This window comes from Streptomyces sp. LaBMicrA B280, assembly GCF_049222185.1.
In the GTDB taxonomy this organism is placed as follows: domain Bacteria; phylum Actinomycetota; class Actinomycetes; order Streptomycetales; family Streptomycetaceae; genus Streptomyces; species Streptomyces murinus.
The window spans coordinates 1-56,556 of record NZ_JBMJCT010000001.1 but is presented as its reverse complement, the minus strand read 5'-3'; the positions used below and the strand labels follow the sequence as shown (position 1 = coordinate 56,556).

Sequence of the window (56,556 nt, the reverse complement as noted above, 5' to 3'; positions counted from 1 at the left end):
TCGTTGACCGCCTTGGAGACCTCCTCCGGCAGCGGGCCGGAGTTGCCGATGCAGGTGGTGCAGCCGTAGCCGACCAGGTTGAAGCCCAGCTTGTCCAGGTACGGCGTGAGGCCGGCCTTGTCGAAGTAGTCGGTGACGACCTTCGAGCCCGGGGCGAGGGTGGACTTGACCCACGGCTTGCGGGACAGGCCCTTCTCGACCGCCTTCTTGGCGACCAGGGCGGCGCCGATCATGACGTACGGGTTGGACGTGTTGGTGCAGGAGGTGATGGCCGCGACGGTGACCGCGCCGTGGTCGATCGTGTAGGTCGAGCCGTCGGGGGCGGTGACCTGGACCGGGTTGGACGGACCGCCGTTCGGGCGGACGGCCGGGGCGTCGGAGGCCGGGAAGGACTCCTGGCCCGCCTCGTCCACGACGTCCACGTAGTTGAGGACGTCCTGCTTGAACTGCTCGGCGGCGTTCGCGAGGACGATGCGGTCCTGCGGGCGCTTCGGGCCGGCGATGGAGGGGACGACCGTGGAGAGGTCCAGCTCCAGCTTCTCGGAGAAGTCCGGCTCGGCCTTCGGGTCCAGCCACAGGCCCTGGGTCTTGGCGTACGACTCGACCAGCGCGACCTGCTGCTCCGAACGGCCGGTCAGACGCAGGTAGTTGAGGGTCTCGTCGTCGATCGGGAAGATCGCGGCGGTGGAACCGAACTCCGGCGACATGTTGCCGATGGTGGCGCGGTTGGCCAGCGAGGTGGCGGCGACGCCCTCGCCGTAGAACTCCACGAACTTGCCGACGACGCCGTGCTTGCGCAGCATCTCGGTGATCGTGAGCACCAGGTCGGTGGCGGTGGTGCCGGGCTGCAGCTCACCGGTGAGCTTGAAGCCGACGACGCGCGGGATCAGCATGGAGACCGGCTGGCCGAGCATCGCGGCCTCGGCCTCGATGCCGCCGACGCCCCAGCCGAGGACGCCGAGGCCGTTGACCATGGTGGTGTGCGAGTCGGTGCCGACCAGGGTGTCGGGGTACGCCTTGCCGTCGCGGACCATGACGACACGGGCCAGGTGCTCGATGTTCACCTGGTGGACGATGCCGGTGCCCGGCGGGACGACCTTGAAGTCGTCGAACGCGGTCTGGCCCCAGCGCAGGAACTGGTAGCGCTCGCGGTTGCGGCCGTACTCCAGGTCGACGTTCTGCTTGAACGCGTCGCTGGTGCCGAACTTGTCGGCGATGACGGAGTGGTCGATGACCATCTCGGCCGGGGAGAGCGGGTTGATCTTCGCCGGGTCGCCGCCGAGGGCCGCGACGGCCTCGCGCATGGTGGCGAGGTCCACGACACAGGGCACGCCGGTGAAGTCCTGCATGATCACGCGGGCCGGCGTGAACTGGATCTCCTGGCTGGGCTGGGCCTGCGAGTCCCAGCCGCCGAGCGCACGGATGTGGTCGGCGGTGATGTTCGCGCCGTCCTCCGTGCGGAGCAGGTTCTCCAGCAGGACCTTGAGGCTGTACGGCAGGCGGGCCGAGCCCTCCACCTTGTCCAGCCGGAAGATCTCGTACGACTCGTCGCCCACCTGCAGCGTGCTGCGGGCGTCGAAGCTGTTCGCCGACACGACAGTCTCCTTCATTGATGTGCGCCTACCACCGTCAATCCTGCCGCCACGCCGGTTTGGCCGGTCCAGTAAGGTCAGGCTAAGTTAGGCTTGCCTTACTAGAGTGGCGGCTACGGTGCGCCTCGGCAGATATCTCGATGTCGAGATAACTCTAGTACATGGGTGCCGGATGGTCATGCCGGGGAGGGCTTCGGGACGTCCTTTGCCGATACCCTCTCCGCTCATGCGAGCCCTCTTTCCAGGATCCTTCGACCCAGTCACTCCAGGGCACCAGGATGTGCTGCGGCGTGCGTCTCTCCTGTTCGACGAGGTCGTGGTCTGCGTGATGTTCAACGCGAACAAGACCGGGCGCTTCCCCGTCGCCGAGCGGCTGGAGCGGCTCCGCGCGGCGGCGGACGGGCTGGGCAATGTCACGGTCGACTCGCACACCGGCGGGCTGCTGGTCGACTACTGCCGCGGGGCCGGGATCGATGTCGTCGTCCGCGGGGTGCGGGACGCCAAGGATCTGGACTACGAGATGCCGATGGCCCGGATGAACCATGAACTGGCCGGGGTGGAGACGTTCTTCCTCCCCGCGGATCCGGCTCTGGCCCATGTCTCCTCCAGCCTCGTCACCGCGATGGGCCGGTATGCGGGGGGCGACAAATAGGCGGGCAACTAGGTGAGCAAATAGGCGGGCAGCAAATAGGGCATGTGTCTGCCGGTGGGCGGAACTGTGGCTTCCGCCATGGCTCGGGGGGCGGGGCGCTGATGGGATGCGTGGATGCGCAAAGCCACCTCCTCATTCCTTCCGGCCGTCGTTCCCGCCGCCGTTCCCGCCGTCGCCGTGCTGCTGTTGCTGACGGCGTGCGGGTCCGAGCACGCAGGGGGTTCCGGCGAGGCCGGGGCGGGGTCCGGATCGTCCAGGTCGTCCGGGTCGTCCGGGTCCGCGTCGGCCGGGTCCGCGTCGGCCGGGTCCGGGTCCGGGTCCGGGTCCGGGTCCGCGGTTCCGGTTGACGATCCGCCCGTGGACGGTGTCCGGATCACCTCGGTGACGATCCCCGCCGCCACGCCGAGCCCCACCCCCTCCGACCACCTGGTGCACGCCGACCCGCTTCCGGCCGCCGACTCCGGGATCTCGGCCACCTACGAGGTCACCAACAGCGGCGGCCAGGCGCTGACGTACACGGTGCTGTTCGACTTCACCACGGACAGCGGCGCGGTCATGGGCAACCACTCCGAGACCGTGCGCTCGGTCGCCCCCGGCACGACGAAGCGCGGCACGGTACGGCTGGGGGCACCGGCCCCGGGATCGTCACGGGTCAGCCGGATCAAGGTCGCCCAGGTGACCCGGGTGCCCGCCGCCGAGGCACCGCCCGCGCCCGGCGTGTGCCCGCCCTCCGGCATCCGCCTCACCAATGACGCCGGCGACGCCGCGATGGGGCTGCGCGTGGTGGGCCTGCGCCTGGAGAACTGCGGCAAACGGGACTACGCGCTCGACGGCTATCCGCGACTGGAACTGCTGGACGACGACCTGGCACCCGTCCGGGGCGTCCAGATCTTCCACGGGAGCGGCGGCATCAGCACCGGCACCGGATTCGACGACCCGGCCCGCCCGCTGCTCCTGAAGCCGGGCCAGAGCGCGGTCTCGGGCCTCATGTGGCGCAACACCACCGGGTTCGGTACGGCGGTCAACGTTCCGTACGTCAGGGTGCGGGCGAAGGACGGCGCCGCCCCGGTGACGGTCACGCCCCATCTCGACCTGGGTACGACGGGCAAGCTGGCGGTCCGGGCCTGGACGCGCGAGACGTCGTAGCGCCCGGTCCGATTCCGGCCGTGCGTCAGCAGCCGCAGGCGCCCGCGACCGGGGCGACGAGGGGGTCGGCGGGGCGGTGCTCCGGGCCCCGCGAGGTCTCGTAGGCGAAGCCCTCGCGCACCCAGTACTCGAATCCGCCGAGCATCTCCTTGACCTGGTGGCCGAGTTCGGCGAGGGCGAGGGCGGCACGGGTGGCGCCGTCGCAGCCGGGGCCCCAGCAGTAGGTGACGACGGGGACGGCTCGGTCGAGCAGGGCGGGGGCCCGTTCGGGGATGAGCGCGGTGGGGAGGTGGACGGCGCCGGGGATGCGCCCCTGGTCCCAGGCGTGGGCGGAGCGGGAGTCGAGGAGCACGAATCCGGGGCCGCCGGGGGTGGCGAGGGCGGCGGCCACGTCGGCGACGTCGGTGTGGAAGCGGAGGGAGGCGCGGAAGTGGGCGGCGGCTTCGGTGGGGGTGGCGGCCGTCATAGGCATGGGGGTGGAGCCTTTCGTCATCTTGGGGGTGGCACTCGGCTCTGTTGTCCGGCTGTCCGGCTTGAATCTACGGACCGAAATCGGCGCTCTGAAGGCTCGATCCACGGCGATGTCACCCGATCGGCCGGGGAATCCGTGCTATTTCTCGACCATGACCGCGATATCCCTGGACGCCATTGACTGGCGCATTCTCGACGTCCTCCAGCGGGACGGCCGGACCAGCTTCGCCGACCTCGCGCGGGCCGTCTCCATGTCGGCCAGTGCGGTCACGGAACGCGTGCGCAGGCTGGAGGAGGGCGGGGTCATCAGCGGCTACGCGGCGGTCGTGGACCCGGAGCGGGTCGGGCTGGCCATCATGGCGTTCGTACGCCTGCGGTACCCGAACGGCAACTACAAGCCATTCCATGACCTGGTCGAGGCGATGCCGGAGATCCTGGAGGCGCACCATGTGACGGGTGACGACTGCTTCGTCATCAAGGTGGCGGCACGCTCGATGCGCCATCTGGAGGAGATTTCGGGACGGATCGGCGGTCTGGGCTCCGTGACGACCAGCGTCGTCTACTCGTCCCCGCTCCCACATCGCCCCATCAGCGGCTAAACCCGTAATGAGCGGCATTGCGGAACGAATCGCCCATGGGCCACTCATGGGGCACCCCTGACCGGCGCATTCCGGGGAACCCGCAGGTCATTGACGCGCCATCACCCGAATGGACCCCCCAAGCGAGCGCCATCTCATATCTGAGATAACCTCAACCTCATGGCAGACGACTACCTCGTACGCATCGGCAAGCTCATCCGTGACGCCCGGCAACACCGGGGCTGGACGCAGACGCAGCTCGCGGAGGCGCTCGGCACCAGTCAGAGCGCGGTCAACCGCATCGAGCGCGGCAACCAGAACATCAGCCTTGAGATGATCGCCCGCATCGGTGAGGCTCTGGACAGCGAGATCGTGTCGCTGGGCTACGCGGGCCCGATGCATCTGCGGGTCGTCGGCGGCCGTCGGCTGTCCGGTGCCATCGACGTCAAGACGAGCAAGAACGCCTGTGTGGCCCTCCTCTGCGCGTCCCTGCTGAACAAGGGCCGCACGGTGCTGCGCCGGGTCGCGCGTATCGAGGAGGTGTACCGCCTGCTGGAGGTGCTCAACTCCATCGGCGTGCGCACCCGCTGGATCAACGACGGGGTCGACCTGGAGCTGGTCCCGCCGGCCGAGCTGGAGATGACGGCGATCGACGCCGAGGCGGCCGTACGCACCCGCTCCATCATCATGTTCCTCGGCCCGCTGCTGCACCGGATGGACCAGTTCAAGCTGCCGTACGCCGGCGGCTGCGACCTCGGCACCCGGACCATCGAGCCGCACATGATCGCGCTGCGCCGGTTCGGGCTGCAGATCGCGGCGACCGAGAACCAGTACCACGCGCAGGTGGACCGCACGGTCAGCCCCGACCGCCCGATCGTACTGACCGAGCGCGGCGACACGGTGACCGAGAACGCGCTGCTGGCCGCGGCGCGGCACGACGGCGCGACGGTCATCCGCAACGCGTCCTCCAACTACATGGTCCAGGACCTGTGCTTCTTCCTGGAGGCACTGGGCGTCAAGGTGGAGGGCATCGGCACCACCACGCTGACCGTGCACGGCGTGCCCAACATCGATGTCGACGTGGACTACTCGCCCTCCGAGGACCCGGTCGAGGCGATGAGCCTGGTGGCCGCGGCGGTGGTCACCGAGTCCGAACTCACCGTGCGCCGGGTGCCGATCGAGTTCCTGGAGATCGAGCTGGCGGTCCTGGAGGAGATGGGCCTGGACCACGACCGTTCGCCGGAGTACTTCGCGGACAACGGCCGTACCCGGCTGGTCGACCTCACGGTCCGCCCCTCCAAGCTGGAGGCGCCGATCGACAAGATCCACCCCATGCCCTTCCCGGGCCTGAACATCGACAACGTGCCCTTCTTCGCCGCGATCGCTGCGGTCGCCTCGGGCCAGACCCTGATCCACGACTGGGTCTACGACAACCGCGCGATCTACCTCACCGACCTCAACCGCCTCGGCGGCCGCCTCCAGCTCCTCGACCCCCACCGCGTCCTCGTCGAGGGCCCCACCCGCTGGCGCGCCGCCGAAATGATGTGCCCCCCGGCACTGCGCCCCGCGGTGGTCGTCCTGCTGGCGATGATGGCGGCGGAGGGGACGTCGGTGCTGCGCAACGTGTATGTCATCAACCGGGGTTACGAGGACCTGGCGGAGCGGCTGAACTCCATCGGCGCGCAGATCGAGATCTTCCGGGACATCTGACGGGCAGGGTGTCGTGCCCCTTGGAGACGAGGGGCACGACACCGCGACATGTTGCCTGACCTGCGAATACTTACCTTCACGACCTTTCACTGATCTCTTTTGTCTTTCAGCGCCTTGTGCAATGCATGTGCAAGATGGTCTTGAATAGCCGACGATGCGTCAGGTAAACCTGAGTAGTCGTCAGCCTTCACGCAGAGTTGTCACCGAAGCGACCTCGCAACGTCCGATGTCGGTCGCGTCACGCCGACCGCGTGTGGTCGAGAAGGACCTACACCGCGCGGGCGTGGGTTCTCTCTTGCAGACAGGCGCCGGTGGCACGGGCTAAGCACCCATCTCGTCGAAGCGCTCGCTGTGACGACGTGCTGCCAGCTCACTGTCCGCCCGTTGCCGTCTTCGTCCCTCCGCCATGCCGGGTCACCCGAGGACGGCATTGCATGCGGACGGCTCCGTGAGTGAACGCCGGGCCGGTGGACTTACTCGCCCAAACGTATGCCTCGCCGGGCTGCGGCTGCGCCATCTGCTCAGAGCGCAGGTTGGCGAAGGCGGTGTTTGCTTTCTGAAGCCATCTCGTCATCAACCTTCATATGGAGCGCAGTCAAGCGGCCCGAGAGGGCCTCCACGTCAGGCCTCACAACCCGACCCTGAAGACCCTCACCCGAACAACAAGCCCGTGGGCCGCGCACCTCCGCCGCGCCCGCCTCATCCTTCTTCTCGCTTCGGGCCTCAGTCTGCGATCGTGTCAGTGGGGTTTGGCCGCAGGGTGATCCTGCCGGGCAGCACCGTCGCGATGAGGGCCAGCGTCGCGGCTGCCGCCACGATCGTCAGATAGGTCACGGGAGACATGGCTGGAGCCGCCTCACCTGTCATGCCGATGCTGAAGGACGTGAGCGTGGCCAACGAGATCCCCGTGCCGAGCACGATCGCGGTGAGTGCCACGGTCAAGGCCTCCAGGCGGAGCATCCGCAGGACCTGCCGCCGGGTCATGCCGGCCAGGCGCAGGAGGGCGAACTCGCGTGACCGGTCGGCGGTGGACATGGCCAGGGTGTTGACTGAGGCGATGGCTGTGAAGGCCACGATGAGCCCCATGGCCACGTAGTCGACCTCGGCGTTCTCCTTGTGGGTCGTCGCTTGACGGTCCGCCATACGTCCGCTGCCGGTGACCACCGCGCCGGGGAAGTCCCTCACGACCCCTGCCAGTTGCTCCCGTGCCGTGTCCCGCTTGGCACCGCCGCCGACCGTGACGAGCACGGCGTCGCTGAGCGGATCGTCGATGTGACCGGCCACGAGATCGTGTGCCATGGTCAGGTCTCCGAAGCCCAGACCCCGCTTGTACACCGCGACGACGCTCACGGTGGCGGGAGTGCCGTCGCCCAGCACCAGCTTCATCGTGTCGCCGGGATGAAGGCCCTTGCTGTTGGCGACCACATCACTGACGGCGACCGCGTGGCCGCCGAGTCGGTCCAATGAGCCCTCGGTGACCTTCAGGTCCATGGTCGAGGCAAGGCCGCGGGGGGTTACGCCCTGGACGGAGTACTTGTCCAGGGCGGGCGTGCGGACGGACGTGTGGACGATCTCGGTCACGGCCATCACGCCGGGCAGGCCCCGTATCCGGTCGGCAACGGCGCCGGGCACACCGGGACCTGTGGAGTCGACCGCCCAATCCGCTGTGACACCGTCGCGGACCTGGTGCTCGGCCGCGTTGCCCAGGGTGGTCTGGACGAAGATGATGGTGGACGCCATGCCGACCAGGAGGGTGAGCGGCGTGATCACGGCCGCCAGCCGCTTGGCGTTGGCGCGGGCGTTGTGCGCCGCGAGGTACCCGGCGGCCCTGGACAGCCGCAGCGGAACACCCAACACGGCCAGTGCGCCCTTGGCCGTCAGCGGGCCGAGCAGCGCGAGCCCGATCGAGATCACGAGGACCACGAGGTAGGTCACCGGCATCGAGGCCGGTTCCGTGTGCAGTGCGGCCAGGACCACGAACAGCACGATCCCGCCGGCCAGTGCGATTACCCCGGCCACAAGCCGCCCCCAGGGCAGGTGGTCGCCCTCGATGGCGGCTTCGGACATCGCCTCGGCCGGACGGATCCGGGAGATGCGCCGCGCTGAGATGCGCGCCGCCGCCCACGCCGCGAACAGTGTCGCGGCCATCGCCGCCAACACCGGGAAGGGGCTGCGGACGAGCTTGAGGGTCTCCGGGATCGTCCCGAAGTCCACGAACTTTCCGTGCAGCCAGACCGCCAGCGGCAGACCGGCCGCCGCGCCGAGCAGACCGGCGGCGAAGCCGACGCACACCGCCTCCCGGCCGATCAGCCGGCGCACCTGCTTGGGGGTTGCCGCCACGGCTCGCAACAGGGCGATCTCCGGGCGGCGTTGCTGGATGGACAGAGCGAACGTGCCGGACACGACCAGGACCGCCACAAGCAGCCCGATGGCGCCGATCGCGCCTCCCATGCTGATCAGCTTGACCCGGGCCTTGGCTGCCCTGAGGAACTCCACCCGGCCGCGGTCACCGCCGGTGGACACCTGCTCGTGGGGCGAGTCTCCGAGGGCCTTCCGCACCGCCTTGGCCAACTCTTCAGTGCTCACGCCTTCCTTGGGCAGCACGCCGATCACGGCTTCCTGGCCGAGGTGGCCGGCCAGCCGGCGAGCCTCGTCCGAGGAGAAGAAGACCGCGGCCTGTTCCTTCAGATCGCCGTCGGGGGTGGTGGCGATCCCCGTCACCGTGTAGGTCGAAGGCGAGCCGGTGGCCTGAACGGTCACCTTGTCGCCGGGGGCCAGACCCGCGCGGGAGGCCAGCCCCCGGTCGATGACGATCTCATGGTCGGTCCGTGGAGGCGTCCCCTTGTCGATGCGGAACGGTGTCAGCTGGGCAGACGCCCATGCGTGTCCCGACGACTCCTTGCCGTCCGGGCCACTGAAGATCCTGCCGTTGGATCCGACCACGTACGCGGGGAAGTCGAGTTCCGGCACGACCGTCCCCACCCCGGGCGCCGTCTCGATCCGCTCTCGGGTGGCCGAGGGCAGCCACACCCTTTCGTCGAGCGGCTTGGCCTTGTCCTTGGTCTTGCCCTTCTTCTTCGTGACGTGGTGGACGTTCTGGTCCGCCGCCACGATGACCGGCGTGCCGGAGTACCGCTCGGTACCGATCTCGCCGCGCAGTCCGGTCTCCAGCAGACCACCGCAGGCGGTCACCAGAGCCGCGGCGCACATCAGCGCCAGGAACGCCCCGGTGAACCCCGCCTTGCGGGCCTTGAGGGACTGCAGTGCGTAACGCAGCATCAGGCCCACGCTCCGAGGTGTGTCATGCGGTCGGCGACGCGGTCGGCGGACGGCGACTGCATCCGGTCGGCGATGCGGCCGTCCGCGAGGAAGAGCACCGTGTCCGCGTAGGACGCCGCGACCGGATCATGGGTGACCATCACCACCGTCTGGCCGGTGGCGTCAACGCACGAACGCAGCAGGGTGAGGATGTCCCTGGCCGTGACCGTGTCCAGCGCGCCGGTCGGCTCGTCACCGAAGATGACATGAGGGCGCGTGATCAACGCACGAGCGATGGCGACCCGCTGCTGCTGGCCGCCGGAGAGCTGGGACGGCCGCGTGTTGGCCTTCCCCGTGAGACCCACCCGGGCCAGCACCTCCTCCAGCCAGCGCCTGTCGACCCGTTCACCGGACAGCCTCAGTGGCAGGATGATGTTGTCCCGGACCGTCAGTGACGGCACCAGGTTGTATGCCTGGAAGACGAATCCGATGTGCTTGCGGCGCAGTTTCGTCAACTGGGTCTCGTTCATGCCGCTGAGCGCGATGCCGCCGATCCAGCATGCGCCGGAGGTGAGGCTGTCCAGGCCCGCCGCGCAGTGCAGAAACGTGCTCTTGCCTGATCCCGACGGGCCCATGACCGCGGTGAAGGTGCCGGGTGGGATGGCGACGGACACCGTGTCGAGCGCCCGGACGACACGCCCTCTGCGGTCTGCGCTGCCGTAGATCTTGGTCACCGAATCGAGCCGGACGGCCTGGGGCATGCCGCTAAGCAACGTCTTCTCCTGACGGGTTCGGGGCCGGAAAGGCCAGGAATCGGGTGAGCACGGTCCGTGCCCCCGCCGGGGCTCCCTCAGGCCGCTTGTACCGGTTGAGGAGCGCGATGTACTCCTCGAAGAGGTCGTGCAGCTCTGTGAGGGTCACCTGGACGGTTCCGCGTGAGTGGGGGAAGGCGTCCAGCCACTCCCCCAGGTCGTCGCCTTGCTGCTGCAGCTGTTCGAACAGCCGTAGATCCGCGGTGTAGGCGAGCCGGTTCATCTCGTCGACGACGACACGGGTTTGCGGATCCTGCGCGCCGCGCGTCGGTAGCCGTAGGTCGCCCGAGACCGCACGCCACCAGCGCTCGCGACCGCGTCCCTTGCCCTTGTTCCCGGATGCGGCGTCGGCCCGGATCTCCTCGACGAAACCGTGCCGGGCGAGTTCTCGCAGGGGGTAGCTGGTCGCGCCGGTGTTGAGATCGAGGGCGCGGGCGAGGGTGGCGGAGGTGGCCGGGCCGTGCATGGCCAGCTGTTCGAGCATCTGCTGGCGTCTGGGATGTGCGAGAGCCTTCAGCCCGCTGAGGGAGGGGGTGAACGTCATGTCCACAGATTGCTGTGCACAGACCTTTGTGCACGATCCTGCAGGCACCCCGGGCCATGGTGGGGATATTCCTACCATGGCCCGTGGCCACCGGCCGGCCCGGCACTGCCACAGCGGGAGTTACCTTTCCGCCACGGTGCTCGGCTGCCGCCGCGATGGTGGTTGCCCTGCGCGGAGGTGGGCTCGTGCCCGGTCGAGCAGGGACAGGAGAGGGCCCGTCAGGGTGGTGGTGACGAGGGCCATCACCACCAGTGCCAGGAACATGGGCGGTGTCACCATTCCGGCGCTGTAGCCGACCTGAAGGACGATCAACTCGGTGAGTCCCCGCGTGTTCAGCAGGACACCGAGGCGTGCCGCTGTCCATCGGGACTCCCCGCTCAGGAGTGCCCCGAGACAGCCGCCGCCGATCTTGCCCAGCATGCCCAGTACGGTGGTGAGGATCAGCAGTGTCCAGGGCGCCGAGCTGAGGCTTTTGGTGAACACGGTGATACCGGTGACCACGAAGAACACCGGTACGAGTGGCCTGCCGCATCGTGTCACGGAGGTCACGGCCGTGGTCCAGGCCGACGACGTGCCCGTGGGCATCGCAAGGCCGAAGAGTGCTGCTCCGAAGATCATCGACAGGCCGAGTGATTCCGATATCAGTGCCGCCGCGATGGCACCGGCACCGACCGCGGTGGCTCCCAGGCGCGGGAACCTGGTGACCCACGCCCGGGCGGGCTCGGTGTGCAGGAGAGGTCTGAGCAGCAGCATGGTCACCGCCACTGCGGCTGTGATCGCCAACACCCACAGCGTGCCGCTCACGCTTTCCTTGTCGAGTCCGACCGCGACGGACAGCAGGATCCAGCCCACGCCGTCGAGAATGATCGCGCAGGTGAGGGCGAGCTGTCCCTCACGTGAGGTCGTCAAGCCACGGTCCGACAAGAGGCACGCCAGCACCGGCACCGCCGTGATCGACATAGCCACCGCGGTGAACAGCGCGAACGCGGGCAGTGGGGAGGTGCCGCGCAGCGTCGGGTCGTCGACGAACAGCACCCAGCCGACCAGCAGTGTGCCGGCGCGCAACGGGGGTACCAACGCACCGAAGACGATCCAGGACAGCGTGCGGCGGCCGGGTCCGGAGGTTCCTGTGCGCAGTTCGTGGGTGAGACCGACCAGGAGTAGCGCGAGCCCGGCCTCGCCGAGCGTTTTCAGCGCGTGCAACACGTCGCCGGGCAGTAGCTGCCCGAATACGTCCGTGCCGACCAGTGCCTTGACGGCCGGCCCGGCGAGCAGGCCTCCGGTGATCTCGCCGATCACCTCCGGCTGGCGTAGTCGCCGGGCCGCGCCGCGGCCGAGCCAGGCCAGTGCCAGCACGGCTACCACGCACCTGGACCTGATCGACCGGGCGTTCATCGACATGGCCGAGGGCCGCTTCGACCGGGTCATGCTCACCATGCCCCCGCGGCACGGAAAGAGCCGACGAGCTTCACGCTGGGCGCCGCTCTGGTACCTCCGGCGCAACCCCGGCCACCGCATGATGATCGCCAGCTACTCCGCGACCTGGCCGACGACCACGGCCGATGGATCAGGGACGTCATCTACACCTGGGGCGACGACCTCGGCATTCAGCTCGCACCCGGCAGCAAGGCCGTCAACCGCTTCGACATCGTCGGCGGCGAAGGCGGACTCCTCGCTGCGGGCATCGGCGGTGGCCTCACCGGATGCGGCGCCCACATCGCCATCGTGGACGACCCGGTCAAGGACATGGCCGACGCGGACTCGCCGACTATGCGCAAGCGTGCCTGGGACTGGTGGACCTCCGTCATACAGACCCGACTTGAACCGACCGGAGCCATCTGCCTGATCCAGACCCGCTGGCACGAAGACGACCTCGCCGGACGCATCCTCGCCACCGAGCGCGAGGCGTGGCGCGTCATCGACCTGCCCGCCCTCGCCGACAGCGCCGACGATCCCCTCTGCCGGGCACTCGGCGAACCCCTGTGGCCGGAACGATTCGACGCGGCCCATCACGCTCGCACCCGCAAGCGCGTCGGCGAACGGGTGTGGGGCGCCCTGTACGTGCAGAAGCCGCGTCCGCCGGAGGGAGGCGTGTGGAAGCGCGAGTGGGTCGACACCGCCCGCATCAACGCCGTCCAGTTCTCCGGCATCGACATGGCACGCATCGTCGTTGCCGTCGACCCCGCCGGCGGAGAGTCCACGGTCGGCGACGAGATCGGCGTCATCGGTGTCGGCCGGGACTTCGACCGGCAGCTGTACGTCCTGGTGGACCGTGTTCGGGTCGGGCACGTACGGCCGGTGCCGCCCTGACCGCGGCGGCATCTGGTCCAACTACGCGGTGGAGCGGGGCAGTTCCCCAGCCTCGCGGCCGCCGGCGCCGAGTGCCCGTCGCACGGTCGGCGTCGTCACGGTGCGAGTGCTGAGAACACCCCGAGACCGCAGCTCATCCAGGTCAGGGAGACGGATTCTGGGGAGTGCGCCAAGAAGGTCGGCTTGAGCAGCGTGGATGCTGTGCGGGGCCGGGGGGCCGGCACCGAGAGTGCGGCGGACAGTCACACGGTCATCGTACGGCTCGTATTACTGCTGCAGGTGGCGAACGTCCGGAGCGCTAGGCTGCCCCCGGCACAGCGCCTCGGGTGGTCGATACCTCAGCCCGCAGCTCGCGGGTGAACTCCTTCGGCCGCTCCACCTGCTCGGTGCGGGCCGCAGGGCGTGCACGGGGAGGTCGGGCCGGCCTGGCACCTCGGGCACCCCCGTGCCAGGTCCGCGCTGCCGAGCCCTTGGTCACCCGCGCTGCCCGCTTTGCCCGCTCTGCCCTGCGCGGCCGCGGAGGCCGGGCTTTGGCCTGGGCAGGCAGCGTCATGCTTCGTGATCGGGGTCGAGCACCACCCTGAACCTGTTGCCTTCCGGATCGGTCATCAGAGCTTCGACGGGGTCGTGGAGTTCTACGAGAGAGGCGCCCTTTGCGACCAGGGTCTGAACCTGTTCGGCGACGGTTCCGACAAGGACGGTGACGACCGGCAGCACCGCCGGAGATTCCGCCTGGCCGACGCTGTACGCACCATGGCCAGGGATGCTGCCCCAGAACCTCATCATTTTCTCAGGGTCCACGGCTTCAAAATGAACATGCATGCTCGCTGTCTCCCTTTCATCTGTGCGGCTGAAACCGGAAACGGCCCGCCGAATCACTCGGCAGGCCGTTACGGGTGAGCTGGCTTCAGCAGTCGATCACGGTGTTGTGCGAGTCCGCGATTCCGGGTGCGCTGAAGCGTCCGCGGTACTCGGCCTGAAGGGTCACCTGGGTGTTGTACGTCTCCTTGTGGCCGTCATGCACGCATTTGAGCCCCGGGGTGGTGTAGCGCCCGCTGCACTTCGTCCACCCGCTGTCCTTGTGTTTCACCGCATGCCAGTGTCCGTCGTAGGCCTCAAGGCGCTGAAGATCGACCTGCGCCCGGCACTTGTCCGGCGGCGGAGTCGAGCAGTTCGTGTAGTGACCCTGGGCGAACAGCGGGCCGGTGTGGGTGACCTGGAACGGCTTCTCTCCCAGGAACGTGCACCACGCCACCACGGTGGTGGGGCTCTTCGCAACGACCTGTCCCGTGCTGCGGTTCGGAGCCGTCACGGCCGACGCCGTGCCAGCCGACGCCAGCAGGGCCCCCGTCGCGAGAAGCGGGACAACGAAACGTGTCTTCACTTTTCCCCCAAAAAGTCGCGTATGTATCGCGCTCGGCCATCCTCACGAATTGACAGACGCCACACAAGATCCATGGCGCGAACTTTCCGTTGTTTGTCCGGTTTTAAGGGTGGAATTACCCATTCCACCCCACCCTTCAGTAGGGCAACGGTAAATTCGGGGCGCGGGCGGCTGGGTGCTGTCGAGCCGCCGCCGGGCGCGTCGGCCGGGACGGTGCGGATGGTCACCGGTAGCCGGGCCCGGCAGGTGAACCGGCCTGACGACGGCGCTCGATGCGGGCCTGCTCGATCCTGGCCGACCGGTCATCAGCCCCCTGCTCCGGCTCGGGGAACACCCGGCGGTGGAGCGCCCGCATCGCGGCGATCGGCCGCTCCACCGCCTCCGCGATGTGCGGGTCCACCCGCGACGGCGCGGCTCCACCTCCCGGCGCGCGGAGAGCACGCGGCGGTAGCCGTCCGAGGCCCTCTCCCGGGTACGCGGCGGCCCGACGGGCGCGGCCGCCAGCTTCGGGTCGGCGTCGCCCGGCTCGGTCACCGGCACCGTGCCGGGCACCAGGATCCGCAGGGCGCGTACGACCGTCCGGCCCGCCGACTGGTTGGCGGCCGCGATGACGCGGGTCTGCTCCAGCCGGGCCTTCGTCGTCCAGGCCGATGACTCCGGACACACGGTGAGCCGGCCGGAGTCGGCGTCGTACGACACGGCGGCGACGTGCCCGGCGAGCTCGGGGGCGATGGCGGACCACCGCTCACGCAGCGTCGCGCCGGCGGCCGGGAGCTCCCACGTGCACTCGGTGACCAGCGCGCCGATCGCGGCCCCGAGGCCCATCGGCTCGCGCCCGTCCCGGCGCACCGTACGGGTCAGCCGCGGCTTCGCCTTCGCCTTCCGGCCGCCGCCGTTGGCGCGCGCCACGTCCATCGCGGACCGCAGCGCGACCCGGGCCAGGTCGACACCGGACACCTCGTTGCCGCTCACGCCTGCCCCCACGGGGTGGAGCCGAGGTCCAGGTGACCGAGGCCCGAAAGGCGGTGCACGGTCGCGACGAATGACCTGGTGAACAGGCGCTGCGCGGAGTGCTCGCCGTACCGGGCGATGTGGTCGTGGACGATCTGGTGGTCGTGCGCGGCGCGGGTGCGCCAGTCCAGCACCTGCTCGCGGGTCAGGTCCTCCAGGACAGCCCTCGGGGAGTATCCGAACGAAAACTGGCAGCAGCCGCTGACGGATCATGGTCCGGCTGTCGTCGCGAGGGTGTTGACGCGGTTCTCGTACTCGCAGCGGGCCTTACGTGGAATGTTGAACCTCAGCTGTCGTGAGTTCGGGGTCTGGTAGCGGTGGTCGTGAGTTGGTCGCCGAGTGCGCTTCTCCGGTACAGCACATGCCGTCCGTCACGTGTCCGAGTGACCAGTCCTGTGGAGCGCAGGACACGCAGGTGCTGGGAGACCGCGCTCGGGGTGACCCCGAGTCGGCGGGCGAGCTCCACGGTGGGCAGCGGCTCCCCCAGGAGGCCGAGCAGTCTCGCCCGGGACGAACCGAGCAGAGACACCAGGGAGGTTGTGTCGATGGTCGGCATCTCCGGGCCCCACAGTGTGGCTACTCCCCGGCTGGGATAGACGAGGCTCGGCGGCTCGTCGGGGCTCACGGGAGGCGCGGGCTTGTGCGCGAACACGGACGGCATGAGCAACAGCCCGCGGCCGGCCGCCTCGACCCGGTGCCTGCTGATCATCTTGCAGATGTGCAGCTCGCCGTCTTGCCAGTGCAGGTTCGGGTGCATGTCGGCGAACAACAGTCGGGCACCCCCCAGGGCGAGCCGGCGGGCGCGGTAGGTCATATCAGCTTCCAGCACTCGTCGCATCTGCGGCCACACCGGCTCGATGGCCACCTCCCAGTACTGCCGCAGGAGATCGCAGATGGCGTCGCGGAGTCCGGCGACAGGCGCGGCGGCGGCGTCGCGGAGCGCTTCGGGCACAGGGTCGGGTGCGTGCGCGAGCAGCAGATCGCGGCGGACCCGGGCGCAGGACGCCTGGCGGACAACGGAGAGTTCTTCCTCGAAGGCCGGTGCGAAGCTCGTGGGATTCGGGGTCAGGAAGTCCGGAAGGGTACGGCGCACGGCGACCAGGGACATCAGCAGGCCGGTGTCGAGAGCGCCGAGTCTGCCGGGTACGGATCTGCGCCAGGGCAGGTGCAGCGCGGACAGGCTCGGATCCTGGAGCACTCGCAGGCTGAGCAGGGTTTCGTGCAGGGGTGAGAGGGCGAAGCGGGTGTCCGCGAGGTCCTCGACGCCGAGCACGAAGCTGATCATTAAGCCATACGCTACATCGATTGGCGACGCGACGCCGATGCCGTGGACTTCCTCCCATGACACCCACAACTCATGGGCGACGGACGGCGGTTGTCACCGGTGCTGCCCGCGGCATCGGTGCCGCTGTGGCCAGGCGCCTGGCGGAGGACGGCTTGGCGGTCGGCGTGATCGATCTGGACGAGGCGGACTGCGCCGATACCGTGGCGGCCATCACCAGCGCCGGCGGAGCGGCGCTGGCCGTCGCCGCCGATGTCGCCGACGAGGCCGCGGTCACGGCGGCCGTCGCCCAGATCGCCACCACGCTCGGGCCGCCGACGGTGCTGGTCAACAACGCCGGCATCGGGCCCCGCGCCGATCTGGTGGAGATGACCACGCGGCAGTGGGACACGGTCCTGGGGATCAACCTCAGCGGCCCGTTCTTCGCCGCCCGGGCCGTCTGTCCGCATATGGTGACGGCCGGTTGGGGACGCGTCGTCAACATGTCGAGCATCTCCGCGGTCGGTGATGCTGGCCGCGTCGACTATGCCAGCACGAAGGCGGGTTTGATCGGGCTCACCAAGTCCCTCGCTCTCCAGCTCGGCCCGCATGGCGTGACCGTGAACGCCATCGCGCCGGGATTCGTGGTGAGCGACATGACCAGGGCCTCGGCCCGGCGGCTCGGCCTGAGCTTCGAGGAGTTCCGGCACCGGGCGGAGCAGTCCGTCCCGGTCGGCCGGGTGGGACAGCCCGACGACATCGCGCATACCGCCTCCTTCCTCGTCAGTCCCGGGGCCGGGTTCGTCTCCGGCCAGGTCATCTACGTAGCGGGCGGGCCGGTGGACTGAAAGATGAGCCGCCGGATGGTTCCGATCCTGGCTGTCACGTGCGCCGTGGCGGTGGGCAACATCTACTTTCCGCAGGCCATCGGTCCCCTGGTCGCCGCCGGGCTGCATGTGTCACCCGATTCAGCCGCTGCGGTGGTGACCGCCACGCAGGCCGGCTACACGGCCGGGATGGTCTTGCTGGTGCCGCTTGGAGACCGGTTCCCGCACCGCTCGTTCCTCGCCGTTCTCCTCGCCCTGACCGGTCTGGCACTGTTCGCTGCGGGTTGCGCGCCGGCTCTGCCGGCGCTCGTTGCCGCCAGCACCCTTGTCGGCCTGACCACCGTAGGTGCGCAGATCGTCGGCCCCCTGGCGGCTGGTCTCGTGGCCGCCGACCGCCAGGGGGCGGTGATCGGCACCCTGCTGAGCGGATCGACCGGCGGCATGCTGCTGGCCCGGACCTTCAGCGGCACGCTCGGTGAGTGGCTGGGCTGGCGGGCCCCTTACCTGATCGCCGCGGTCCTGGCCCTGCTCCTCGCCACCGTCTTGATGTTCGCGGTGCCGACCACAACCCCGTCCTCCCGCCAGCGGTACGCAGCGCTCCTGACCGAGCCGCTGCGCCTGCTGCGCACCGAGCCAGACCTGCGCCGCTCGTGCTTCTACCAGGCAACCGTGTTCGCCGGGTTCTCCGCGGTCTGGACCTGCCTGGCACTCCTGCTCGCCGGACCGGCTTACGGGCTGGGTGCCCAGGCGGTAGGAATGATCGCCCTGATCGGGGCAGCAACCATGGCCTGCACCCCCCTCGCTGGCCGTTTGGTGGACCGCTACGGCCCCGACCCAGTAAACCTGGTCTGCATGCTTGGCGTCCTCGTCTCGGCCGCGATCCTTACCATTGGTGCCCGGGGCGGCGCGCTGGGTCTGGCTGCCCTGATACTCGGCACGCTGCTCCTCGACACTGCGATGCAGTCCGGCATGGTCGCCAATCAAGTCCGCGTCTACGCCCTACGCACCGATGCCCGCAGCAGGCTCAACACCGCCTACATGACCTGCGCCTACCTGGGCGGCAGCGCAGGTTCCTGGCTCGGGATACGCGTCTGGAGCCAGGCTGGCTGGTGGGGCGTGTGTGTGCTCGTCGCGCTGCTTGCCGCACTCGCCCTGGCCCGCCACCTACTGGCGCTGTGCAAGTTCGAGTAAGGCCCGGCCAGGACCCGTGTCGCGAATGCGGATGACTGCGGTCACCGCCCTGGCGCTGGTGGAAGTGATCAGGTCTCGTGCGGCGCCTCCGTTACCCGGCCTCGCCGTCGTCTGACTCGTCGTGGGCGTGGGGGTCACGCAGCCGGCGCAGGCCAGGCGCCGCGGGCCGGGTGAAGGCGTAGCGGCCGAGGAAGTTGATGTGGTCGTACTGGAGCGGGGAGAGCCGGGCGAGCAGTTCGTCGGTGACAGGGAAACCGTCGGCGGCGAGCTGTTTGACGGCGGCGTCGATGTAGGGGCTGTTGAACAGCACGACAGCGTTGAGCGCCAGGCCGATGGGTGGATCGGGTGCCGTCGGGCGTGTCGCAGGGAAGATCAGCGGTTCAGCTGTCAGTGCTTGAGCAAGCACGTGCGCATGCCGGCGGCGGGCCGGGGTGTGGCAGTGAGTACCGTAGGGCAGCACGGAGCCCCCTCCGCACGCGACGTGGAGGGGGCTCCGGTTTCGGGTGGATCAGGCGATCACACGTTGGCGTTGTGGGCCTGGAGGCGGACCTTCCTGCCGACTTCGGATGTCGGGTCGGAGAGGGCCTCGAAGGTCTTGTAGCCGGAGTCCTTCGCGCCGCCGCCCCAGGTAACGTCACCGTTGGCCTTCACGGTGGCGCAGACGCCGCCTCAGATGGCCGCATCACGGGGCCAAGAGACCTCTCCGAGGAGGCCCATGACGTCCACGTGGGCGGGGAACGGCTCCTCGGCCCAGCTCAGGGAGCGGTGGACCGTAGCGCCGAGTCCGGCGAGCACGGCAGGGGCCGTGATCGCAGTACGGGTGGCGAATTGCTGGGTGAAGGTGTGGATCAGCTCGGTGAGGGCCTCCGTGGTCTCCCGGATGATGTCCTCCTCGTCCAGCGCCTTGGCCTTGTCGTTGAGGTTCTCGCGGTAGACGTCGTCCGAGGTGCGCTGGATTCCGCTCTTGCCGAGAAGCGCAGTGACGACCATGGTGCGCACGCCAGAGAGGGTCATCCATTTGGTGGAGGTCGGGCCGACCTGGCGCTTGCCGATCTCGATGTAGTCCGACAGCCGCTCCTCCTCGCCGCCGTCGACCACCACGGTGAGGTTCTCCACCAGGTCCTTGGCGATGCGGGTGGCGAGGTCATAGGTGTCCATCGACAGGGCCAGGGACTTGTCGACCGGGACACCCTTGAGGTTGCGGTCGTGGAAGATCTGCCAGGCCTGGACGGAGCTGATGCCGTGGTAGATCTCGAAGGCGATGGTGAGCTTGGAGAACGAGACGTTCTCGATGCCGTAGCCGCCGTCCTTCTTCGCGACGCGCCGACCGTTGTAGATCTTGTGCCACGCGGTGAGCTGGGTTTCACCGTCGATGGCAATAAGCTTCTTCGAGATCGGTAGGTGCGTGGAGCCGTCCCCGTCGATGATCAGCGGGTTGGGGCACCACAGGGTGATCGGGGGGACCGACCAGCCGGGGCCGCGGTCGCCAAGAATGCCGGATGCGAGGTAGATCGCGTAGGCAAGAACGTTCTTCGCCTTGGAGCTTCCCTTGCCGCCGAGGAGGCGTTGGACGCTTGCGCGGAGTTCAGCGATCTCGTCATACCGGGAGTCGCTCTTGCTATTGCCGTAACGCTCGACGACGGCAGGGTCCTCGACGATTGCGAGGAAGTTTTCTGCGTCCAGGATCCCGATGCCTTGGTGTCGCTGACCACCATGACCTTCACGGGCAGGCCGGTCACGACCGGTTCATCAAACACAGACATGTGTTCTCTCGTCTAGGAGTTGACGCTCCGTCGGTTAATCCGACGGGGTCGCGAGGACGCTAGCTGACTCGCCGTCGGGTGGTTAAACCGCGGGTGCATCGGAGGTCAGGATTTTCCAACTCCGCAGCGTTGAGATGTTGGACTGCGGTGTAGTTCACGGGGTCTACAGCGTCGAAGTTTTAAGCTTCTTGCACCCGTGTGCCTGTCATCTGATTTGGGGGTGAGTCTGCCGACGGTGGTACGGAAGTCGAGCCTGCCAAGGTGAACGGTGGTGTGCCGGGTCACGAGATCGCGCATGGCGGCGAGCTTCTGTTCCGCGGCGGCGAGGCTGGCCTCGATCGCGGCGACCTCGCCAAGCCATCCCTGCTCCTTGGCCTCCTGGAGCCGGTCGTGCAGGTTCGCGTGGATCTCCTCCAAGCGGGGCATCTGCTCGAGATCGGGCCGCAGGACGGGGCAGCGGATGCAGGCGTGTTCATGGACGCAGGGGGTGCCGAAGTCACATGCGCAGACGCCGAGGGCGACCTTCCGCAGCTCGAAGTGGGCCAGGAAGTCCTGCCATTCCTGCGCGGTGGGCTCGCGGTACTCCTCCCCGGGTCGCAGCGCCCGGCGGCGGGCGATGAAGGACCGGTGGTGGTTGATGACGTCCTCGGGATAGATCGCTAATGGTGGAGTCGGGTATTGGAACTCTCCGAATGCCTCGGCCCCGAGGTTATCGTGGGTTGCTGTAAGCCGTAAGGGCTGTAAGGCATGCGGTTGTACGCTGGCCCCCGTCGCTGCGGTTTTCACTCCGCAGCTCAGTCGGCGGGTGCGCAGGCCCTCTGGCCAGGGCGGCAAAGAGTTTCGATCGAGACTCTTCGTCAGACAGATGTCCAAACCTGCGAGCGGGCTGCCCTCATGCCTTACAGCGCCCCATGGCCTCTGAGCTGCGCTTTTGGCTACTCAACCCCAGATAACGGACGCAGGCGGTGGCCGAGTTGAAGCAGAAGACTGAGCGAGGCAGCGTAAAATCTGTCTTCGCACCGCATCGGTTCAGTCTGTGTCGGCCAGCCACTGGTCGATGAGCGCCTTGCCAATCGAATCGACCCGGTACGGGCCGCCGAGAGCAGCGTCCGCCAGCCGCGCGCGCAGTTCCGCGGCCGTGAACCAGCGTGCCTCCACCACTTCCACGTTGTCCACATCGATCGCGTCGGAAAGGGCCTCGGCGCGAAACCCGATCATCACCCCGGCCGGGAACGGCCACCCCTGGGAACCCTGGTAGGTCACCGCACCCACGGTGACGCCGGCTTCCTCCCGCACCTCGCGGCGCACCGTGTCCTCGAAGCTCTCGCCGACCTCGACGAACCCGGCTAGGGTGCTGAAGCGGTTCGGGCCGGATGCCGCATGGCGGCCGAGCAGGCAGCGCCGGGGCGTGCCCGGAAGCTCGACTAGCACGATCACGGCCGGTTCGATCCGCGGGAACAGCAGCTTCCCACAGTTCTGGCAGGTCCGCAGGTGGCCACCATTGCAGGACCGGGCCGGGCCCCCGCAGGCGCCACAAAACCGCTGATTGCGGTTCCAGTGCAGAATTCCCCGCGCGTACGCCAACAGACCCGCTTCGTCCGGCGTGATGGTGGGAACCATCGCCCGCACGTCCAGCATCCTGTCCGCACCGGCCAGCTCGACGGCGCTCTCCCGTTCGAGCCCGGACACATCAGCCGCGAACACCGCCCTCTCGCCTTCGAGGCCGAGCAGCACCCGGTCGCCAGCCGCGACGAGGATGTCCCTCGCCTGGGCCAAGGGCAGCCGCAACGGCGTTTCGTCTCGCACCAGGCACTGGTCCTGCCACAGGGGAATGACCTGGGTACTGGCCCTGGTCAGCAGTGCCTCGATCCAGTCCGAGTCTCCCCGCCGATCAACGACACGGTCGAGCCCCAACCCGCTGTAGTACACCGCTCCTCCTGGATCACAGTGTCTGCCTGTCCTCCACACTAGCGGATACGTCCGCCGACGCCCTCCGCAGCTAGAACTTGCCTAACATGCCTTACCGGATCAGATCTGAGATGAACTGGCTCGATGGCTTGACAACACTAGATAACCACCGTCACATCCCGCGGTCAGGTCCGTGCCAGGGAACGGGGCGATCGTCCGGACTCATGGGCAGGTGTTCGAGATTGACCGGACCGGGGTAGAAATACGTTCCATTGGGATGGATGACTTCCTCGCCAATGAGGTGCCGGTAGAGCCACTCGGCGAAGCTCATCGCATGCTCCCAGTACCCGCCTTCGTCCCGGTCGTGTACCACCACGCTCCAGTCGGGCGTCCGTGGGCTGCGGCTGAGGAAGACGTGGAAGCCGAAGTCGGTCGACAAGGCAGGAATCAGAACTCCGCCAGCACCGGTCTCCGGGTGCGGAAGGCCGTCCCAGTCGGCATCGCGGAAGGCTTGCTCGGTCTCCCGGATGTCCTTGAGAAGGTTCCAACGTGTGGTCGCCGGGTGCTTGAAATAGAGGTGGCTGTTGACCGTGATCGGCGCGTACTCGTCGATGAACTCCTTGTAGTCGCTGGGGAGTTCTGTGCCGACCTCCGACTCAAGACGCGCCCAGCTTTCGGGATCGGCGAAGCGCCGGCCTCCCGGCCCAAGCATCGTGAAGACGGCAGACAGATGGTCGGTCGTGGGTTGCACCTCTCGTTCGGTGTAGGAATCGCGGCAAGATCAACGTGGCTCTTCACGTCGTTAGCCCCGGAGGGTTTGTTGTTCTTGGGGTGCTGGCCATCGGGAACCTCGTTGGTCTGGGCTTCGCCCGCCGGAGTGGGGGCACGGCGGCTGACCTCGGCGGCGTAGGCGGCCCAGTCGCCGGCCGATGCCTTCTGCCACTGGACGGCGACCCGGATGTGGACGCCCAGCATCCGGGCAAGGATGGCGGCGGGGACCTCGGTGGCGAGGGTGAACAGGGCGGTGGAGCGGTCCTGGCGCGGCTGGAGGCCGATCTTCTGGAGGCGGAGGCCGAGCCGGTCGTCACCGATGGGCTGTCCGGGACGGCCGCCGGGGAATAGCCACGGCGCGTCGTCGGGGGCGCCGATCCTGGCCTTGCCGCGCCGGGTGGCGATGAGGTCGCGCACCAGGCCGGCCAGCGGTTCGGGGAGGACGACAGGTGAGGTGCCGAACGTGATCCCGACCTTGTCGTTGTCGAGGTGGACGTCGTCGACCGTCAGGCGGCTGATGGTGGCGATCTGCTGGGCATAGAGGACCAGCAGCAGGCCGGCGACTCGATCCGAGGTCGCCAGCGTGTCGTCGTGCAGGAGGCGCCTGGCGTCGGCCCAGCGCTTCTCGCTGTCGATCGTCCCGCAGGGCCCTGTCCAGCGCACGGTGCCGTAGGTGAGTCCCTTGGCATGCCGGTGCTGGACGGACCACCGGACGAAGTGGCTGGTCTCGTCCCGGTAGGTGGCCTTGGGGTCGGCAATCCATCGCTCCAGGTCAACCTGGGTGCACGTGCCCAGCGTGAGAGCGCTGTCGGACAGCCAGTCGAGGAAGTTCGCTGCTGCGGTGACGTGGCAGCGTACGTTCAGCGCCTGCAGGTGCGTGGTGTGCTCCTGGCCGAGGCGTCGCCGGAGTCGACGTAGGTGGTGCCAGACCGCGTAGCCGTGCAGGATCCGGCGCTCGGTGAGATCGGTGCGTGCTTGGAGCGCCGAGGTGATCCACTGGTCCAGGGCGACCAGCCGCTCGTCGCGAGGCGGCAAGGCGCCGGTGGCGACCAGGACGCTGCGGAGATGTGCGAGGACCTTGCTCGCGGGCAACTCGTCGAGCGTGTCGTGGGTGACGGGCCGTTCGTCACGGCCTATCTGCCGGAGCAGGCCGCCGACCTTCGAGCCCGATAGCCAGAACATGGTGCTTGTGGGGCGTTCGGCTCCGGACAGTGCCTTGTAGAGAGGGACGAGGTCCTGCCGGATCGTGCCCGTGTTGCCGGCCAGGAGGTCGCGTACTTGCCGGTCGAGCGCGCATCGCTGGCAGGGACGGGTGCTGAGCTGCCAGGTGGTGCGGCAGACGGGGCAGCGGCCCCAGTAGTCCGGGTCCGGGTTGGTGCACTTCGCGCACAGGGGTGCATCCCACGTGCCGCTGCGGACGTGGTCGACGGCTCCACAGCCACTGCAGGGCACCCACCGCAACTGGCACCGGTTGCACCAGGGTTCGCCCGTGACACGGGAGATCTCACAGACTCCTGTCCGTCCGCAGATGCCGCACTGGGCGGCGGTCCTGGGCCGGCAGTTGGCGCACCGTGGTCCGTCGGGAAGCCGAGCGGCGACCTTCTGGCGGCGCCCGCAGTCGCGGCATTCCTCCAGGTTGACGGGGTCACTGACCAGGCAGTTGGGACACAGCGGCCGCCCCTCGGCGTCGCGGGCAGCGGGCTCGCGGACGGAGCCGCAGCGGGTGCAGGGCACAGCCGCGTTGCGGGCGAAGCAGTTGCGGCAGACCCGTTTGCCGTCGAGCACCTTCGACAGGGACTTGACCTCATGGCAGCGGTAGCAGGCCGGATTGACGACCCTGGTGGCTCCGGCCTGGACGAGTGCGTCGATGAACCGTAGGACGGCGGGGGTTGGGGCGTCGTAGCCAGCACCGGTCAACAGGTCGGGTTGGGCGGTGATCGCCCAGGCCAGGCGGCGCTGGCCGGCCTTTCGGACGGTGGCGCGGTCGAGCGCTGCTTGAACGGCGCCCGCGTCGAGCGTGGGATCGACCGTGGTGATGAGGCCGGCGAGCATGGCGAATGGATCGCCGTCCGTATCGGGGCATTTCGCGCACCGGGGGTTGCCGTGGCGGTCGCGGCTGACGACGCGCCGCTGCTGGTGGCAGCCCGCGCAGTCGGCGGCCTTGTCGAAGCAGGGCGAGCAGCCCCATCGGCCGCCGCTGCGGCTGCCGACGTAGGGGCGTGCGCGGCCGCACTCACCGCAGCGGGGAAGGGCGATGTCCTGTGCGCCGGCTTCGTGAAGGGCCATCAGCAGTCGTGCGACGCAGAACGGTGCCGGAGGTCGTCCGGTCCGCAGCAGTAACGGATCCTCGTGCAGGGCCTGGGCGAGGCGCCGGCGACCAGCCCGCTCGCGCATGACCGTGCAGACGATCTCGCGGATGCGGTCGGCTTCCAGGTGCCGTTCGACGTTGCCGGCCAGGCGCACGACCAGGCCGACCGGGTCGGCCAGCACCTCTTCCGAGAGCCCGTTCACCGGTCCACCGGTGCGATCCGTGCCCGCTTGGGCCGCAGGCCGCCGATGCCCTCGGCCGTCGTTCCGCCCGCGGCCGCCTTCTTCGGCCTCTGCGCGGCGCTGGCTGCGGCAACGGGTTCGATCAGGTCGTCCATCGTGCAGTCCAGGATGTCCAGCAGGGCCATGAGGATCTTCAGACTGAGCCGCTCGGGGCGTTCGACGACGAGCCGGTAGACCTGGCTGGAGGACAGGGTGATGCCGCGTTCGGCCAGCGGCGGCAGCAGGTCCGTGGTGGAGAACATTCCGCGGTCCGCCATCAGGTGACGCAGGTGCCAGCGGTAGTCGAGCTTGGCGGCCATCATCGGTCCTTCCTGGTCGGCGCCTCGTCGAACGCCGGGTTCAGTGCCTTGCTCAGAGCAGTGTTCATGAAGTCGTCGCTGACGTGGGTGTAGATGGCGGTGGAGCTATCGCACTCGTGACCGACCTGCTCCTGGATGAACCGCCGATCCACCCCATCCTCAGTCAGATGCGTGACGTAGGAATGTCTCAGCGAGTGGACGACCAATGCCTCGGGGAGCTTGAGCGCCGCGCGGTAGGCGACGAACCGGGCGTTGATCTCCGACGGCTTGACCCGCCCGCCCCGCTCGGTCACCCACAGCGCTGGGTGGTCCTCGCAGCCGAACTGCGGGCGGACGTTCTCCACGTAGTCCTGGACGGCGTCCACCGCCCAGTCCATGACCGACAGCACGTTCCGGCGCCGCGGCGGCTGCCCCTTCTTCGCCTTGCCGTAACGCACGTTCAGCGTGCCGTACCGTCCGAACTGACGGGCTTTCGGATTGCGGCCGAAGTCGGCCAGATCCAGCTTCGAGGTTTCCGTGCGCCGCAGTCCCCAGCCGTAGATGACCTTGAACAAGGTGGCGTCCCGGTAGGCGGCGAGGGCGCCCTTGCGCTTGGACCGCACCGCCCGATCGACCTGGTCGTCGGCGTAGTCGAGGAACCGCTGGAGCTCCTCGCGGGTGAACGGCCGGGCCTCCGGGTCGCCCTCGTAGTCGTTGAGGTGGGCGGTGGTGTTCCACTCGTGGCAGATCGCCACCGGGTGGGTACCGAAGGCGTCCTCGCAGGCGACCGCCCAGCCGTAGCGGCCGTCGATGAGGAACTCGGTGAACTGCCGCACGTCGCCCTGGTAGCTGCGGATCGTGGACGGCGCCAGGTGCCGCTCACCCGTCAGCGAGGCCGACCACTCGTCCATGTGGCCCGGCAACCACGACCACGGGTACTCGTTGGTGAACTCCTGGAAGCGGCGAATCAGCCGCTCCCGCCCGGCGATCGTGTCTTCCTTCAGGCCCCGGGACATCTGCTGGGCCCGCCAGCCGCGCAGCATCGCGTCGACCATCGCGTCCTCCGGACGCAGCTGGATCACCCCCGAGACCAGCTCCAGATGAGCCGCCCCAGCCAGGGCCACCTTCCGTTCTTGCGCCACTCCAGACCATCCCTTCTGGAGGGCAGATCTTGCATCAGACGGGATGTGCCTGGCAAACTGCCTGTTCAGAAGGCCAGTTCGTAGTAGCGTTGGGGTCCGTCAGGCCGTCGCCGTAAACAGGTGACCTGCGACTTCGCGCCCGTCTGATGCAATTCCCGAGCCTTGGCATAGCCGAGGGTCGTGTCGACCTTCCGGTGGCCGCAGATGCGGGCGGCGATGTGCGGAGGCAGGCCGGAGCGGAGGGCGTCGGTCACGAAGATTCTTCGGAAGTCGTGGGGCATGTATCGCAGTTGCTCGTTGCCGGGCCCGGTCAGCCCGCTGGCGGCGAGGGCGTCGTTGAGGCAGGTGTAGATGTAGTTGCGCGGGATCGCCCGGTCTTCGGGGCCGCAGCGGCGCTGGAAGAGGAACGGCATCGGCGCACTCCAGAGCCGTTCCAGACTGTCGTAGACGGAAACCAGGGGCATGGCCTGCTGCCCGCGCCGGACGCGATGAATGATCGCAGTGAGCACCTCGCCGAGCTCTGGTGAGACCAGCAGCAGCCGCTCCTGGTCGAGCTTGGACGGGGCGACCTGGAGCATGGGCACGATCTCGCCGGTGGTGGGCAGCTGGTAGGCGACGAAGCTGTGGTGGGTGAGTTCGAGTGCTTCCTCGATGCGCATGCCGGTGTGGCGAAGGACTTCGACGATGGCCCAGGCCCAGAAGGCGCGTCCGCTCCGCGCAGGCGGAGGTGAACCGGGGGCGCCGGGCTTGCCAGGGTGGTCGTCAGTGCCGACCTTTTGCAGGCGAACGTGAACCGCCGTTGCGGTCAACTGGCCACGCACACGACGAATAGCCGCCACCGATCATTAGGAACCTACGATCCCGCACGGCATCCACTGAGCGCCAGTCACCCGACTCCAGGTTGTCGCGCCCTCGTCGGCAACGGGGCCTACCTGGAACTCGCAGTGCGTACAAGGAGGAAGGGGCACCCGTCAGCGGTCGGAGCCCTCTGGGACTTTTCTGGGACTTCCGGCCCCATCAACCGGCACGAACATGAAACGGCTGAAAGGTCATGGCGCAGGTCAGCCACCATCGGCCACTCATCGCGACAGGTCACCGCGTTTACTGGTCTCTTCCGGGACATCTGACAGCAGAACTGCCGCCGCACCCTGCCTGACCCGCTGCTTAGCGGGGCGAGGTGGGGTGCGGCGGCAACTCTTGGATGGAAGCGGGGGTACTTCCGAAGCGCGAGCCCGGGGCCAGTCTCCAGTTCCCCGGAGGCGTAGAAGTGGCGCTCGGTGGAGAAGGCGCAGCGGCAAGACTTCGACGGCCTACCCGACACACCGACCACTCGCTACCTCCGCGACGTCCTCGTCGCCGCCGCGGGACGACCGGTCGGAGGCTCTGTCCCGCTGGGCGGACGTCTTCTTGGCCCAGGCACCACTCCCCCATCGCGAGTACCTCACTCCCTGCACCCACTGGTACCTGCTGCGCCGAGCCCTGGAGACAACGGTCATCGTCTTCCGCTGCCGCCCGAAGTCGCTCAGCTGGTCCGCGCACTGCGCGACCAGCGCCAGAAAGGCTGGCGGGCAGCACAACGCCGTGGCTGTTCCCCGGGCAGGAACCCGTCCGTGAAGCACGCCTCCTTGCGTCGCCTGCCGGGGACTCAGCGCATCCCGGGCAGGCGACGCAACTCGTTGACCTTCATCAGCCGGGCGAGAAGGAGGTACCCCACGGCCGTCGCCAGCGCCCCGGTAGCCAGTGCGACGGCCGTAGGCCACGTTCCACTTCCCAGGCCCGCACACGCACGCGCCGCATACCAGCCCAGCCCGGCAGCCGGGCCCGCAGCGCAGAACAGTTTCGCGTAGGTGCGGCGCAGGCCGCCGTCGTCGATGCGGCCCCCAAGCCTCCTACGCAGCAGGTGCGCGGTGAGCGCGAGACCAGCCACGTAGGAGAGGGTGTAGGCGCCGGCCATGCCGACGACCGCCCAGCGGGCGGGCAGGAGCAAATGACACGCGGTGGCCAGGGCGACGTTCACGCCCGCGATCCAGGCCGCCATGAAGAACGGGGTGCGGGTGTCCTCGAATGCGTAGAAGCCGCGCAGCAAGAGGTACTGGGCGGAGAACGGGATGAGCCCGAGTCCGAACGCCTGCAGCATGTATCCCAGCGGGCGGGCCGAGGCGGCGTCGGCTGCTCCATGGGCGAACAGCAGTGACGAGATCTGCGGGCCAAGGGCGAGGAAGAGGAACGCGGCGGGCACGATGACCACGCCGCTGATCCGCAGTGCCCGGGACAGGTCCGCGCGCAGGTCCGGGATGCGGCCCTCGGCGACGGCCCGGCTCATCCGCGGCAGCAGGGCCGTGACCAGGGACACGGTCACGATCGACTGCGGCAGCATCCAGATGGTCTGCGCGTAGGTGTAGGCCGAGTAACCGGCGCCGGCCTGGGGCAGTTCCTGGTCGGCCGCGTTGGCGTAGTTCGTGACTACGGTCAGGGCGACCTGGTTGGCCAGGACGAACAGCAGGGTCCACTTTGCCGCGTGGACGCTCTTGCCCAGTCCGGTGCCCCGCCAGTCGAATCGAGGCCGGAACCGGAACCCGGCCGCCCGGGCGAACGGGATCAGGGCCAGTGCCTGCAAGGTGATGCCCGCCGTCGTTCCGATCCCGAGTAGCCGTACCTGGTCGGCGGTGATGTCCTCCACCCGGTCGGGCACCGTCATCAGCCCCAGGTAGGCGGCGAACATCGCGACCAGCACGACATTGTTCAGCACCGGCGTCCACATCATCGCGCCGAACTTCTCCCGGGCGTTCAGCACCTGCCCGTAGATGCTGAAGAGCCCGTAGAAGAAGATCTGCGGCAGCAGGAACCGGGCGAACGTCACCGTCAGCTGAAACGCATCGTGAGTGCTCGGGGTGTCCCGCATGTACAGGCCCACAATTTGCGGCGCAGCCCACACCGCCAGAGCCGTCCCCACCGCGAGCACGCTCACCACGAGAGTGACCAACCGCTGCTCGTACGCCCGCCCGCCATCGGGCTGCGTCGCCCGGGCCCGCACCAACTGCGGCACCAGCACGGCGTTGAGCGCACCACCGATGAGCAGCGTGTACAGGCTCGTCGGCACCGTGTTCGCCGTGTTGTAGGTACTGGCCAGCAGGCCCGTGCCCAGCGCCGCGGCCTGCAGTACTTGACGGATCAGCCCCGTCGCCCGGGACACCACGGTGCCGACAGCCATCAGCAAGGACGAACGAGCCAGCCCGCCCTTGTCCTTCTTCCGCCGGGCGGCATGCCGCCCCCTCCCCTGCTGTTCCTGCGACAGGACCTGCGCGACAGAGCTCGTCCCCTCCACCATGCCGTCAACCTACGTCCTCAGCACCCCACGGCCCCAATTCGTCCGCGCCGTCCAGCAGTTGCGGCACACCTCTCGGGCAGTGGCTGTCGCCACAGGAATAGGCGGAGCCTCTGTCACCCGTTCCCAGGCCAGCGTCTATCGAGACGGCGGATGACCACAGCTTCCCAAGGTGATGGCTTGCCGCTGGCCTTGACCTCATCGGCCCGCCTCCCTGTACCCGGTGCCGAACCGATCATGGGCTCATGGTGTCAAGCATCGTCGTCCAGTACACAGACCTCCTGCGAACCAGCGACTCTGACCTGTGGAGCCGGTTGCGGGAACTCCTGGAGGGTCAGGGGGTCGATCCACAGCGGACGGTCGTCGTCGACCTCCTACAGGAGGGCCCCGATCACGAGGACGGGCAAGTCATCTCCGGAGACGGCAGGGTCTACAAGTTCACCCTCTTCTACGACCAGGCAGCAGAGCACGGCGCGCGCAGCGCCTGGCTTTACAGCTGGACCGACATCACCGATTCCTGGCGGAACGGATCGCTGGCCACCCGGACAGCAGGCGCCTTCGCGTGGATGTCTTCGCCCACCGAGTCGGGTTGAGCGCCGGTGCCGGGGCGGTCGTCCGCCGGCCCGGCTGAGTGATTGAGGTCCTCTTCCCAGTTACTGCCCGCTTGCATTTCCGGGATCCTGCCATGCGGGCAGCGTGGACATGAACCCGTACTCCTTGGCAATCTTCTCAAGCTCTCCTGTCCAGGGCTTATCGGTCAGCAGCTCGTTGAAGCTCAGCATCGCTGCGTGCAGGATCCAAAGGCAGAACAGGGGGCAGGGGACGAGTTCCTCGTGGATCGGCATCTGGCTGACTCGGAAGGCCTCACCGTCGTCCTGGAAGAACATCCGGGCTCCAGTGAGCGTGGGGTGAGTGAAGCGGGATTCAGCTGTGTAGTAACTCCGTTCCTTAGTCAGGCCGTAGCCAGTCATCAGGTGTTCGATCTTCGCCAGCCGCTCGTTGGGGTCCGGCGCGATCGACTCCTTCACTTTCTTCACCGTGGCTGCCATCACCTGATAGGCGTCTTCACAACGGTCAGCCGTGCCGTCCGCTCGGAGCGCCTTGGCGAGTTGGATCTGGTCCATCCCCAACTTGCGGTTGTAGATGTCGCCCATGCGATCGCCTTGATCCACACACCACCGCAGCGTGACGGTATGTTCCAGAGCGCTTCGCCGGTTCGGGCTCGCCGCCCCACAGGCGTCGGCCTGATGCAGCACGAGCACCGCCCGGATCTGGTGGACTGCTGTGAAGAAGAGTCCCCACCCGATCACCCCCGCACGGTTGGCGGCGGTGATGCGTTCGTGAAGGTCCTCTGAGATCAAGTCCTCAAGGAGAATCAAGCCTTCACCAGGATCCGGTTCGGTCATGACAGCATCTTCACCGGTCTATCGGTGCAGTGCTATCAGGTTTGCCGATGCCGGTCCAAGCGTGCCAGGTGCGTGTCAGATCCCGGTGTGTCTCCCGCGTCCTCGAAGCGGTCCTGGAATCCGGTTCAATTGATGCCGCCAAACCGCGACGCGGTTGGTGACGACGGCTGCCGCCCTTTTGCTACGGCTCCGAGCGCAGTCCGAGGGTGCTGTGCAGGACGACCCTGGCGGGGGCGGCCGCGTTTCCCGGCTTCCGGCGCGTCGATTCCACGAGGGCGGCGCGGAGTTCGCGCGCGGGCTCGCCGAGCGCGATCGCGCTGAGGACCAGCTCCAGCATCAGGCAGTCGTACTCCTCGTCCTGGCCGCGGTAGCGCCGCGGGGCACGCTCGACCACGGCCTCGACGATCCGTCGGCCGCCGCCGTCGGCCGCCGTCGTCGGCCCGGGCGAAGGTCGCCGCGAAGATGCCCCCGCCGGTCCAGCTCCGGTGCAGGAAGACGACATCGCCCTCGGCGAATACGCTCCACTTTTCGTCCATGTCCTTCGCGGAGTAACCCACTTGAATGCGCTCCCAGTCCTCCTCCGACCACATCCGGTGCGGCAGGAGGGACATGGCGTGGGGGCGCGTTCGCCCGCCCGACGGCTTCGGGCTCCAGCAGGTCCAGTGCCTCCATCCAGCGGAGCACGCGCCGACCTCGCGCATCGCGGCCTACGTCACCGCGCTCCTGCCTACGCGGCGGACCAGGGCGAAGTAGCCGCCGGGGAGCGCCGGTTGGTGGTCACGCTTCAGGGTCTTCAGGGCCCATATCGCGGAAGACCGATCTGTAGTCACCGCTGCGGACCAGCTCGTCGACGACCTCGACCATTGCGTCGATGCCCGGGTCGCGGACGATCAGGCCGTCCCAGACGTAGAAGTACCTGCCGTCGAGGCATTCACCGGTCTGCCGTCCGCTCTCCATGCTGCGGCGGACGACGTCCAGGGTGTAGATCGTCCCCGACCAGCGGGCCCCGTCGTCGAAGACCACCCACATGTCGACGTCGTCGATCTCGTCGAGGGGAACCCCGGCGTCGGGGACGAAGCAGATCTCGTAGCCGTCACGTCGGACGCGATAGAACGCCCCGTCCCACATCAGGTCGCCCCCCGGCTCGCACTGGAAGGTCCCAGTAGATCACGCGTCCGGTCGGTCGACGAAGCGGGAGATGAAGGAGAGGGCCGTTTCGGCGACCTCGTGCCAGCCGTGGTCGATGGTCAACGCGTGGCCGCGGTCCGGCATTTCGTGGATCTCGGTGACCGCGTGCTCGTTGCGGGCCTGCTTCTTGTAGGAGGCCTCGGCGATGGGCCAGGGGACGGTGTGGTCCTTTTCGCCGGAGATGATCAGGAGCGGGCCGCGGTCGGGGGTCAGGGTGTCGACCGTGACCTCGCTCCAGGGGTTGATGTTGGCGACCGCCGCCTGGAAGAGGGGCTCGCCGGAGGCGGGGACGGCGTAGCGGTCGTACAGGTCCCGCGCCTCCTCCTCGCTCACCGCGTTGGCGAAGGCGTAGCGGAACTGCTCGTAGGTGAGCGGTACGGCGCGGTGGTAGTTCGCGGGATTCCCGAGGACCGCGCTCGCGGCGCGCAGTGAGGAGAAGGGGAGCGGCAGGACGCCGCGGAAGGGAGCCGGGTCGATCGCCACGGACGCGGCGGCGAGGCCCCGCCCGGCGAGCATCTGGGTGATCAGGCCGCCGAAGGAGTGCCCGATCACCACCGGCTTGCGGGTCAGGCGGCGGGCGATCCCGGCGAAGTGGTCGGCCACCTGGCCCACGCTCTTGCCCGCGAACACCTCGGGGTGGGCGTGGGCCTCGGCCACGGTGTCCGGGTCGTCCGGCCAGCCGGGGGTGAGCGAGGCGAAGCCCGCCTCGTCGAAGACCCTCGCCCACCGGTCCCAGCTGCTGGGGAGCAGCCACAGTCCGTGCACGAACAGCACGGGGGTGCGGTCGCTCGCGTTGATCCGCGCGATGTGGATGTCGTCCGCAGTCGTCGTCATGGGTCGGAATGTAGAAGAGCGCCCCGTCCCCCGCGCGTCCGTCCGCGCAGGGGGTGATGACCGTCTGCGCAGGGACGGCGGGAGGGCGTACGTCAGCCCGCCGCGCCCTCGCCCAGGAAGTGCTTGGCGTACACCACGCCCATGCCGTACGCGCCGGCGTGCGCCTTCACGATCTCCATCACGCCGTCGTACGTGCCGGTGCGCGCCCAGTCCCGCTGGAGTTCCAGCAGCACCTGGACCCAGGTGACGGTGACCGCGCCCGCCTGGGTCATCCGCTGGAGGGCGTGCTCATGGGCGGCGGGGGTGACACCGCCGGAGGCGTCGGCGACGACGTACACCTCGTAGCCCTGGCCGAGCGCCGACAGCACCGGCAGGACCAGGCACACCTCGGTCCACAGGCCCGATATGACGATCTTACGGCGGCCGGTGGCGCGCACCGCCTCGACCAGGGCGCGGTCCTCCCAGGCGTTCATGCTGGTGCGGTCGATCAGCTTGTGGTCCGGGAAGACGTGCACGAGCTGCGGCAGCGCGGGGCCGGAGAACGACTCGGCGGCGACGGTCGTGATGATCGCCGGTACGTCGAAGAGGCGGGCCGCCTTGGCCAGGCCGACGGTGCTGTTGATGATGGCGGTGCGGTCCCCGCTGCCGGTGCCGAAGAACATCTGCGGCTGGTGGTCCACGAACAGGAACACACAGTTGTCGGGGGTCAGGAGGTCGGGGCTGGGCGCCGCGGTGACGGCGTCGAGGTCGAACTCGGGCATGGGGGCTCCTGGGGGGAAAGTGGTGGGAGGGGGTGGGTGGGGCGGCGCGGTCGTACGGTCGTATGAGGAGCCGTCAGGCGGCGTAGAGCGCCTTGCGCAGCGCGTTCACCGCGAGGGTGATCGCGGCCTCGGCCCCCTCGGTGGTGCGCAGGGCGTTCAGCATCACGAAGTCGTGGATGACGCCCTGGACGCGGACCGCGGTGACGGGCACCCCGGCCGAGCGGAGGCGGGCGGCGTACGCCTCGCCCTCGTCGCGCAGGACGTCGGCCTCCGCGGTGATGACGACCGCCGGCGGCAGGTCCCTGAGCTGCTCGACGCTCGCGCGCAGCGGGGACGCGGTGATCTCGGCCCGGTCCGCCTCGTCGGTGGTGTACTGGTCCCAGAACCACTTCATGCCGTCGCGGCGCAGGAAGTAGCCCTCGGCGAACAGCTGGTAGGACGGGGTGTCGAAGGCCGCGTTCGTGACGGGGTAGAAGAGGACCTGGAGGGCGAGTTCGACGTCGCCGCGCTCCTTGGCCAGCAGGGTGAGCGCCGCCGACATGTTGCCGCCGACCGAGTCACCGGCGACGGCGACGCGCGCCGCGTCCAGTCCCTTGGCGGCGCCGTCCCTGACCACCCATTGGGCGACCGTGTAGCTCTCCTCGATCGCGACGGGGTAGCGGGCCTCGGGCGAGCGGCTGTACTCGGGGAAGACGACCGCCGCGCGGGCCCCGACGGCCAGTTCCCGCACCAGGCGGTCATGGGTGTGCGCGTCGCCGAACACCCAGCCCGCGCCGTGGATGTAGAGGATCACCGGCAGCGGTCCCTGGTGTCCGGCCGGGCGCACGATCCGCGTCCGTACGGAGCCGGTGGGGCCGCCCTCGACGGTCACCCACTCCTCGTCGATCTCCGGCAGGGCGACGGCGCCGGACTGCACGTCGTCCACCGCCTTGCGGCCCTCCTCGACGGGAAGCTCGTAGAGGTAGGGCGGTTCGGCCGTGGCGGCGGCGAATTCCGCGGCCTCGGGCTCCAGGACCGGGCCGGCTCCGCTGCCGCCGTTCTGGCCATCGGGGGTCGAGGGCATCACAACTCACCTTTCGATGTTGGTCTGTGCGGGGTGCCGGGGATCAGAGTGTGCGGCGGACGCCCGCCTGGCGTTCCAAGTCCCGCAGTTGGACAGAGAGTTCGCCTTCGACGGCCTCGCCGGCCGGGCCCCGGCGTCCGACGAACAGGACCTCCTCGCCCTTCATGTCCTCCAGCATCAGCGCGAACGCGGCGAACATGGCCACCGCCGCGAGAACGAGGCCGAGAGCGCCGGAGACATAGCCGAGCCAGTGGGCGCCGGTGAGGTTGAAGACCCCGGCCGCGGCGAAGCGGGGCACCGCCGCGCACAGGACGAACCACATGACGCGCTTGCGATGGGCGACGGTCGCCATCAGCAGGGCGAAGAGCGCGAAGACCAGGTTGAGCAGGCCGAGCACCTGGGTGCCCTGGGGCGGGCCGAGGGCCAGGACCAGGGCGCTGGCGAGCCAGGTGCCCGAGAAGCAGGCCATCAGGGTGGCGGCGAGCACATCGCGGGCACCGAACGCCAGGATGCTGACGATCAGTTGGAGGACGAAGGCCGGGCAGATGGTCAGGGCCACGGCCCGGTGGGCGTCGTCCCCGAAGAGGCCGAGCTGCATGGTTCCGACGAGGACGGAGGCGATGGCCACGGCGAAGAAGCCGACCGGCATCGGGGAGGCGATGGGGCGCAGGTTGATGCGGGTCATCCGGCGCAGGTCGGGTTCGAAGTGGCGGCCCGGGGGGTCGGGCTGCCGCGTCTGCGTCAACTCGCTCTGCGGCGCGGGGGGTTCGGTGCTCATCGTGCCCTCTCGGGGATGGTCGGTGCGGACGCGGGCGGTCGGTGCAGGACCAGCCGGGTCAGCAGGCCGCTGCCCACGCCGACGGCCACGGCGAGCGGGGCCCACCACGACGGCCAGGGCGTCAGGCCGAGGGCGCGGTCCAGGGACCAGTCGCCGGGGCCGGTCGCGGAGAGGGCCGCGGCCACCACGACGAGGACGAGCGGATACTCGTACCCGTCGTTCTGCACCCAGAGCCCGTGGCGCCACTTGACGGTGAGCGCCACGGTCATGACGCCCATGGCGACGGCGGCGGCCAGTGGGGTGAGCAGTCCGGCGGCCAGGAACAGGCCGGAGCCCACCTGGCCCGCACCGGCGGCGAGCGCGGTGAGGGCGCCGCCCCGGAAGCCGTCACCCCTGAACTCCTCGATGCCGCCGCGCAGTCCGTGCCCGCCGAGACAAGGGGTGGTCTTCTGGATGCCGTGCCCGGCGATCAGCAGTCCGGCGAACAGGCGCAGGACGAGCAGTCCGATGGTCATGGGAGGGCGCTCCTCGCCTCAGAGGTCGAAACAGGGGTCGAAGGCGGGGGCCGCCCCGTCGGTCCGGGGGCCGGGCAGGGTGCCGCGGGCCGCCCGCCACCCGCGGTGCTCCTCGGACTCGGCGACCGCGTCCACGACGTCGGACGCCTGCCGGGCCCCAGACCACCCGCCGGGCCCCGGCGCCCAGGGTGACCGAGATGTCCACGGTGTCCGGGGGGTGGCCTGGTAGCCGCCGAAGCGGGCGACCGGGCTCCAGTCGGGGGTGACGGGTTCCAGGTCCTCGGCGAGACCCTCGTACTCGGCCGCCGCGTGGACGATCCGGCCGCCGACGACCGTGAGGACGGACTCGATGTGCGGGATGTCCTCGGCCGGGACGGTGAGGTAGTCGTCGGACAGGATCGCGAGGTCGCCGAAACAGCCCTCCCGCAGGATGCCCTTCACCTCGTCCTCGCCGGTGAGGCGGGCGCCGCCGCGGGTGTACAGCTCCAGCGCCTTCTCGCGGGTCAGCAGATGGCCGCGCGGATAGAGGGCGAGACCGCCGACGGTGCGGCCGGTGACGAGCCAGTGCAGCGCGACCCAGGGGTTGTACGAGGAGACCCGGGTGGCGTCGGTCCCGGCGGCGACGGTGAGTCCCTTGTCGAGCATGCGGCGCACCGGCGGGGTGCGGGTCGCGGCAGCCGTGCCGTAGCGGTCGACGAAGGCACGACCCTGGAAGGACATGCGGTTCTGCACGGAGAGCGCGCCGCCGAGCGCGGCGATCCGGTCCAGGCTCTCGTCGCTCGCGGTCTCGGCGTGGTCGAACAGCCAGCGGTTGCCGCCCGGGAACAGGCCCTCGGCGGCGAGGCGTTCGAGGACGGCGAGGTCGCGGCGGATCGTCTCGTCGTAGGTGGCGTGCAGCCGAAAGCCCCAGCCGTTCTCGGTGAGCAGGCGTACGGCGGTCTCGAACTCGGCCTCGTAGGCGGTGAGTTCGGGTCGCGGCTCGGCGAAGTTCTCGAAGTCGGCGGCGGCCCAGGTGAGGTTCTCGCCCGCGCCGTTGAGCCGCAGCCAGGAGTCGCCGTCCCCGGGGCGGACCGTGCGGATCCAGCGGGTGAGGTCCTCGATCTCCTGCCCGGCGGTCTGCGGGAACAGGTGGTACGCGATCCGCAGGGTCAGCTCACCGTCCCGGGCGAGGTCGATGACCGTACGGTAGTTGTCCGGGAAGTTCTGGAAGCCGCCGGCGGCGTCGACCGCGGAGGTCAGTCCGAACCGGTTCAGCTCGCGCAGGAAGTGCTTGGTGGAGACGCGCTGTTGGTCCGGTTCGAGCAGGGGTGCCTTGGCGAGCGTCGAGTAGAGGATGAGCGCGCTCGGCGCGGCGAGGAGGACGCCGGTGGGTGATCCGTCCCGGCCGCGTACGAACTGGCCGCCGGGCGGGTCGGGGGTCTCGGCGGTGAATCCGGCCGCCCGGACGGCGGCCCGGTTCATGAGGGCCGACTGGTAGAGGTGCAGGACGAACACCGGGGTGTCGGGGGCGGCGGCGTTCAACTCGGCGACGGTGGGCATGCGTCGCTCGGCGAACTGGTCCGCGGTCCAGCCGCCGACGACCCGGATCCACTGCCCCTTCGGGGTGCGTCCGGCCTGTTCCCTGAGCATGGCCAGCGCCTGGCGGAGCGAGGGCACGCCGTCCCAGCGTAGTTCGAGGACGTAGTTGAGGCCGCCGCGGATGACGTGCAGATGGGAGTCGTTCAGGCCCGGTACGACGCGTCGGCCCAGCGCGTCGACCACGCGGGTCGACGGCCCGACCAGGCGGGCGAGTTCGTGGTCGTCGCCGAGGGCGAGCACATCGCCGTTCCGGATGGCGAGGCCACGGGCCTCGGGGCGGGCCGGATCGCCGGTGTGGATCTTGGCGTTGCGGACGATCAGGTCGGCGGGTTCCTCGGCGTCCGTGGCGGGCACCACGCCCGAGACCGGCATGCTCGTCACGGCGTTCACCTCCGGTGAAGGGGTTGGGGGTTGGCGGGTTGGGGCTAAGGGGCCGGGGGCTGGGGGCTGGGGGCTCCAGGGGGTTCTCACCGTAGGAGCGGGAGGTGGGCGGGGGTTTGCCGACCGTGCAGAGGGGTTGTCCGGGGGTGAACATCCCCCGGGCGGCGGGGGGTTCAGGGCGTGGCCGAGAAGTTCCGGTGGTGCCGGTGGTCCGGCGCGGGCGGGGTGCTCGACCGGCGCCACTCGGTCGGCGACATGCCGTACGCGCGCCGGAACGCGCGGCTGAAGTGCGCCGCGCTGACGAACCCCCAGCGGTGCGCCACGGCGGAGACGGCCGGGGGGCGACCGCCGGCCCGGCCGAGTTCGCGCCGGCATTCCTCCAGGCGGCGCTGCTGGATCCAGCGGCCGAGGGTGGTGCCCTGGGTGGTGAAGAGGTGGTGGACATGGCGCACCGAGACGAAGTGGGCGGCGGCGACGGACCCCGGTGACAGACCGGGGTCGGCCAGGTGCTCGTCGACGTACCGTCTGATGCGGATGACCAGCGGATCCATGGTGGTGGGCGGCGCGGATCCGCCCGCGGGGTTGAGGCTGCGTTCGGTCACCAGGGTGGCGAGCAGGTCGGCGGTGTGGCCCGCCAGCCGTTCGGCGAGCCAGGGCGGGCACGGGCGTACGGTGGAGGCGAGGGAGCGGAGCATCGGGGACAGCAGCGCGGCCGCACCACCTTCGCGGGGCCGGATCGGCACCGAGACGATCCGCCGCAGGTCGGTCGCGGAGACCGCCAGCGCGCCTTGCGGCACCCGGAAGACATGCAGCCGGATGGGTTCGTCGTACGTCAACTGCCAGGGCTGTAAAGGGTCGTTGAGCATCATGTCCCCCGGCGTCAGTTCCGTGCTGCGGTCGCCCTGGGTGATGACGGCGGCGCCCGCGTCCTGCACGCTGAGCACGACGGTGCCGGGGCCCGGCGGGCCGCTCGGCCAGCGATGCCGATCCGCTCCGGAGTCCGACGCGTCCCGCCGCCGTTCCGCCCCCGGGTGCGGTCCGCCGGCCGACGGGTCAGGCCCGTAGGCAGCCGAGCCCGGTCCGTAGGCCGCCGGGTCCGGTCCGTAGTCCACCGAGCCCGGTCCGTAGTCCGACGGGCCCGGTCCGTCGCCTGCCGGATCCGTCCCCCGTCCGTCGTCCGGCTCGCGTACGAGCGTGGCGACCTGGAGGAACCCGAGACCCGAAGTGCGCACGTCCGACGCCATGTTGCCCACCTTCATGCCCGTACCCGGCCCGCCCGGGCCGCGTCATCACCCTGCCTTCGCGCGGTGGGCCGTGAATCAGGGAAAGTCCCCAGTCGTCGGGGGCGGCCACCCCAGTGGAGCGGTGCGGCGGGTTCGGTGAGAGGGAGGTGAACCCCGAGGTCCGCTAGGGTTCGATCATGCTCTTGTACGATCGGGGGACCGAGCGAGCCGCCTTGGACGACTTGCTCGCCAGGGCGCGCGAGGGCCTCAGCGGCGTCGTCGTCCTGCGCGGCGGTGCCGGCATCGGCAAGACGGCTCTGCTGGAGTACGCGGCCGCCCGCGCCACCGGCTTCCGGGTCAGCCAGGTCGCCGGGGTCGAGGTCGAACAGGAACTGGGCTTCGCCGCCCTCCACCGACTGCTGCTCCCCTTCCTCGGGTGCCGCGACCGGCTGCCCGGGCCGCAACGGGACGCTCTGGAAACCGCGTTCGGGATGAGCGCGGCCCCGCCTCCCGACCGTTTCCTCGTCGGGCTGGCCGCCCTGACCCTGCTCGCCGACGCCGCCGCCGAGCAGCCGTCGCTCATCGTCTGCGACGACGCCCAGTGGGTGGACCGGGAGTCGCTCGACGTCCTCGCGTTCGTCAGCCGCAGGCTGCACGCGGACGCCATCGTGATGCTGTTCGGCGTCCGCGAGACCGACGTACCGCGCGCCCCCTTCGGCGGTCTCCCCGAACTGGAACTCGCCGGGCTGCCGGACCCGGACGCGCTGGCGCTGCTCACGGCCGAGGTGGACGGGGGCATCGACCGGGTGGTGGCCCGGCGGATCCTCACCGAGACGGCGGGAAACCCCCTGGCCATCCAGGAGTTGGCCCGGTCCGTCGCGGCCGGTGAGCTGACCGAGGGCGAGCCGCTGCCGCTGGACCGCCGGGTGGAGGCGCGGTTCCTGGCCCAGGTGCGGGGGCTGCCGCCGCTGGTCCGCACCGTCCTGCTGACCGCCGCGGCCGAGCCCACCGGGGACGCCGGCCTGGTGCGCCGTGCCGTACAGCGGCTGCGGCCCGCCACGGACGACGAGGTGGCCCAGGCGTTCGAGGACGCGCGGCGGATGGATCTGCTGGCGGAACGGGGCGGTGACGGTGCCCGGCGCGCGGAGTCGGCCGCCGATCGCGGGCCCGACGGTACGGCGCACTTCCGGCACCCCCTGATCCGGTCCGCCGTCTACGGTGGTGCGCCCCGCCTCGAACGGCGGCGCGTGCACGCCGCGTTGGCCGCTGAGCTGGACCGTCCCGCCCAGGCGGAGCGGCGCGCCTGGCATCGGGCCGCCGCCTCCCACGGTCCCGACGAGGCGGTCGCCGCCGAGCTGGAGGCGTGCGCGGCACGGGCCCGCGAGCACGGCGGGTATCTCGCCCAGGCGGCCTTTCTGCAACGCGCCGCCGAGCTCTCCCCGGAGGGCGTCACCCGCGATCTGCGCCTGCTCGCGGCCTGCGCGGCGGCGCTGACGGCCGGTGCGCCCTACCGGGCCGAGCAGCTGCTTGAGATGCTGTCGCCGGATCACGGCTTACCCCGACTCGACGCGCACGCAAGGCGGTTGCAGGGTCTGATCTCCGTGCTGCTCGGCCGGGACGATGCCGCGGAGAGTCTGCTGGGGGCCGCGCGCATCCTGCTGGAGACGGATCCGCGGACCGCCCATGACGCCCTGCTGGAGGCCATCGACGCGGTGTCCGTGGCCGGTCGCACACGGCCCGGAGCGGCTGCTTCGGACATCGCCCGCAGCGCGCTCGACGCCCCCGCGCTCCCGGGCGAGCCGGGCGTCGCCGATCTGCTGCTGGCCGGACACGCGACGCTGATCGCCGTGGACCATCGGGCCGCCGCGCCGATCCTGTGCGACGCGCTGACCGCGATGCAGGCCGACCGGGCGGAGTTCACGGACGCCGCCCGGTGGATCCTGCTCGGGATGATCGGCGCGATCGAGCTGTGGGACCTCGACACGCTGGGTGCCTGCGCCCTGCGGTACGCCGCCGCGGCCCGGGGACAGGGCGCCCTGCGGATGCTTCAGGTGGCGGCGCACGCGCTGGCGACCTGGGAGTTGTTCCGGGGGAACCTGTCGGCGGCCGAGGAGCACTTCGCCGAGTTCAAGGACGTCTCGGAGGCGACCGGCGCGGATCCCCGGCGTTCGCATCCGAGCGATGTGATGCTGCACGCCTGGCGGGGTGACGAGGAACGCACCCGCGCGGCCGTGGCGGCCCAGGTGGGCCCCGATCCCGGTCGCGCGGGCGGCATCCAGGTCCAACTGGCGCGCTGCGCGCTGACGTTGCTCGAACTCGGGCGCTGTCACTACCGGGCCGCGCAGGCCGCCGCGGGGACGGTCTTCGAGCAGGACCCGCCGCACTTCGGGGGTCTCGCCCTGGCGGACCTGGTCGAGGCCGCCGTACGCAACGACGACCACGACATGGCCGAGCGGGCGCTGGCCAGGCTCGCCGAACGGGCGGTGGCGAGCGGCACCCCGTGGGCGCTGGGCCTGCTGGCCCGCGCGCGGGCGCTGCTGGCGGCCGACGCGGAGCCCCTGTTCGAGGAGGCCCTCGCGCACCTCGTCCCCTCCGGGCTGGCCCCCGAGGTGGCGCGCACCCGTCTGCTGTACGGCGAGTGGCTGCGCCGGCGCCGCCGTCGGCAGGAGGCCCGGCATCAACTCCGCGCGGCTCATGAGCAGTTCGTCCGCATGGGGGCGGCCGCCTTCGCCGAGCGGGCCCGGCTGGAGCTGACCGCGACGGGCGGTCGTACCGCTGTGCGTGCCCCCGACAGCGGCCCCGGGCTCACCCCGCAGGAGGCGCGGGTGGCCCGGCTGGCGGCGGAGGGGGCGACCAACCAGGAGATCGCGGCGGCGTTGTTCCTCAGCGCCAGCACGGTCGAGTACCACCTGGCCAAGGTCTTCCGGAAGCTGGGCATCGGCTCGCGCCGCAGGCTCCGCGAGGTGCTGCCGCCCTGACGCCACGCGCGGCGCGCCTCAGCCGTCGCTGCCCTGGTGCAGCTCGGCGACGTACCCGCCGGGGAATCGCACCATGGCGCTCCGCCGTCCGCCCGAGGCGTAGGGCCCCCACAGCACCTCGGCCCCCGTCGCTTCGGCCCTGCTCAGGGTGGCGGCGAGATCCCGCACCGCGTATCCGGTGACCTCGCGCCCGAACGGGTAGGGCAGATGGCCGTCGGTGACGCTGACGACGGTGTTCCCGAACGTCGACCGGATGGCGATCCGCCGGTACGTCCGCCCGTCCAGCCCCAGCTCCCCGCCGTCCGCCACCCGCCGGTCGGAGACGATCCGGCCGCCGGTGAACCGCAGGTAGGAGCCGAGGAATTGGCCGACGGAGTCGGGGGTCAGGTAGATGCGGTTGTCCGGCACGGATTCCAGGGCCGGGTACGACGGCGGCGTGGTGTGCCAGTACAGCTGCGCGTCGATCCCGCCGGGGAACTGCACGACCGCGTCCCGCCCGATGGGGTCGTCGAACGGCGCGACGACGACCTGCGCCCCGCTCCCCCGGGCCGCCCGCACCCCCTTGTCGAGGTCGGTCACGAGCCACCCCGTCCGCTCGGCCCCGAACGGATACGGCACCGGCGTCTGGAACCCGAACACGGACAGCGTGCCGACGGGCGAGAACACCAGCTCCGACGCGGTCTTGCTGGGCGTCGGCGTGACGGTCGTGACGACCTTGGCCGTATGCGTCCCGCCGAAGGCGGCCTGCCAGCTGTCGACGAACGCGTCCATCTCGCCCGGGGCGACATACACATGCGTGCTGTCGTACTGCGCCCCGACCGCGACGCTCTCGGTCCTCCCCCCGCTCCCCCGCGCCTGCCCCTGCGCCGACGACGGCGCCCCGGCCCCCAGGGTGCTCAGCACCACGAGCAACGCGGGCACCATCCATGCCGTGACTCTGCGCTTCATCGCCGTTCCTCCGGGTCGGGGCCGTGTGGAACGAAACGTAGTGCGCGGGGAGTTGGGGGATGGTGCGGGCAGTGACGGGGTGTTGACCGAGCGCGCACGGTGGGCCCGGTTCGCGGTCAGGCGGCCAGCGGCACCCCGGCGCCCGGCTCGACGCCCGGGTAGGCGGCGACGACCAGGTTGAGCTGGCGCTGCATGTACCAGACGTTCAGACCGAAGACGAAGGTCAGCCACATGCTCACGGCGGGGCTGCAGGTCACCGGCAGGCCGGCGGCGCGCTGGGCGTTCGCGATGGCCTTGCCGGTGTTGTAGAAGGAGACCAGCGGCGCCACCAGGGTCCAGCTCAAGAAGAGCAGGACCAGCATGCTGCCCGCGGGGTTGAGGGTCCGGCGCCGGTCGAACTCCTGCATCTCCCGGTGGATGTTGTAGTACCAGACCAGCTGGTAGATCCCGAGCGTGATGAGGGGCAGGCCCAGCCATACGGCGACGGGTCCGCGCCGCTTCATCGCCACGCCCGTGAGACCGGGCGCGACGGGGACCCCTGCGGCGCCGTGCGCGAGCGCGCCGCCCGCCGGGAACGGGGCGCTCCGGCCGGCATCGACGGTGGTGGGCTTGATCTCGTCCATAGGGCGGGCTCCATTGGCTGAATTCTGCGGTCAGGCCGAGGAGCATGACAGGAAGTGAAGGACCTGTGAAGACAGTTGGCGATTCAACGAAGAGTCGTCACATCTTTGTGATCCGGGGCGGTCCGGAGCGTTTCCCGCTCCGGGGTACGGCGGAGGTTCCAGGGGATCCAGGTCGCGGTGACGGTGACCGCGAGGGCCGAGGCGGCGACCACGGCCATACCCAGGGTGAGGCCGCCCGCCGTGGCCACGAAGCCGATCAGGGCGGGGCCGGCCAGCAGGCCCGTGGTGCCCATGGCGGCGACCAACGACAGTGCGTCGGAACCGCGTTCGGCGGCGGCGACGTACACGCACGGGGTGATGGCGGCCGCGCCGAGGCCGACGCAGGCGAAGCCGAGGAGCGTCGCGGGCACCCCGCCGGCCAGCAGCGCGAGCCCCAGTCCGACGGCGGCGAGCGCGCTGCCCGCCCGCACCACCGGGCCGTCGCCCCAGCGGTCGCGCCAGCGGTCGGCGCAGGCGCGGGCCAGGAGCATCGTCGCGGAGACCACCGCGATGCCCAGCGGGGCGACCGTCGAGGACGCCTTGACGGAGTCCTTGAGGTAGAGGGTCGACCAGTCGTTCATCGCGCCCTCAGTGATGGTGCCGAAGGTCATGGCGGCGCCCATGAGGAGGGTCAGGCCGGAGGGGAGGGACCAGCGTCGTCTGCCTCGGCTCTCCGCCGCTGTCGTCGCCGTCTCCGTCGGCGCCGGGGCGTCGGGGAGCAGGCCCCGGCGGGCGCACACCGGCAGGAGCAGCAACACCGCTCCGGCCACGGTGAAATGGACCGGGACGGACTGCGTCAGGCTGGTGACGCCGGAGGTCAGCAGGGCCGCCGTGAGCAGGCCCGCGCTGAAGGTGGCGTGGAGCTGGGACATCGCCGTGCGGTCGTACGAGGACTCCAGCGCGGCGCCCTGCGCGTTCATCGCGACGTTGAGGCAGCCGACGGCGACTCCGTCGGCGCAGACCGCGAGGAGGGCCAGGGGGTAGTTCGGTACGACCGACAGCGCGGCCAGGACGACGATCAGGGCCAGCGCCGAGGCGAGCGACAGGGTGCGTGAGCCGAGGCGCCGCATCAGCACCGCGACCAGCGGGAACGCGGCGGCCGCGCCCGCGCCGCAGGCCATCAGGAGCAGACCCACTTCCCCGGCTCCCAGGTCGAGGCGGGTCTTCAGCGCGGGGAGGCGGGAGACCCAGGTGCCGTACTGGAAGCCGAGGAAGCAGAACAGGGCCGCGATCGACCACTTCGCGCGGGAGAAGGAGGGGGTGGGCATCAGGGCGTCCTCAGCGCTTCGCGGGGCAGACGGGCCGACATGTAGAGGGCGTCGGTGCCATAGGCCGACGGGACCGGGGTCTCGGGGTGGGGCGCGTACCCGTTCGCCCGCCAGAAGGTCTCCTTGCCGGCCACGGCGATCAGCGAGACCGTCTCGAAGCCGCGGTCCCGTGCCGTCTCGGTGACATGGCGGACCAGGCGGGTGCCCAGCCCCTTGCGGCGCAGCGGGGCGCTGACGACCAGGTCGTGCAGATGGAGGTTGGTGGTGATGTGGCGGGTGTGCTCGGGGCGGGTCGGGTCCGGGCAGTGCGGGCGGGGGTAGGGCAACGTGAGGGTGTAGCCCGCCAGTCGGCCGTCCACGGTGAGGGCGAAGCAGGTGGCGGGTGAGGCGGCGGCCCGGGAGCGCAGCAGGTGCTCGCCCTCGGCGAGGGAGAGGTGCGCGTACGCCTCGTGTTCGAGGGCGGCGAGCGCGGGCCAGTCGGGGGCCGCTATCTCCCGGATGCGTATGTGGTCGTTCATTTCAAGGCCGTTCATGGTCTGGGGAGTTGTGCGCGCGTACGCAGACGCAGGGCAGCGGGCCGAAGCCGTTGAAGCCGCCGGTGGTGTAACTCGTGGCGTAGGCACCGGCGGAGAGGATCCACACCGGGTCGCCGGAGGCGAGGGATCGGGGGATGCGGACCGGGTGCAGGCCGGCGCCGTAGGCGTCGTCGCTGTCGCAGGTCGGTCCCGCGACGATCGCCGGTACCGTCTCCCCCGCGTCCGGCTGTCCGGGGAAGACCATGTGGTGGGTCAACTGGTCCATCTCGTACAGGCCGTTGAACTTGCCGCAGCTGAGGTAGAGCCAGTGCGCGTCCGCGCCGTCCGGGCCGCGGCGGTGGGTGAGGCGGGCGACATGGGCGCGGACGGCGCCGTGGTCGGCGACCAGATGGCGGCCGGGTTCCATGACGAAGGTGACGGGGGCGAGGGCGCGCAGCCGGTCCATGCCCTCGCGGAGCACGGCGAAGATCTTGTCCAGGGGCGGATCGAGGGGGTCGCCGTGGCGGTCCCGGTAGCCGAGCGCGGGCAGTCCGCCGCCGAGGTTGATGTGGTCCGGTACGATCCCCCGCCCGGCCAGCGCCGTCAGGGTCTCGGCGAGCAGGTCGAGGGCGGCCTGCCAGCCCTCGGCGGTCATCTGCTGGGAGCCGACGTGCACGGACAGACCGGCGGGGGTGAGGCCGGCCGAACGGGCCGTGTCCAGGATGCGTACGGCGTCCTCGGGGGCGCAGCCGAATTTGCGGTTCAGGCCCCACAGGGCGCCCTCGCCGCTGGTGGCGAGGCGGCAGAACACGCGGGCGCCGGGGGCGTGCCGGGCGATGGCGGTGACGTCCTCGACGCTGTCGGTGGCGAAGGTGCGGATGCCCTGGCGGTGGGCCTCGGCGATGTCGTGGTCGGACTTGATGGTGTTGCCGTAGTGGACGCGGCTCGGGTCGACGCCGGTGCGGAGGGCTTGCGCTATCTCGGCGGGGCTCGCGGCGTCGAAGCCGGCGCCGCGCGCCGCCAGGCAGTGGAGGACGTCGTCGACGGGGCAGGCTTTGAGGGCGAAGCGGATGTCGGTGGCGGGGAGTTCGGCGCGCAGGGCGTCGTACTGGTGCTCTATGCCGGTGAGGTTGTAGACGATGCGGTCGGTGGTGGCGGCGGTGAGTTCGTCCACGGGGGTGCCGGGGGGCGTTGCCGGGCGGGTGCGGGTCCGGTGGGGCTGGGCGCGCGGGTTCCCGCGCTCCTTCGGGGCGGTGTTCATGTGCGGGTCGCTTCGATCAGTGCGGGCCAGGCGTCGATCAGGTCCGCGTAGGCCGATATGTCCGAGCCGGCCTCGGTCAGCAACTGGTCGCGTTCGTCGTCCAGTTGCTCGGCGAACTCCGCGTATCTGCCGCCCAGTTTGCGGTAGGACGCGTCCAGGCGGTCCAGGCGCCAGAGGTTCTCGGCGGGGTCCAGGGTGGTGCTCGCGCGGAGGAACTCGGTGATCCGGTCGGGGCGGACCCGGTCGTCGTCGTCCAGGAGGGCGGGGCCGGTGGCGGTCATGCGGTCGTAGACATGGTGGAAGTAGTGCATCGACAGCAGGAACTTCACGAAGCGGCGCTGGTAGGCGGGGAAGCCGGTGGGGGTGCGGCGTTCGGGGGTGTGGAAGTTCTCGATGTGCCGGTTGTGCAGGATGCCAGGCAGCGTGGCGTCGTGGACCAGGTGGAGCAGGAAGTAGTCGCTGCCGATGGTGTCCGTGGCGGGCGGCAGCGGGACGCGTTCGTAGACGGCCCGGTCGAAGGCGATGTTGCACATGTCGACGCGCATCGGGTCGACCAGGGTGAGGGTCGAGCGGTCGCCGGTGAACGGGGCGGTGCCCGCGCCCGTGAAGGACTCGGCGACCAGGTCCCGTTTGCGCTCCTCCGGCCAGTCGATGGGCGCCCAGAGGCTGACCACGTCGTGGTAGACGGCCGGATCGAGGCGGCGCATCTCGGCGATGTCCACGGAGAGTTCGCCGATGAAGGAGGCGCCCACCAGGGAGACCGGGCGCCGGGCGTGGGCCGGGTCGAGGTCGGTGCGCAGTCCGGCGGCCGTCGCCTCGGCGGCGGGGCGGCCCAGCCAGGGCAGTTCGTGGTGGATGGGGAACACCGGTTGCCCGGCGTGGAGTTGGTAGGTGCTGTCCGAGTCCCTGCGGTGCAGGGAACGGCAGCCGAGCGCGGCGGCGAACAGGAACGCGCGGTTGGTGCAGGCGCCGTAGGAGACGGCGGGCGGGAGCAGCAGATCGAGGAGACCGGCGGAAAGGCCCGCGGTGTCGATCAACTCGCTCAGGCGGGTGCGCTGTTGGTCCTCGTCCAGGTGGTGGACGGTCACCTGGGCGACCTCGGGGAGCGCGGCGAGCACCCGCAGGTGGTCGGCGCGGGTGTCGGCGTCGGCGGAGTCCAGGATCAGGAGATGGACGTCCACGTCGAAGTGGCGGACCGCGTAGGCGGCCTCCTGGTGCAGGGCGGTGATCGTCGCGGGGCAGGCGCGGTTGGTGGGCAGGCAGAGGCAGACGCGGTGCTTCACTTGGCGTCGCCTCCGCCGGTCCAGGAGTCCAGGCCCAGCAACTTGCGGCCCAGTGAGTTGAGTTCGGCCGGGCCGTAGCGCTCCGCCTCGGGGCGCCCTGCGTCGCCGAGGAGGGTGCCGTTCCAGTCGGGGGTGGCCAGGGTGCGCCAGGAGTGCACGCGGGAGTCGCGCAGGGCGGTGTGCTCCTCCAGGGCGGGCATCATCGACAGGTACTGGACGGCCCGGACCCCGCGCTCCGAGTGGTTCGGGGCGACGCCATGGGCGAGCAGCCCGTTGAAGATGAGCAGGTCACCGGCCTGGAGGTCGGGGCGGACCACGGGGAACTCGGTGCGGTCGGCGTTCGGGCGGATCGGGTCGCGGCCGGGTGGCTGGGCCAGGCGCCATTCCTCGAAGCGGCGGAAGAGTTCGGGGGCGCACTGGAAGCCGCCGAGCTCGGGGCGGGTGTCGTTCAGCGCGATGATGCCCTGCACGCGCTGGGGCAGCACGGCGAGGGTGGTGTCCACGTCCCAGTGCAGATCGATGTCGAAGCCCTCGCTGGTGGGTTCGATCAGTGAGCGTGAACGGGTGCCGGTGTTGGGCGGGTTGAGGTTGAGGCGGTCCAGGGTGACCCACAGCTCCTCGCAGTCCCAGACGTCCACGAAGGCGTCGTAGACCCGCTGGTTCTGCCGGCTGTCCCACAGGAGCTGGTGGTGGTACGACTCGACGAAGCCGTAGATGAAAAGGTGCTGGTCGAGTTCGGAGCGGAACTCGGGCTGCTCGTACCAGGTGTCCGGGCGGTCCGGGTCCAGGCCCTGGAACTCCCAGGCGAAGTCCAGGAGTTGCTTGGCCTCGCCGGGGGTGATGGCCTCGCGGACGACGACGTAGCCGTAACGCTGCCAGAACGCGAAGTCCGCTGCCGAAAGCACCCTCAGCGGGCGGGACTTCTCGATGTCGCGCAACGGGGTCGGGGTGAGGTAGGTCTCGCCGTCGGCGCTGAAGTAGGGGCGGCCGGAAGCCGCGCGGTGGAGGTAGGGGGCTGGTGTCTGCATGCGAGCACTCCGAGGTGACGGATGTGGGTGGCGGTGAGACATGTGCCGGTGGCATACGCCGGGGCGTGGAGGGTTCTTGACGGGGTGGGGATGGCCTCGGCACGGGAGAGGGTGCGGGCGCGGTGCGGCTTGTCGTGCCCCGCGGCGGGGCCGCATATCGAGGACGGCACCGCGCCTCTGCGGGGCGCGGACAGCGCCGGGGTGGGTGGGCTCGGCCCTGCCGGGTTGGGCCGAGCACACCCCGCTTCGGATGGGGGCCGGGCCGGACGAAGAAGGGGCGGTCAGGCCCGCGAGGGCCGCTGGGACGGTCCCGTCAGGGCGCCCGGGCGCCCAGGGTTGACCCGGTCGGCACGGAGGACGCCCGGCACGGGCCCGGTCCGGGTCGGGTGGGCCCGTCCCCGTCCCCGTCGGCGCGGGCCCCCCGCCCCCGCTCCCGCGGTCCCCCGCCGCGACGTACGCGCACCGCGCCGTCCCGACCCCGACCCCGCCCCGTCCCGCCCGCCGTAGGCCCCCCCCGGACCTACCCCAGCCGGAACACCGGGCCCCCGGCCCCTCGTGCTTTCCGCTCAGCCCTTGACGACGGCCTCCGCCGCCGCGACGCCGCACACTCTCGCGGCGCCGTACGTGGCGATGTGCACGGCCCCTCTCGGTGGCGCCTGGGGCAGGCCCATTTCCACGACAACGGTGTCAGGGCGGGCGGCGAGGAGGGTGTCGAGGGCGGAGCGCATCCAGTCGTGGCGGTGTTCGTCGCGGACGACGGCGACGATCCGGCGGTCACCGGCGGCGGCGAGGGCGAGGGTGCCCGCGTCCGTGCCGGTGAAGGAGCCGTCCGTGCTGCCGGGCACCAGCCGCCTCAGCTCGTCGGTGACGCCCCAGGGGGTCTGGTCGCCGACGGCGATGTTGGGCTCGGGGTTGAACTGGGCGACGTAGACAGGCGAGTTGACGGGTACGGCGGCCCCGGCGCGGGTCACTCTCAGCGCCCGGCGCGCGGCCGTCAGGCCGATCTGCGGTGCCGGTTCGGTGCGGGCCGCGTCGCCGCGCGCGCCGGCCGTCCAGCGGGCCAGCTCCCGGACCCGGGCGGCCGCGTCGGCGAGCCGTTCCTCGGGCAGTTCGCCGGAGCGTACGGCGGCCACGAGCGCGTCCCGCAGGCCGAGCACCGTGCCCTCGTCGCACAGTCCGCCGCCCACGCAGATCGCGTCGGCGCCGGCCGCGATGGCGAGGACCACACCGTGTTCCAGGCCGTAGGTGCCGGAGATGGCGCGCATCTCCATGCCGTCGGTGACGATCAGGCCCTGGTAGCCGAGTTCCTCGCGCAGCAGCTCGGTGAGGATGCGGCGGGAGAGGGTGCCGGGGCGGTCGGGGTCCAGGGCCGGGACGAGGATGTGCGCGCTCATGACGGCCCGGGTGCCGGCGGCGATCGCCGCGCGGAACGGGGGCAGTTCGCGCGCGAAGAGGGTCTCGGCGTCGACATCGATACGGGGTACGGCGTGGTGGGAGTCGATGTTGGTGTCGCCGTGGCCCGGGAAGTGCTTGGTGCAGGCGGCGACGCCGGTGGACTGCAGGCCCTCGACCCAGGCGGCGGTGTGCCGGGCGACGAGGTCGGTGGCGGCGCCGAAGGAGCGGACGCCGATGACCGGGTTGTCGGCGTTGGCGTTGACGTCGGCGGACGGCGCCCAGTCGAAGTTGACGCCGCAGGCGGCCAGGCGGCGGCCCAGCTCGCGGGAGACGGCGCGGGTGAGATCGGGGTCGTCGACGGCGCCGAGGGCGTGGTTGCCCGGGAAGGACGAGCCGGTGCGCACATCGAGGCGGGTGACGTCGCCGCTCTCCTCGTCGATGGCGATCAGGAGGTCGTCCCGCTCGGCATGCAACTGGGCAGTCAGGGAGGTGACTTGGTTCTCGGTGACGACGTTGCGGCCGAACAGGGCGACGGAGGCGAGGCCCTCACCGAGGCGGCGGCGCACCCAGTCGGGGGCGGTGGTGCCGTCGAAGCCGGGTTGCAGCACCGCGAGGGCGTCGCGGGTCAGGGTGTCCGGGCCGGTGGCGAGTGTGGTCATCTGGCGTCATCCCTTCACGGCGCCGTCGGTCAGACCGCTGACAGCCTTGCGTTGCAGGAAGATGAAGAGGATCAGGATGGGCAGCGCGAACAGGGACGAGGCGGCCATGGTGGCGCCCCAGTCGTCGCCGAACGCGGTCTGGAACTGCGACAGCCACAGCGGCAGGGTCTGCTTCTCGATGTCCTTGTTGAGGATCAGGACCAGCGGGAACTCGTTCCAGGCGGTGATGAACCCGAACAGCGAGGTGGCCATGAGGCCGGGCGCGAGCAGCGGGAAGATCACCTTGCGGAAGGCCTGGAGGCGGGTGCAGCCGTCGACCATCGCCGACTCCTCCAGCTCCTTCGGCACCGCGGCGATGTAGCCGCGCAGCGTCAGGACGGTGAGGGGCAACACCATCATCGCGTAGAAGACGGTGAGCGGGACCAGGCTGTTCAGCATGTCGCCGTCGCGCACGATCATGTAGATGGCGATGATCATGACCTCCCAGGGGGCCATCTGCGCCAGCATGAAGGTGACGATGAACCCGCGCCGCCCCTTGAACCGCATCCGGGCGAGCGCGAAGGCGGCGAACAGGGCGATGACGAGCGACAGCAGGACCGAACAGAGCGTCACGGTCACGGAGTTGGCGACCAGGGTCCAGAAGTGGTCGGCGTGGACGGCCCGGTCGAAGTGGCTGAAGGTGAAGTGCCTCGGGAACCAGACCGGGTTGTCGGTGATGATGTCGCCGGTCGGCTTGAAGGCCGTGGCGAACATCCAGTAGACGGGGAACACGAGGCCGACGAAGAGGACGACGGCGGTCGCGTTGGGCCAGATACGGCCGAAGAGCGAGCGCTTCACAGCTCGTCCTCCTCTTGCTTGAGCACCATGCGCAGGTAGTACGAGGTGATGACGAGCAGGACCAGGATGGTGAGGAAGGAGATCGCCGCGCCGACCCCGAAGTGCTGGTTTCCGACGCCCTCGACGTAGGCGTAGATCGGCAGGGTCTCGGTGAGGCGGTCGGGGCCGCCCTCGTTCATGGCGAAGACCTGCGGGAACGCCTTGAAGACCCAGATGACTTCGAGGAAGGTCGTGGAGTAGAGGAAGGGGCGCAGGAAGGGCAGGGTCACGGAGGTGAAGCTCTGCCAGGCGCCGGCGCCGTCCAGGGAGGCGGCCTCGTACAGCTCCTTGGGGATGGTGGTCGTCGCGGCGTAGAGGTTGATCGCGACGAACGGGATCGACTGCCACACGATGAGCAGGACGATCACCGAGAAGGTGGAGAGCTGGCTGCCCAGCCAGTTGTAGTCGGCCATCGAGTGCCAACCCAGCTTGTCCAGGACCCAGTTGACAACGCCGAAGCGCTGGGCGAACAGCCACTGGTAGACGGTGGTGGCCGCGATGACGGGCATGGCCCAGGCGAGGACGAGGCCCGCGAGCAGGGTGAGGCGCATCTTCTTGCCGAGGCGGGCCAGCAGCAGTCCGACCAGGGTGCCGATCAGCATGATCAGGACGACGTTGACGGCGGTGAACAGGACCGAGCGTTCGACGACCTTCCAGAAGTCCGAACCGGTCAGGACCTGCTGGTAGTTGTGGAAGCCGTTCCACTCGGTGAGGTGCTGGATGAGCTGCCGCGGGTTGAGGTTCTGGAACGACAGCATGCCGTTCTTGACCAGCGGCCAGCCCAGCAGGACCAGTGTGGCCACCAGCGCGGGCAGCAGGAGGAGATAGGGGGTGGCGGCAAGGCGGGCCGCCGGGGACCGGGAGGCCCGGTCCGCACCGCGCGGCGGCGCCGGCGCCCGGCCCTTGCGGACAGCGGGCCCCCCGGCCGTGTCCGTGCCTTCGGTCTGCACTGACATGAGTCGTCGTCTCTTCCGTGGCCGTACGAAATCGTGTGCCCCGCCGGCGCCGAGGGGCGCGGGCGGCGCAGGTGTGCCGGGGGCGTCGCTGGGACGCCCCCGGCCGCGGGGTCAGTTCTGCTGGGCCAGACGCTGGTTGATCTCGCCCTCGACGTCCTTGGCGGCGGCGGCCGGGGCCTTACCGTTCAGCACGGCGGTCATGTACGACTTGATGGGGTTCGGGGTGTTCTCCACCGCGGCCCACTCGGGGATCAGCGGGGTGGTGCCGCCCACCGCGGCGCCCGGCGCCGCGGCCTCGGCGGCGGCGTTGCCCTTGAGGTTGCTCTCCAGGGACGTCTTGTTCGGGATGACGCCGCTGAGCTTGGCCAGTTCGCCCTCGTACTGGTCGGACAGGGCGACCTTCAGGAACTCCTTGGCCAGGGACTGCTTCTTGCTGTTCTGGGCGACCGCGAGGTTGGAGCCGCCGAGGAAGACGCCCTCGGGCTTGTCGGCGGTGGCGCCGGGGATGGTGAAGTAGCCGAGGTCCTTCTCGATGGACTTGTTGGCCTGGATGGCGGTGGCCGCCTCCCAGCCCATGCCGATGAAGGCGCCGGTCTTGCCCTTGGCGAAGACGGTGGCCTGCTGCGGGGTGGCCTCGTCCTTGTCCTTGGGGGCCTTGGAGTAGGCGGCGTACTTCTTGTAGATCTCCATGGCCGCGGCGACCTTGGGGTCCGCGAGGTTGGAGACGTACTTGTCGCCCTGCTTCTTCACCAGGTCGCCGCCCTGGCCGACGATCAGGCCGTCCAGGAAGTACCAGTTCTGACCGGGCAGGTAGATCGGCTCGGCGTCCGTCTTCTTGCCGATGGTGTCGAGGTCCTTGAGGAACTCGTCACGGGTCTTCGGCGTGGAGCTGATGCCGGCCTTGGCCCAGATCTTCTTGTTGTAGATGACGACGCGGTTGGCGAAGTACCAGGGGGCCGCGTACTGCTTGCCGTCGTAGACGGACGACTTGGAGACCGAGGCGGTCCAGTCGGCGCCGATGGACTGCTTGAGGTCGCCGAGGTCGGCGAGGCCGCCGGTGGACGCGTAGGCCGGGGTCTGCGTGTTGCCGACCTCCAGGACGTCCGGCGGGGTGTCCTCCGAGAGAGCGGTGGTGATCTTCTGCTGGATCCCGTCCCACTTCTGGATCTCGAACTTCACCTTGGCGCCGGTCTTCTTCTCGAAGGCGGCCTGCACGTCCTTGGTCCACTGCGGCGGCGCGGAGCCGTCCATGGTCCACACCGTCAGGGTCTGGCCCTTCCAGCTGCTGGGACCCGCGTCCTTGCTGTCCTTGCCGTCGTTTCCGCCACACGCCGCAACGGAGACCATCATGCCCGCGATCACGATCGCGGAAGCGAGCTTGCGCTTCACGCCACCCTCCTCAGGGATGCCACTCAACCCCCCACGCCCTCGGCGGTGACCTGCGTACGACGCTGTTGCACGTAGGGCTCGGGACCTGGCCACTAATGGTGTAGACCAGTACGGTGGAGCTTGGCCTAGACCTTTCGGGGTGTCAAGGGTGGTCCGGGAGCCGGGTTGAGGCCGTTACGAGAAAGTCACCGGAGCGCTTTCGTCCGCTTCGGATCCGCGCTCACGGTCGCGTCCGTCCCTTTCGCCCGGTCCGTTCAGTTGGACTAGACCATAGGGCACTTGGTCGCTATAACGGGAGCCCATCGACACAGCCGGAAGGCAGGCATGACCACCGACGTCAGCGGCGCGCGCGTGCCGAAGTACTACCGCATCAAGCAGCGGCTGCTCGCCATGACCGAGGCGCTCCAGCCCGGTGCGGCGGTGCCGGCGGAACGGGTGCTGGCCGAGCAGTTCGACACCTCCAGGACCACCGTGCGGCAGGCGCTCCAGGAGCTGGTCGGGGAGGGGCGGCTGGACCGGATCCAGGGCAAGGGCACGTTCGTGGCGCAGCCCAAGCTGTACCGGACGCTGCAACTCACCTCGCACACCGAGGACATGCGGGCGCAGGGGCTGTCGCCGGCCTCGCAGGTGCTCGATGTCGGGGAGGTACCGGCGGGCGAGCGGCTGGCGGGGCTGCTGGGGGTCGCCGCGGGGGAAAGGGTGCTGCGGATCGAGCGGCTGCGGCTCGCCAGCGGGGAGCCGATGGCGATCGAGACGACCCATCTGTCGGCGCGCCGGTTCCCGGGGCTGCGGGGGGTGCTGGCGTCGTGTCCGTCGCTGTACACGGCGCTGGCGGAGGTCTACGGGGTGCGGCTGTCGTCGGCGGACGAGACCATCGAGACCTCCCTGTCGACCCCCCGGGAGGCCGCACTGCTGGCCACGGACGTGGGCTTGCCGATGCTGCTGATGTCCCGGCACTCACGGGACGCGCAGGGAGCGCCGGTGGAGTGGGTGCGGTCCGTGTACCGGGGGTCGCGCTACAAGTTCGTGGCAACACTGCGACGACCGGCGGTCTGGGGGGCGTAGGGGCGGGGGTGCGGGGGGGGGCGGCGCGGGCGCGGCGCGGGCGCGGGGCACGGGCGCGGGGG

The 56,556-nt window shown here is 69.9% G+C and carries 53 protein-coding genes (1 of these 53 only partly in view); 11 read left to right on the top strand and 42 right to left on the bottom strand.

The annotated features are described in order from the left end of the window. Positions 1 to 1,595, bottom strand: the 5' portion of a protein-coding gene (gene acnA / locus ACLF5H_RS00265) for an aconitate hydratase AcnA (RefSeq protein ID WP_421674024.1). Its footprint begins 1,123 nt before the window's first position; 1,595 of the gene's 2,718 nt are visible here — the first part of the coding sequence; the start codon lies at positions 1,593 to 1,595; its stop codon lies off the left edge, out of view. Positions 1,596 to 1,818: 223 nt separating this feature from the next. On the opposite strand from acnA, the gene coaD reads away from it, so the two are divergent. Next, a complete protein-coding gene (gene coaD / locus ACLF5H_RS00260; RefSeq protein WP_421674023.1) occupies positions 1,819 to 2,244 on the top strand; it encodes a pantetheine-phosphate adenylyltransferase in 426 nt (141 codons plus the stop codon). A 357-nt stretch (positions 2,245 to 2,601) separates the two neighbouring features. Next, on the top strand, positions 2,602 to 3,390 hold the full coding sequence (locus ACLF5H_RS00255) for a DUF4232 domain-containing protein (RefSeq protein WP_421674022.1): 789 nt from the start codon (positions 2,602 to 2,604) through the stop codon (positions 3,388 to 3,390). A 25-nt stretch (positions 3,391 to 3,415) separates the two neighbouring features. On the opposite strand, the gene ACLF5H_RS00250 is transcribed toward ACLF5H_RS00255, so the two are convergent. Continuing rightward, on the bottom strand, positions 3,416 to 3,862 hold the full coding sequence (locus ACLF5H_RS00250) for a rhodanese-like domain-containing protein (RefSeq protein ID WP_421674021.1): 447 nt from the start codon (positions 3,860 to 3,862) through the stop codon (positions 3,416 to 3,418). A gap of 151 nt (positions 3,863 to 4,013) precedes the next feature. On the opposite strand from ACLF5H_RS00250, the gene ACLF5H_RS00245 reads away from it, so the two are divergent. Continuing rightward, a complete protein-coding gene (locus ACLF5H_RS00245; RefSeq protein ID WP_421674020.1) occupies positions 4,014 to 4,460 on the top strand; it encodes an Lrp/AsnC family transcriptional regulator in 447 nt (148 codons plus the stop codon). 159 nt (positions 4,461 to 4,619) lie between these two features. Next, positions 4,620 to 6,149, top strand: a complete 1,530-nt coding sequence (locus ACLF5H_RS00240; RefSeq protein ID WP_086806810.1) for a helix-turn-helix domain-containing protein — start codon at positions 4,620 to 4,622, stop codon at positions 6,147 to 6,149. A gap of 723 nt (positions 6,150 to 6,872) precedes the next feature. On the opposite strand, the gene ACLF5H_RS00235 is transcribed toward ACLF5H_RS00240, so the two are convergent. The 5 genes from ACLF5H_RS00235 to ACLF5H_RS00215 form a co-directional block, all read right to left on the bottom strand. Then, positions 6,873 to 9,428: an FtsX-like permease family protein gene (locus ACLF5H_RS00235; protein ID WP_421674019.1), complete on the bottom strand. Its 2,556-nt coding sequence runs from the start codon at positions 9,426 to 9,428 to the stop codon at positions 6,873 to 6,875. Continuing rightward, positions 9,428 to 10,168 (bottom strand): ABC transporter ATP-binding protein, encoded by a 741-nt coding sequence (locus ACLF5H_RS00230; protein ID WP_421674018.1) that lies wholly within the window; start codon positions 10,166 to 10,168, stop codon positions 9,428 to 9,430. The genes ACLF5H_RS00235 and ACLF5H_RS00230 overlap by 1 nt, the downstream gene beginning before the upstream one ends. A 4-nt stretch (positions 10,169 to 10,172) precedes the next feature. Beyond that, on the bottom strand, positions 10,173 to 10,763 hold the full coding sequence (locus tag ACLF5H_RS00225) for an ArsR/SmtB family transcription factor (protein WP_421674017.1): 591 nt from the start codon (positions 10,761 to 10,763) through the stop codon (positions 10,173 to 10,175). Between the two features lie 120 nt (positions 10,764 to 10,883). After that, positions 10,884 to 12,119: a cation:proton antiporter gene (locus ACLF5H_RS00220; protein WP_421674016.1), complete on the bottom strand. Its 1,236-nt coding sequence runs from the start codon at positions 12,117 to 12,119 to the stop codon at positions 10,884 to 10,886. A gap of 174 nt (positions 12,120 to 12,293) precedes the next feature. Then, entirely contained in the window at positions 12,294 to 12,479 is a 186-nt protein-coding gene (locus ACLF5H_RS00215; protein WP_421674015.1) for a hypothetical protein, read from the bottom strand. 9 nt (positions 12,480 to 12,488) lie between these two features. Here ACLF5H_RS00215 and ACLF5H_RS00210 point away from each other — a divergent pair, with 9 nt between their 5' ends. Continuing rightward, complete coding sequence (locus ACLF5H_RS00210) at positions 12,489 to 13,073, top strand: hypothetical protein (RefSeq protein ID WP_421674014.1); 585 nt, start codon at positions 12,489 to 12,491, stop codon at positions 13,071 to 13,073. 549 nt (positions 13,074 to 13,622) lie between these two features. Here ACLF5H_RS00210 and ACLF5H_RS00205 read toward each other — a convergent pair. The 5 genes from ACLF5H_RS00205 to ACLF5H_RS00185 all read right to left on the bottom strand — a co-directional run bounded on the left by ACLF5H_RS00205 (position 13,623) and on the right by ACLF5H_RS00185 (position 16,753). After that, complete coding sequence (locus ACLF5H_RS00205) at positions 13,623 to 13,895, bottom strand: VOC family protein (RefSeq protein WP_093892593.1); 273 nt, start codon at positions 13,893 to 13,895, stop codon at positions 13,623 to 13,625. An 85-nt stretch (positions 13,896 to 13,980) separates the two neighbouring features. Continuing rightward, complete coding sequence (locus ACLF5H_RS00200; protein ID WP_421674013.1) at positions 13,981 to 14,385, bottom strand: hypothetical protein; 405 nt, start codon at positions 14,383 to 14,385, stop codon at positions 13,981 to 13,983. A 114-nt stretch (positions 14,386 to 14,499) separates the two neighbouring features. Next, entirely contained in the window at positions 14,500 to 15,429 is a 930-nt protein-coding gene (locus ACLF5H_RS00195) for a DUF721 domain-containing protein (RefSeq protein WP_421674012.1), read from the bottom strand. Then, a complete protein-coding gene (locus ACLF5H_RS00190) occupies positions 15,426 to 15,602 on the bottom strand; it encodes a hypothetical protein (RefSeq protein WP_421674011.1) in 177 nt (58 codons plus the stop codon). Before ACLF5H_RS00190 ends, ACLF5H_RS00195 begins: the two co-directional genes overlap by 4 nt. Before the next feature lie 152 nt (positions 15,603 to 15,754). Continuing rightward, the gene (locus ACLF5H_RS00185) at positions 15,755 to 16,753 is read right to left on the bottom strand and encodes an ArsR/SmtB family transcription factor (RefSeq protein WP_421674010.1); all 999 of its coding nucleotides are present in this window, start codon (positions 16,751 to 16,753) and stop codon (positions 15,755 to 15,757) included. A 56-nt stretch (positions 16,754 to 16,809) separates the two neighbouring features. Here ACLF5H_RS00185 and ACLF5H_RS00180 point away from each other — a divergent pair, with 56 nt between their 5' ends. Both ACLF5H_RS00180 and ACLF5H_RS00175 read left to right on the top strand, forming a co-directional pair. Beyond that, the gene (locus tag ACLF5H_RS00180) at positions 16,810 to 17,577 is read left to right on the top strand and encodes an SDR family NAD(P)-dependent oxidoreductase (RefSeq protein WP_421674009.1); all 768 of its coding nucleotides are present in this window, start codon (positions 16,810 to 16,812) and stop codon (positions 17,575 to 17,577) included. Between the two features lie 15 nt (positions 17,578 to 17,592). Next, positions 17,593 to 18,747 (top strand): MFS transporter, encoded by a 1,155-nt coding sequence (locus tag ACLF5H_RS00175; RefSeq protein ID WP_421674008.1) that lies wholly within the window; start codon positions 17,593 to 17,595, stop codon positions 18,745 to 18,747. 91 nt (positions 18,748 to 18,838) lie between these two features. Here the strand turns inward: ACLF5H_RS00175 and ACLF5H_RS00170 are convergent, their stop codons facing one another. The 3 genes from ACLF5H_RS00170 to ACLF5H_RS00160 form a co-directional block, all read right to left on the bottom strand. Continuing rightward, complete coding sequence (locus ACLF5H_RS00170) at positions 18,839 to 19,153, bottom strand: Tn3 family transposase (RefSeq protein ID WP_421674007.1); 315 nt, start codon at positions 19,151 to 19,153, stop codon at positions 18,839 to 18,841. A 110-nt stretch (positions 19,154 to 19,263) separates the two neighbouring features. Further along, positions 19,264 to 19,398: a hypothetical protein gene (locus tag ACLF5H_RS00165; protein WP_421674006.1), complete on the bottom strand. Its 135-nt coding sequence runs from the start codon at positions 19,396 to 19,398 to the stop codon at positions 19,264 to 19,266. A gap of 18 nt (positions 19,399 to 19,416) precedes the next feature. After that, a complete protein-coding gene (locus ACLF5H_RS00160) occupies positions 19,417 to 20,121 on the bottom strand; it encodes a DNA sulfur modification protein DndB (protein ID WP_421674213.1) in 705 nt (234 codons plus the stop codon). Between the two features lie 650 nt (positions 20,122 to 20,771). On the opposite strand from ACLF5H_RS00160, the gene ACLF5H_RS00155 reads away from it, so the two are divergent. Further along, a complete protein-coding gene (locus ACLF5H_RS00155) occupies positions 20,772 to 21,173 on the top strand; it encodes a hypothetical protein (RefSeq protein WP_421674005.1) in 402 nt (133 codons plus the stop codon). 366 nt (positions 21,174 to 21,539) lie between these two features. Here ACLF5H_RS00155 and nudC read toward each other — a convergent pair whose 3' ends face one another. The 6 genes from nudC to murJ form a co-directional block, all read right to left on the bottom strand. Then, positions 21,540 to 22,439, bottom strand: a complete 900-nt coding sequence (nudC, locus tag ACLF5H_RS00150) for an NAD(+) diphosphatase (RefSeq protein WP_421674004.1) — start codon at positions 22,437 to 22,439, stop codon at positions 21,540 to 21,542. Between the two features lie 151 nt (positions 22,440 to 22,590). After that, a complete protein-coding gene (locus ACLF5H_RS00145) occupies positions 22,591 to 23,130 on the bottom strand; it encodes an SMI1/KNR4 family protein (RefSeq protein ID WP_421674003.1) in 540 nt (179 codons plus the stop codon). 2,566 nt (positions 23,131 to 25,696) lie between these two features. Next, complete coding sequence (locus ACLF5H_RS00140; RefSeq protein WP_176729247.1) at positions 25,697 to 26,038, bottom strand: helix-turn-helix domain-containing protein; 342 nt, start codon at positions 26,036 to 26,038, stop codon at positions 25,697 to 25,699. Further along, positions 26,038 to 27,141, bottom strand: coding sequence for a tyrosine-type recombinase/integrase (locus tag ACLF5H_RS00135; protein ID WP_421674002.1), 1,104 nt, complete (start codon positions 27,139 to 27,141; stop codon positions 26,038 to 26,040). Before ACLF5H_RS00135 ends, ACLF5H_RS00140 begins: the two co-directional genes overlap by 1 nt. 83 nt (positions 27,142 to 27,224) lie before the next feature. Beyond that, on the bottom strand, positions 27,225 to 27,980 hold the full coding sequence (locus tag ACLF5H_RS00130; protein WP_421674001.1) for a tyrosine-type recombinase/integrase: 756 nt from the start codon (positions 27,978 to 27,980) through the stop codon (positions 27,225 to 27,227). An 824-nt stretch (positions 27,981 to 28,804) separates the two neighbouring features. Beyond that, positions 28,805 to 30,487, bottom strand: coding sequence for a murein biosynthesis integral membrane protein MurJ (murJ, locus tag ACLF5H_RS00125; RefSeq protein ID WP_421674000.1), 1,683 nt, complete (start codon positions 30,485 to 30,487; stop codon positions 28,805 to 28,807). A 242-nt stretch (positions 30,488 to 30,729) separates the two neighbouring features. Here murJ and ACLF5H_RS00120 point away from each other — a divergent pair, with 242 nt between their 5' ends. Further along, positions 30,730 to 31,077, top strand: coding sequence for a hypothetical protein (locus ACLF5H_RS00120; RefSeq protein WP_421673999.1), 348 nt, complete (start codon positions 30,730 to 30,732; stop codon positions 31,075 to 31,077). Positions 31,078 to 31,137: 60 nt separating this feature from the next. Here ACLF5H_RS00120 and ACLF5H_RS00115 read toward each other — a convergent pair whose 3' ends face one another. The 10 genes from ACLF5H_RS00115 to ACLF5H_RS00070 form a co-directional block, all read right to left on the bottom strand. Beyond that, on the bottom strand, positions 31,138 to 31,890 hold the full coding sequence (locus ACLF5H_RS00115) for a DUF5677 domain-containing protein (protein WP_421673998.1): 753 nt from the start codon (positions 31,888 to 31,890) through the stop codon (positions 31,138 to 31,140). A gap of 181 nt (positions 31,891 to 32,071) precedes the next feature. Further along, complete coding sequence (locus ACLF5H_RS00110) at positions 32,072 to 32,284, bottom strand: hypothetical protein (RefSeq protein WP_421673997.1); 213 nt, start codon at positions 32,282 to 32,284, stop codon at positions 32,072 to 32,074. 383 nt (positions 32,285 to 32,667) lie between these two features. Further along, a complete protein-coding gene (locus ACLF5H_RS00105) occupies positions 32,668 to 33,018 on the bottom strand; it encodes a hypothetical protein (protein ID WP_421673996.1) in 351 nt (116 codons plus the stop codon). 39 nt (positions 33,019 to 33,057) lie between these two features. Then, complete coding sequence (locus tag ACLF5H_RS00100; protein ID WP_421673995.1) at positions 33,058 to 33,912, bottom strand: alpha/beta hydrolase; 855 nt, start codon at positions 33,910 to 33,912, stop codon at positions 33,058 to 33,060. Positions 33,913 to 34,004: 92 nt separating this feature from the next. Further along, positions 34,005 to 34,673 (bottom strand): hydrolase, encoded by a 669-nt coding sequence (locus ACLF5H_RS00095; RefSeq protein WP_421673994.1) that lies wholly within the window; start codon positions 34,671 to 34,673, stop codon positions 34,005 to 34,007. A 73-nt stretch (positions 34,674 to 34,746) separates the two neighbouring features. After that, positions 34,747 to 35,736, bottom strand: coding sequence for an alpha/beta hydrolase (locus ACLF5H_RS00090; protein ID WP_421673993.1), 990 nt, complete (start codon positions 35,734 to 35,736; stop codon positions 34,747 to 34,749). Between the two features lie 43 nt (positions 35,737 to 35,779). Further along, positions 35,780 to 36,514, bottom strand: a complete 735-nt coding sequence (locus tag ACLF5H_RS00085; RefSeq protein ID WP_421673992.1) for a GPR1/FUN34/YaaH family transporter — start codon at positions 36,512 to 36,514, stop codon at positions 35,780 to 35,782. Continuing rightward, the gene (locus ACLF5H_RS00080) at positions 36,511 to 37,029 is read right to left on the bottom strand and encodes a DoxX family protein (RefSeq protein ID WP_421673991.1); all 519 of its coding nucleotides are present in this window, start codon (positions 37,027 to 37,029) and stop codon (positions 36,511 to 36,513) included. The genes ACLF5H_RS00085 and ACLF5H_RS00080 overlap by 4 nt, the downstream gene beginning before the upstream one ends. Before the next feature lie 18 nt (positions 37,030 to 37,047). Further along, positions 37,048 to 38,979 (bottom strand): amidohydrolase, encoded by a 1,932-nt coding sequence (locus tag ACLF5H_RS00075; protein WP_421674212.1) that lies wholly within the window; start codon positions 38,977 to 38,979, stop codon positions 37,048 to 37,050. A 182-nt stretch (positions 38,980 to 39,161) separates the two neighbouring features. Continuing rightward, positions 39,162 to 40,232 carry a helix-turn-helix domain-containing protein gene (locus ACLF5H_RS00070; protein ID WP_421673990.1) on the bottom strand — a complete coding sequence of 357 codons (1,071 nt, stop codon included), beginning with the start codon at positions 40,230 to 40,232 and terminating at the stop codon, positions 39,162 to 39,164. Between the two features lie 176 nt (positions 40,233 to 40,408). Here ACLF5H_RS00070 and ACLF5H_RS00065 point away from each other — a divergent pair, with 176 nt between their 5' ends. Next, positions 40,409 to 43,189, top strand: a complete 2,781-nt coding sequence (locus ACLF5H_RS00065) for an ATP-binding protein (protein WP_421673989.1) — start codon at positions 40,409 to 40,411, stop codon at positions 43,187 to 43,189. A gap of 18 nt (positions 43,190 to 43,207) precedes the next feature. Here ACLF5H_RS00065 and ACLF5H_RS00060 read toward each other — a convergent pair whose 3' ends face one another. From ACLF5H_RS00060 to ACLF5H_RS00010, 11 genes are all read right to left on the bottom strand, one after another. Then, positions 43,208 to 44,137, bottom strand: coding sequence for a VOC family protein (locus ACLF5H_RS00060; protein ID WP_421673988.1), 930 nt, complete (start codon positions 44,135 to 44,137; stop codon positions 43,208 to 43,210). A 116-nt stretch (positions 44,138 to 44,253) separates the two neighbouring features. Next, positions 44,254 to 44,760: a DUF4234 domain-containing protein gene (locus ACLF5H_RS00055; protein WP_421673987.1), complete on the bottom strand. Its 507-nt coding sequence runs from the start codon at positions 44,758 to 44,760 to the stop codon at positions 44,254 to 44,256. 83 nt (positions 44,761 to 44,843) lie between these two features. Continuing rightward, entirely contained in the window at positions 44,844 to 46,067 is a 1,224-nt protein-coding gene (locus ACLF5H_RS00050; protein ID WP_421673986.1) for an MFS transporter, read from the bottom strand. Beyond that, positions 46,067 to 46,585 (bottom strand): GNAT family N-acetyltransferase, encoded by a 519-nt coding sequence (locus ACLF5H_RS00045; RefSeq protein ID WP_421673985.1) that lies wholly within the window; start codon positions 46,583 to 46,585, stop codon positions 46,067 to 46,069. The genes ACLF5H_RS00050 and ACLF5H_RS00045 overlap by 1 nt, the downstream gene beginning before the upstream one ends. A 1-nt stretch (position 46,586) precedes the next feature. Further along, entirely contained in the window at positions 46,587 to 47,843 is a 1,257-nt protein-coding gene (locus tag ACLF5H_RS00040) for a type III PLP-dependent enzyme (protein WP_421673984.1), read from the bottom strand. Next, entirely contained in the window at positions 47,840 to 49,126 is a 1,287-nt protein-coding gene (locus ACLF5H_RS00035; RefSeq protein WP_421673983.1) for a DUF6271 family protein, read from the bottom strand. Before ACLF5H_RS00035 ends, ACLF5H_RS00040 begins: the two co-directional genes overlap by 4 nt. Then, on the bottom strand, positions 49,123 to 50,154 hold the full coding sequence (locus ACLF5H_RS00030) for a phytanoyl-CoA dioxygenase family protein (RefSeq protein ID WP_421673982.1): 1,032 nt from the start codon (positions 50,152 to 50,154) through the stop codon (positions 49,123 to 49,125). Before ACLF5H_RS00030 ends, ACLF5H_RS00035 begins: the two co-directional genes overlap by 4 nt. Before the next feature lie 566 nt (positions 50,155 to 50,720). Further along, positions 50,721 to 52,208, bottom strand: a complete 1,488-nt coding sequence (locus tag ACLF5H_RS00025; protein WP_421673981.1) for a glycoside hydrolase family 3 protein — start codon at positions 52,206 to 52,208, stop codon at positions 50,721 to 50,723. 6 nt (positions 52,209 to 52,214) lie between these two features. After that, positions 52,215 to 53,045 carry a carbohydrate ABC transporter permease gene (locus ACLF5H_RS00020; RefSeq protein ID WP_421673980.1) on the bottom strand — a complete coding sequence of 277 codons (831 nt, stop codon included), beginning with the start codon at positions 53,043 to 53,045 and terminating at the stop codon, positions 52,215 to 52,217. Beyond that, positions 53,042 to 54,040 carry a carbohydrate ABC transporter permease gene (locus ACLF5H_RS00015; RefSeq protein ID WP_421673979.1) on the bottom strand — a complete coding sequence of 333 codons (999 nt, stop codon included), beginning with the start codon at positions 54,038 to 54,040 and terminating at the stop codon, positions 53,042 to 53,044. The genes ACLF5H_RS00020 and ACLF5H_RS00015 overlap by 4 nt, the downstream gene beginning before the upstream one ends. A gap of 111 nt (positions 54,041 to 54,151) precedes the next feature. Next, the gene (locus ACLF5H_RS00010; protein ID WP_421673978.1) at positions 54,152 to 55,429 is read right to left on the bottom strand and encodes an extracellular solute-binding protein; all 1,278 of its coding nucleotides are present in this window, start codon (positions 55,427 to 55,429) and stop codon (positions 54,152 to 54,154) included. Positions 55,430 to 55,753: 324 nt separating this feature from the next. Here ACLF5H_RS00010 and ACLF5H_RS00005 point away from each other — a divergent pair, with 324 nt between their 5' ends. Further along, positions 55,754 to 56,494 (top strand): GntR family transcriptional regulator, encoded by a 741-nt coding sequence (locus ACLF5H_RS00005; protein WP_421673977.1) that lies wholly within the window; start codon positions 55,754 to 55,756, stop codon positions 56,492 to 56,494. Positions 56,495 to 56,556 lie beyond the last annotated feature (62 nt).

Bases quoted from the DNA above. Each gene is read 5' to 3' on its own strand.
- ACLF5H_RS00040 (WP_421673984.1), bottom strand. From the start codon at position 47,843: ATGAACACCGCCCCGAAGGAGCGCGGGAACCCGCGCGCCCAGCCCCAC.
- ACLF5H_RS00235 (WP_421674019.1), bottom strand. From the start codon at position 9,428: ATGCTGCGTTACGCACTGCAGTCCCTCAAGGCCCGCAAGGCGGGGTTC.
- ACLF5H_RS00030 (WP_421673982.1), bottom strand. From the start codon at position 50,154: ATGCAGACACCAGCCCCCTACCTCCACCGCGCGGCTTCCGGCCGCCCC.
- ACLF5H_RS00085 (WP_421673992.1), bottom strand. From the start codon at position 36,514: ATGAGCACCGAACCCCCCGCGCCGCAGAGCGAGTTGACGCAGACGCGG.
- ACLF5H_RS00100 (WP_421673995.1), bottom strand. From the start codon at position 33,912: ATGACGACGACTGCGGACGACATCCACATCGCGCGGATCAACGCGAGC.
- ACLF5H_RS00185 (WP_421674010.1), bottom strand. From the start codon at position 16,753: ATGATCAGCTTCGTGCTCGGCGTCGAGGACCTCGCGGACACCCGCTTC.
- ACLF5H_RS00245 (WP_421674020.1), top strand. From the start codon at position 4,014: ATGACCGCGATATCCCTGGACGCCATTGACTGGCGCATTCTCGACGTC.
- ACLF5H_RS00075 (WP_421674212.1), bottom strand. From the start codon at position 38,979: ATGCCGGTCTCGGGCGTGGTGCCCGCCACGGACGCCGAGGAACCCGCC.
- ACLF5H_RS00230 (WP_421674018.1), bottom strand. From the start codon at position 10,168: ATGCCCCAGGCCGTCCGGCTCGATTCGGTGACCAAGATCTACGGCAGC.
- ACLF5H_RS00060 (WP_421673988.1), bottom strand. From the start codon at position 44,137: ATGAAGCGCAGAGTCACGGCATGGATGGTGCCCGCGTTGCTCGTGGTG.
- ACLF5H_RS00115 (WP_421673998.1), bottom strand. From the start codon at position 31,890: ATGACCGAACCGGATCCTGGTGAAGGCTTGATTCTCCTTGAGGACTTG.
- ACLF5H_RS00120 (WP_421673999.1), top strand. From the start codon at position 30,730: ATGGTGTCAAGCATCGTCGTCCAGTACACAGACCTCCTGCGAACCAGC.
- ACLF5H_RS00050 (WP_421673986.1), bottom strand. From the start codon at position 46,067: ATGCCCACCCCCTCCTTCTCCCGCGCGAAGTGGTCGATCGCGGCCCTG.
- ACLF5H_RS00140 (WP_176729247.1), bottom strand. From the start codon at position 26,038: ATGGCCGCCAAGCTCGACTACCGCTGGCACCTGCGTCACCTGATGGCG.
- ACLF5H_RS00240 (WP_086806810.1), top strand. From the start codon at position 4,620: ATGGCAGACGACTACCTCGTACGCATCGGCAAGCTCATCCGTGACGCC.
- murJ (WP_421674000.1), bottom strand. From the start codon at position 30,487: ATGGTGGAGGGGACGAGCTCTGTCGCGCAGGTCCTGTCGCAGGAACAG.
- ACLF5H_RS00070 (WP_421673990.1), bottom strand. From the start codon at position 40,232: ATGGCGTCGGACGTGCGCACTTCGGGTCTCGGGTTCCTCCAGGTCGCC.
- ACLF5H_RS00005 (WP_421673977.1), top strand. From the start codon at position 55,754: ATGACCACCGACGTCAGCGGCGCGCGCGTGCCGAAGTACTACCGCATC.
- ACLF5H_RS00015 (WP_421673979.1), bottom strand. From the start codon at position 54,040: ATGTCAGTGCAGACCGAAGGCACGGACACGGCCGGGGGGCCCGCTGTC.
- ACLF5H_RS00145 (WP_421674003.1), bottom strand. From the start codon at position 23,130: ATGCTTGGGCCGGGAGGCCGGCGCTTCGCCGATCCCGAAAGCTGGGCG.
- ACLF5H_RS00025 (WP_421673981.1), bottom strand. From the start codon at position 52,208: ATGACCACACTCGCCACCGGCCCGGACACCCTGACCCGCGACGCCCTC.
- ACLF5H_RS00250 (WP_421674021.1), bottom strand. From the start codon at position 3,862: ATGCCTATGACGGCCGCCACCCCCACCGAAGCCGCCGCCCACTTCCGC.
- ACLF5H_RS00175 (WP_421674008.1), top strand. From the start codon at position 17,593: ATGGTTCCGATCCTGGCTGTCACGTGCGCCGTGGCGGTGGGCAACATC.
- ACLF5H_RS00055 (WP_421673987.1), bottom strand. From the start codon at position 44,760: ATGGACGAGATCAAGCCCACCACCGTCGATGCCGGCCGGAGCGCCCCG.
- ACLF5H_RS00095 (WP_421673994.1), bottom strand. From the start codon at position 34,673: ATGCCCGAGTTCGACCTCGACGCCGTCACCGCGGCGCCCAGCCCCGAC.
- ACLF5H_RS00080 (WP_421673991.1), bottom strand. From the start codon at position 37,029: ATGACCATCGGACTGCTCGTCCTGCGCCTGTTCGCCGGACTGCTGATC.
- ACLF5H_RS00090 (WP_421673993.1), bottom strand. From the start codon at position 35,736: ATGCCCTCGACCCCCGATGGCCAGAACGGCGGCAGCGGAGCCGGCCCG.
- ACLF5H_RS00180 (WP_421674009.1), top strand. From the start codon at position 16,810: ATGACACCCACAACTCATGGGCGACGGACGGCGGTTGTCACCGGTGCT.
- ACLF5H_RS00105 (WP_421673996.1), bottom strand. From the start codon at position 33,018: ATGTGGGACGGGGCGTTCTATCGCGTCCGACGTGACGGCTACGAGATC.
- ACLF5H_RS00225 (WP_421674017.1), bottom strand. From the start codon at position 10,763: ATGACGTTCACCCCCTCCCTCAGCGGGCTGAAGGCTCTCGCACATCCC.
- ACLF5H_RS00065 (WP_421673989.1), top strand. From the start codon at position 40,409: ATGCTCTTGTACGATCGGGGGACCGAGCGAGCCGCCTTGGACGACTTG.
- ACLF5H_RS00205 (WP_093892593.1), bottom strand. From the start codon at position 13,895: ATGCATGTTCATTTTGAAGCCGTGGACCCTGAGAAAATGATGAGGTTC.
- coaD (WP_421674023.1), top strand. From the start codon at position 1,819: ATGCGAGCCCTCTTTCCAGGATCCTTCGACCCAGTCACTCCAGGGCAC.
- ACLF5H_RS00045 (WP_421673985.1), bottom strand. From the start codon at position 46,585: ATGAACGACCACATACGCATCCGGGAGATAGCGGCCCCCGACTGGCCC.